The following is a 55,821-nucleotide window of genomic DNA, read 5'->3' as shown; positions in this document are numbered from 1 at the left end:
CCAGGGCCGCACCGTGGCGTGGTCGGGGGACGCCAACAACGTGCTCGCGAGCTGGGCGCACGCGGCGGCCCGGTTCGACTTCACCCTCAACGTCGCCTGCCCGCCGGAGCTGTCGCCCGCGCCGTCGCTGCTCGCCTGGGCGAAGGCGGAGGGCGCGCGCCTCAACGTCACCACCGACGCCTTCGCCGCGGTCGAGGGCGCCGACGCGGTGGTCACCGACTGCTGGGTGTCGATGGGCGACGACGACGAGAGCCACCGCCACAACCTGCTCTCGCCCTATCAGGTGAACGCCAAGCTGATGGCGGCGGCCGGGCGCGACGCGATCTTCATGCACTGCCTGCCCGCCCACCGCGGCGAGGAGGTCACCGCCGAGGTGATGGACGGGCCGCGCTCGGTGGTGTTCGACGAGGCCGAGAACCGCCTGCACGCCCAGAAGGGTATTTTGGCGTGGTGCCTGCGCGCGGGCGGGCTGTAGAGCGCCCTCCGCCGAGGTGGATACCGGTTCGGCGTAAGAGTGCGGCCCATAACAACGACTTGGAGCCGCTCCGGCCGCCCGCGGCACGGTACACGACATGTTTGGAGTTTACGTCGGCCGATCCCACCAATCCCCTCATCCTGAGGTGCCCCTTGCCTCGGCAAGGGGCCTCGAAGGAGCCCTCCAGCCAGCCGCGCGATCCCTGGAGGTCTCCTTCGAGGCCCGCTCGCGCGGGCACCTCAGGATGAGGTGGAGGGTCGGAAACGCCCCTCGGCTCGCCGCGTCGTGGACCGTGCGCCCGCGGGCCGTCCCGCCCTGGGGCTTCCGGCCCTCGCAGCCGGGTCCACGTCTCACCCGTCATCCCGGGGCGCCGCAGGCGAGCCCGGGATCCAGACCCGCGACGCGGCACGCTGCGGGCGCAGGCCAGTGCGAGATCCCCGGCCTCGGCGTCTCTGGATCCCGGGCTCTCGCCTGCGGCGAGCCCCGGGATGACGCGCGGGCGGCAATGCCCGGTAGCGCGACCCTGCCGAGACGCAGCGGGAGAGCGGGCGGCCCTCGCGCGTCAGGATCGGCGACACCATATCCCGTGCGCGGCCAGCGCCGACGCGCGTCGCTCCGCATGCCCCATCCCGATCGGTCTATCGCCGCCGCGCCGCGTCGCGGATGATGACCGCGGGGCCATGGGCGCGATCGTCCGCCCGCACATCCCAGGGAGGCTGTCCGTGGATCAAGCGCATGCGCAGGAGGCATCGGACCTGCTGGTCCGCCACTGGCGGGACGGCACGACGCTCGACGCCCTGCCCGGGCCGCTGCGCCCGGCCGACCGCGCCGCGGGCTACCGGATCCAGGCCGGGGTCGCCGCGCTGAGCCGGGAGCCGCTGTTCGGCTGGAAGATCGCCGCCACCAGCGAGGCCGGCCAGCGGCACATCGCGGTGGACGGGCCGCTGGCCGGGCGGCTCATCGCCGAGATGGTCCATCCCGACGGCGCGGCCCTGCCGCTCGGGGGCAACCGCATGCGCGTGGCCGAGGCCGAGTTCGCCTTCCGCATGGGCCGCGACCTGCCGCCCCGCCCCGAGCCCTACGACAGGGCCGCGGTGCTGGACGCGGTAGCGGGCCTGCACCTCGCGATCGAGGTCCCGGATTCGCGATTCACCGACTTCACGGTCGCGGGGGCGGCACAGCTCATCGCCGACAACGCCTGCGCCCACATGTTCGTCCTCGGCCCGGAGGCGCCGGCCTCCTGGCGCGACCTCGACCTCGCGGCCCACCGGGTGGTCGCCCGGTTCGGCGGCGACCGCGTGCGCGAGGGTCTCGTGCGCGAGGGGCTCGGCGCCAACGTGCTGGGCGATCCCCGCGACGCGCTGACATGGCTCGCCAACGAGCTGTCGCGCCACGGCCTGACCCTCGGGCGCGGGCAGGTGGTCACGACCGGCACCTGCCTGATCCCCCTGGAGATCGCCCCCGGCGACCGGGTGAGCGTCGATTTCGGCGGCCTCGGCCGGGTCGGCGCGCATTTCACCTGAGGGCGCGCCTCACACCGCCATCCCCGGGCCGCCGACGCGGCGCCCGCTCGAGCGACAGCGCCGCGCGCCCCGCGCCGGCCGAACAAGGAGCGGCCATGACCGCGAAGACCACCGCGAAGACCACCTCGAAGACCGCCTCGGACACCACCGTCACCTCCGGAAACGGCCACGCGGGCGACGACGACGCGGTCCTGCCCTTCGCGGTCGAGGCGCTGGACGTGCGCGGGCGCGTGGTCCGGCTCGGGCCGGCGATCGACACCATCCTGCGCCGGCACGGCTATCCCGACCCCGTGGCGCGGCTGCTCGGCGAGGCGGCGGCGCTCACCGTCCTGCTCGGCGCCTCGCTGAAGTTCGAGGGCCGCTTCCAGCTCCAGACCAAGACCGGCGGCCCCGTCGAGATGATCGTCGTCGATTTCGAGGCGCCGGACCGGCTGCGCGCCACCGCCCGGTTCGACGCCGAGCGCGTGGCGGCCCTGGGCTCCGGCCCGGTGAAGGACGCCGACCTGATCGGCTCGGGCCACCTCGCCATGACCATCGACCAGGGCTCGGCCGCGAGCCGCTACCAGGGCGTCGTCGCCCTGGAGGGCCAGAGCCTGGAGGAGGCCGCGCACCAGTATTTCCGCCAGTCCGAGCAGATCCCGACGCAGGTGCGCCTCGCGGTGGCCGAGGCGGTGGCGGAGGGGGCCGGCCGCTGGCGGGCGGGCGGCCTGATCGTACAGTTCCTGCCGCAATCGATCGACCGGGCCCGGCTCGCCGACCTGCCGCCCGGCGACATCCCGGAGGGCCACGCCCATCTCGGCGCCGACGCGCCCGAGGACGATGCCTGGGTGGAGGCGCGCTCGCTCACCGCGACGATCGAGGACCACGAGCTCGTCGACCCGAACGTGTCGAGCGAGCGCCTGCTCTACCGGCTGTTCCACGAGCGCGGGGTGCGGGTGTTCGACCGGCAGCCGGTGCGCGAGACCTGCCGGTGCTCGCGCGAGCGGGTGCTCGGCATGATCCGCTCGTTCACCCCCGAGGAGCGCCGGGACATGGTGGCCGACGACGGCCGCATCGCGATCACCTGCGAGTTCTGCTCGCGCCGCTACGACCTCGACCCGGCGGCGGTGGAGGCCGAGATCGCCGAGGGGCCGCCGCAGTAGAGCGGCGCCGGTCTCGCGGGCGGCACGGTCCTCGCAGGTGCTGCGCGCGGATCGATCCGGCCCGACGCCGGGTTCCGCAACGTTCGGGACCGCTTCGCCGCGGCGGCCGCTGTATTCGTCGGACCTAAACGGCCAAGCTTTCGCGCGCGAAACGCCGGAATACACCGGAGCGTTGCGTAAAATTACACGGTACCCGGACAGAACCGTTTTCGAACCTGCGGCGTTGCGTGGCATCTCAAGAATCGGAGAGAACGCCATGCGAAAGCTTCCCCTGGGTTTGTCCGCCGGCTTGGCCGCGCTCCTCCTCAGCACCTCCGTCTACGCGCAGCAGGCCGGCGGCGCCGAGCGGGGCGGGGGCGCGGGCGGCCGCGGCGGCGCGGAATCGAGCATGCAATCGGGCGGCGGCGGTGATCGGGCCGGGGCCCGGGCCGGCGGCGAGCAGCGGATGTCGGGCGGTCAGGCGGCCGGGCAGGCGGGCGAGCGGTCCGGCGCCGGGGGCCGCGAGCAGGGCTCGGGCGACCGGATGGCCTCGGAGCGCGGCGGCAAGAGCGATGGCAAGGGCGGCGACGCCGACCGCGGCGGCCGGGACCGGGGTGCGGACCGCGCCGACCGGAACGGCGGCGACCGCGGCGCGGATCGCACGACCAACCGGCGCGAGGACCGGGCCGAGACGCGGGACCGGACCGATGTGCGCAGCCGGACGGACGTGCGCAGCCGGACCGACGTGCGGGCCGATGTCCGCGGCGGCCGGGTCGAGGGCGGGTTCCGGCGCGAGGGCCGCTACGTGTTCATCGGCGGCCAGCGCGTGGTCTACGGCTCGCCGGAGTACCGGCGCCTGATCGTCACCCAGCGCGGGCCCCGCGAGCGCTACGTCGTCATCCGCGGCCAGCGGGTGATCTACGGCTCGCCGGAGTACAAGCGCCTCGTGAGCGTGCGCGAGAGCGGCCCCCGGCAGCGCTGGGTCACGGTCCGCGGGCAGCGGGTGATCTACGGCTCGCCCGAGTACCGGCGCCTCGTCGTCACCGAGACCGGGCCGAGCGAGCGCTGGGTCACGATCCGCGGCCAGCGGGTGCGCTACGGCTCCGCCGAGTACCGCCGTCTCAGCGGCGGTGCGGTGGGCGCGAGCTTCCGCACCGAGACCCGCGCCGGGGTGCGCACGGACGCGCGCAGCGAGCGCGCCGGCTTCCGCGAGGAGCGCCGCGGCGGACGGGACGAGGCCCGCGGCGCCGATCGCAACGACCGCAGCGCGGAGCGCCGCAACGACCGGGGCAACGATCGGGCGATGGACCGGAACGCCTCCCGCGGCGACGGCGTGCGCAACGGCGACATGCGCGGCGGCGGCGACCAGGGCGGCGTCCGCAACGCGTCCGAGCGCAGCGGCGGCGGTGAGCGCGGCATGAAGGCCGGCGGCGAGCGCGGCGGCAACGGCGGCGCGATGAACGGCGCCTCGTCCGGCAACGCGGCTGGCGGCCAGGGTGGCGCCCGGGGCGGCGCCGGGCGCGACGGCGGCGCGGGCGCCCGCTGACCGGGGCGGGGAGGGGCTCCCGCCCCTCCCCCTCACGTCTTGAGCACCGGCTCGGCGATGTCGCCGCCGCCGCGGGCGGCGAGGTAGTCCGGCTGGAACAGGCACATCCGCACCGCGTCCCGGTAGCGGCCGTTGACGAAGAACTCGTCCCTCAGCACCCCCTCCACCTGGAAGCCGCAGCGCTCGTAGATCCTGACCGCGCGGGTGTTGTCGCGATCCACGTGCAGGTAGAGCTTGTGGATGTTGAGCACGCTGAAGGCGTAGTCCATCGCCACCCGCGTGCCGCGCCACGCGAAGCCCCGCCCCTGGAAGGCCGGGTGGATCGCGATCTGGAACTCGCAGGAGCGGTGAAGGTGGTTGACCTCCACGAGCTCGATCAGCCCCGCCGGCTCGCCGTCCGGCGCGGCGACGATGAAGCGCCGCTCGGTCTGGTTGTGGATGTTGCGCTCGTAGAGCTGCTGCAGTTCGGCGAAGGACTCGTAGGCCTCCTCGAACCAGTAGCGCATGATGCTGTCGTTGTTGTTGAGCTGGTGCACGAAGCGCAGGTCCTCGCGCTCCAGCGGCCGCAGCCGGACCCGGTCGGGGGTTCCGGTGGTCATGCTGGGACTCATGCCGCGCAGGCCTCGATCAGGCGGCGCAGGAACGCCTCGCCCGCGCCGAGCGCGTCCAGCGTGATGAACTCGTCCGGCTGGTGGGCCTGGGCGATGTCGCCGGGCCCGCAGACCACGGTCGGGATGCCGGCCGCCTGGAAGCGCCCGGCCTCGGTGGCGTAGGGCACCGCCACCGTGCGGTTGCGCCCCGCGAGCCGCAGGGCGAGGCGCTCGGCCTCCGAACCGGGCTCGGGCGCGAGGCCGGGGATGTCGACCTCCTCCAGGGTCTCGATCCGGCCGTAGGCGCCGTAGCGGTTGAGGCGCTCCCGCGTCACCCGCTCGGCCTCGGCCGCGAACAGGCGCGGGATCTCCTCAGGGTCGAGATCGGGCAGGCCGCGGTACTCCCAGAGGAAGCGGCACTCCTTGGCGAGGATGTTGCGCGCGGTGCCGCCGTGGATCGTGCCGACGTGGACGGTGGTGGCGGGCGGGTCGAACCGGCCGGAGGCGTCGCCGCGGGCGATCATCGCGTCGCTGATCCGGTTCAGCCCGGCCACGAGGTCGCCCGCGGCGGCGACCGCGTTGGCGCCCAGCGCCGGCCGGGCCGAGTGCGCCTCGTGGCCGTGGACGATCGTGAGGCAGGTGACGATGCTCTTGTGGGCGTCGGCCACCTCCAGGCCGGTCGGCTCGCCGACGATCACCGCCCCGGGCCGCGGCAGGTCGGCGCCGAAGCGCGCGATGCCGTCCAACGAGCCGAGGCAGGTGGTCTCCTCGTCGTAGGAGAGCAGGATGTGCACCGGCCGCGTCAGGCCGGCGGCGAGCATGTCCGGCACGAGCGCCAGGGCGAGGGCGTCGAACCCCTTCATGTCGACCGCGCCGCGGCCGTAGGCGCGCCCGTCCGCCACCCGCAGGGTGAAGGGGTCGGAGGTCCAGGCCTGCCCCGCCACCGGCACCACGTCGGTGTGGCCGGAGAGCACGACCCCGCCGTCGACCATCGGCCCCACGGTCGCCAGCACGGCCGCCTTGTCGCCGGCCGGGTTCGGCAGGCGCAGGTGGGGCACGCCCCAGCCGTCGAGATAGGCGCAGACGGCGTCGATCAGCGCGAGGTTCGGCTTGTCGCTCTCGGTATCGTAGGACACGAGGCGGGCGAGCATGTCGAGCGGGCTCAGCCGCTCGCCGGTCATCGGCATGGTTCCTCCGGGGCGCGCGGGCTCCGGGTCTAGAGCGCGGGGCGGCGCAGGGGAAGCCGTCCCCGGCTCGGACGAAGCGCCGGATCGGGCGAAGGGCCGGGTCAGACGAAGTGCTTGGACAGCTTGAGGCCCTGGGCCTGGTAGTTCGAGCCGGCGCCCGCGCCGTAGAGGGTCTCGGGCAGGTCCGCCATCCGCTCGTAGACGAGGCGCCCGACGATCTGGCCGTCCTCCAGCAGGAAGGGCACGTCGCGCGAGCGCACCTCCAGCACCGCCCGCGCCCCCGCCCCGCCGACGCTCGCGTGGCCGAAGCCGGGATCGAAGAACCCGGCGTAGTGGACCCGGAACTCGCCGACCAGGGGATCGAACGGCACCATCTCGGCGGCGTGGTCGGGGGGCACCGTCACCGATTCCTTCGAGGCCAGGATGTAGAACTGGCCGGGGTCGAGGATCAGGCTGCCGGAGCCGTCGGCGGCCAGCGGCTCCCAGAACTCGGCGGCGCGGTGGCGGCCGGGGGCGTCCACGTCGACGAGGCCGGTGTGGCGCTTGGCCCGGTAGCCGATCAGCCCGTCGAAGCCGGACAGGTCGACAGAGACCGCGACGCCGCCCTGGAACGAGGGCGTGCCGGCGCCGACCAGCGGCGCCCGGGCGTGGAGCGCGGCGAGTTCGGCCTCCGTCAGCCGCGGCTGCCCGCGGCGGAAGCGGATCTGCGACAGGCGCGAGCCGGTGCGCACCAGGACGGGAAAGGTCCGCGGCGAGATCTCGGCGTAGAGCGGCCCCGTGTAGCCGGGCTCGACCTGGTCGAACGCCTCGCCCCGGTCGGTGATCACCCGGGTGAACACGTCGATGCGCCCGGTGGAACTCTTCGGGTTCGCCGAGGCCGCGAGGTCGGGGGGCAGCGCCAGGGCTTCCTGCAACGCGGCGATGTAGACGCAGCCCGTCTCCAGGACGGCGCCGGGGCGGAGGTCGATCGCGTGCAGCGACAGGCGGTCGACGCAGGCCTGGACCGTGCGGGTCGTCCCCGGCAGGAAGCTGGTGCGCACCCGGAAGGCGCGGTCGCCGAGCCGCAGGTCGAGGCTCGCGGGCTGGATCTGGTCCGGCGCGTAGGCGCTCGCGGGGCGGATGCCGCCCGCCCCGGTGAGGGCGGCGATCGCCTGCGCCGGCAGGATTCCGTCGCGCATGTCCGTCCCGTCGCGCATGTCCGCGCTCGCGCTCATCGCGCCCCACTCCCCTCGCGCGCCGACGCCCGCCCGGCCTGTTCTCCCCCGGCGGCCTTTAACGCGGGATTAACCCGTCGTCCCGGCCCAGGTGTCTCAACCAAAAGTTGTAGAGACTTGCAACGCGTCGAACACTGGTCGGCCCGGCACGCGACGTACTCCGCCGCAATTGACTGGGATTCGGCCGGGACTTACGACCGGTCATGAAGCGTGTTGAGTCCGCCTTCAACGAATCACACCGTCCGCAGGGGTCCGGATTAGGACGATGTACAAGGCCGAAACGCGCGGAATTAGCGTGACCGTTCAACCCCGGTTCGTCGAGGAGGAATCCTCGCCGACCGAGAGCCGCTACTTCTTCGCCTACACGGTCGAGATCGTGAACAACGGCTCCGAGCAGGTGCAGTTGCGCTCGCGCCACTGGCGCATCATCGACGGGCGCGGCGCCTGCCAGGAGGTGCGCGGCACCGGCGTCGTCGGCAAGCAGCCGGTGCTCGAGCCGGGCGAGTCGTTCTGCTACACCAGCGGCTGCCCGCTCACCACGCCGGACGGGCTGATGGCCGGCAGCTACACGATGGCGACCGTGGCCGGCGAGAGCTTCGAGGCCGAGATCCCCGCCTTCTCCCTCGACAGCCCGCACGTCCGCCGCAGCCTGCACTGAGGCGCGGCCGACGCCGACGGGGCGGGAGACCGCCGCGACGGCGCTGTACCCGTCGTCCGGGACCGTGCGGCCGGTCAGCAGCTCAGGCGCCGGTTCTCGCGGAGGCCGAAGGTGCGGTAATGCGCGAGGCCCGACGCCACTTGGCCGTTCACGACGGCGCGGCGCACGTCTGGATTGCAGCGCAGATACTCCTGCTCGTCGAACGCGTAGTCGCCGCGCCCGCCCCGCGGGCCGCGGTCGTAATCCCGGTCCCGCCCGTAATCGCCGCGGTCCCGGTAGCCGTAATCCCCCCGGTCCCGTCCGTAATCGCCGCGGTCGTAGCCGTAGTCGCCGCGGCCGCCGTAGGGCTGGGCCGTCGCCGCGCCCACCAGACCCAGCGCACCGAGGCCCAGCGCACCGAGGCCGAGGGCCGCCATCACCGGTAGCACCTTCATCCGTTGGTTCCTCCTCATCGCGGGCTAAAGAACGCCCCCGGAGGAAAACGGTTCGCGACCGCGCGCAACACGGTTGCGCGAGGGGCCGTCAGGTGCGGGAGACCGCCCGGTCGAAGGCGCGCACGAGCGCCATGTCGAGCTTGCCGTCCATGCCGTAGAGAATCTTCAGCGCCTCGGGCGTCGGCATCGGGGCGCGGTAGGGCCGGCGCTCGACCAGCGCCGCGTAGATGTCGCAGACGGTGACGAGACGCACCACGTCGCCGATCTGATTCCCCGACAGCCCGTCCGGGTAGCCCGACCCGTCGAGATGCTCGTGGTGCCAGCGCACCACCGCCAGCACCGTGTCGTCGAAGCCCCCCGCCTGCACGAGGATCGCGTGGCCGAGCGCCGCGTGGTCGCGCATCACCGCCCGCTCGGCGGCGTCGAGGGGGCCGTCCTTGTTGAGGATCGCGAGCGGGATCCGGGCCTTGCCGACATCGTGAACCAGCGCGGCGCGCACGAGGCGCTGGCGGTCGCGCTCGGTGAAGCCGAGATCGATCGCGAAGGTGGCGGCGAGGCCGGCGACCAGCAGGCAGTGCTGGTAGGTGGCGTCGTCGTAGGCGCGGACGGTGTCGAGCCACGCGCTGAGGCCCCGCTCCTCGACCGCCCGCAGGACGGGATCGAGCCCGCCCTCGACCAGGGCCGCGTCGACCGTGCCGGTGGCGCGGGCGGCGTCGAGCAGGCCGGCGATGACGGCCCCGGCCCGGTCGGCGGCCTGGACCACCACCGCGGCGCCGGGGAGGGGACGGCCGCGCCCGGCGGCCTCGGACCGGGGCGCGGGCCCCGCCGCGGAGCGCGTGACGCCGCCCGCGGGCACGCCGCGATCCGGGCCGCGATCCGGGTCTTGGGCGCGCAGGGCCTCCGCGACGGTCGCCGCGGGGGTGTCGGCGGGCAGGCAGACGCCGGCCCCGAGGCCGCGGGCGGCCGACAGGCTGCGCGCGCCCATGCTGCGCATCAGGAACACCCGGGGCAGGTCGGGCGCGGCGGCGATCAGGGTGCGCAGGCCGAGGAACGGCGCGGGCATCAGCAGGTCGAGGTCCGCGACGAGGCCGCAGACGGGGGGAGGAGGCGCGGGGGCGGCGGCGGCGAGCACCGCGCAGGGGGCGAGTCCCTCCAGGGCGGCGACGAGATCGGCGCGGCGCTCGGGCTGATCGGTGTAGAGCACGACCGTGCCCGCGCGCATCTGGCTCGTCCCGGCTTCGGACCGGCCGAAGGCCGCCCGTCAGCGTTGTAGCGGGGCGACCTTGCCAGACCGTAACGGCCCCGGTCCCGGCGCGCGTCAGAGCCGTTCCCGATCGCGTTGCAATCGTGCACGGCTCCAAGCCCTTGTTTTGACGCGCTCTCTCGCGCCGAGCCGGTGTCCACCTCGGCGGAGAGCGCTCTAGCCGGCGGCGGCGGCGTCGAGGAGCCACGCCACCTGCCCGAGCGCGGTGACGCGCCCGGCCGGCAGGTCCTCCCCGGCGGCGAGGCGGGCCAGCGGGGCGCGCTTGCCCGCGCCGGTCACGAGGAACAGGACGTGGCGGGCGGAGGCCAGAGCCGGGAAGGTGAGGCTGACGCGCGGCACGAAGGGTTCGAGCCCCGCCTCCGGCACCGGGGCGGCGAGGCGCGCCCGCTCCTCCGCCGCGGGCTTGCCCGGGAACAGCGACGCGGTGTGCCCGTCCTCGCCGAGGCCGAGCAGGACGAGGTCGAACAGCGGCCGCGCCGGGTCGAGGGCGTCGGCTCCGTAGAAGTCGAGCAGCGCGTGCTCGTAGGCGCGGGCCCCGGCCTCCGGCCCCTCGTCGGTGGGGATGAAGTGCAGGTGGCTCGGCGGGATCTCCGAGCCGTGCCCGAACGCGTCGCGGACCATGCGGACGTTGCTGCGCGGGTCGTCCCAGGGCACCGCCCGGTCGTCGCCGAAGAACCAGTGCACCCGCGGCCACGGCACGCGGGTCGCGTATTCGGGGCTCGCGAGCAGGGTGTAGAGCCGCTTCGGGGTCGAGCCGCCAGACAGGCAGATCGCGATCCGCTCCGTCCCGGCCTCGCCGCAGGCGGCGATCAGCCGCTCGGCGGCCTCGCGGGCCACCGCCTCGGCGTCGGGCAGGACGTGGGTGCCGGCGGGCAGGCTCACGGCGCGCCCCTCACGACTTCTTCGGCTCCTGGTGGCCGCCGAAGCCCCTGCGCATCGCCGAGAGCAGCTTGTCGGCGTAGGAGGCCTGCTCGCGGGAGCGGAAGCGGCGGTAGAGGGCGCTCGACAGCACGGTGGCCGGCACGGCCTGCTCGACCGCGGCGTTGATCGTCCAGCGGCCCTCGCCGGAATCCTCCACGAAGCCGGAGAAGTCGTCGAGATCCTCGTCCCCCGCCAGCGCCTGCGCGGTCAGGTCGAGCAGCCACGAGGAGACGACGCTGCCGCGCCGCCACACCTCGGCGACGTCGCCGAGGTTCAGGTCGAACCGGCGCTCGGGGGGCAGGTTCTCGGAATCGGCGTGGCGGAGGATGTCGAACCCCTCCGCGTAGGCCTGCATCAGGCCGTACTCGATGCCGTTGTGGACCATCTTGACGTAGTGGCCGGCGCCCGTGGGCCCGGCATGGATGTAGCCGTGCTCGGCGCGCGGGTCGCGGCCCTCGCGGCCGGGGGTGCGCGGAACGTCGCCGAGGCCGGGGGCCAGCGTCCGGAAGATCGGGTCGAGGCGGTCGACCGCCTCCTTGTCGCCGCCGATCATCATGCAGTAGCCGCGCTCCAGGCCCCACACGCCGCCCGACGTGCCGACGTCGACGTAGTGGATGCCCTTGCCCTTCAGCTCCTGGCCGCGGCGCACGTCGTCGCCGTAGAAGGAGTTGCCGCCGTCGATGATGCAGTCGTCGGTCTTCATCAGGCCGCCGAGCGTCTTGACCGCCTCCTCGGTGATCGCGCCGGCCGGCAGCATCACCCAGGCGGTGCGCGGCGCTTCGAGCTTGGACACGAGGTCTTCGAGGCTCGTCGCCCCGACCGCCCCCTCGGCGACCAGCGCCGCGACCGCCTCCGCGCTCTTGTCGAACACGACCGCCGTGTGCCCATCGCGCAGCAGCCGGCGGACGATGTTGCCGCCCATCCGGCCGAGGCCGATCATGCCGAGTTGCATCGTCCCACGCTCCCGAGATTTCCCCGCCCGGCCACGGGCGGGGAGAGAATTGCGACCCTACGCCACCGCCGCCTTGAGCGCCGCCGCGATCCGCTTCAGGCCGGCTTCCATGTCGCCGGCCTTGAGGTGGACCCGCAGCGCCCGCCGCCCGCGCTCGGCGAGCACCGAGAAGTCGCCCCGGGCCTGGGCGGCGACCACCGTGCCGAAACCCAGCGTCCGGCCGGGGATCGGCAGGTCCTGCGCGGCGTCGGCGGTGATCTGCACGAACACGCCGCTGTCCGGGCCGCCCTTGTAGGCCTGCCCCGTCGAGTGCAGGAACCGCGGCCCGAATTCCAGGCAGGTGGCGACCTTGCGGGCATCGCGTACGGCGAGCCGCGCCTCTTGCAGCACCGCGCGGTGGCCGGCGTTGCGCGGCACGTAGGCCAGCAGCGCGAGGTAGTCGCCGGGCTTGATCCGCGCGAGGTGCGCCCTCAGGGCCGCCTCCAGCCCCTCGGCCGCCTGCGGCAGGCCCTCCGCGTTGCGCGCGTCGGCGTAGAGGGCGATGCCGTCGTCCTCGTAGAGCGGCGTCTCGGGCGGCAGCGCGCCGCTCGTCTCGGCCTGCGCGAACAGCTTCTTGGTCTCGACCTTGCTGGCCTCGACGTCGGGCTGGTCGAACGGGTCGATGCCGATCACCGCGCCGGCCACCGCGGTGGCCATCTCCAGGCGGTAGAATTCCTGCGGGAGCTGCTCGGCCTTGTCGACGCCGATGCGGGCGATCGGGTGGCCGTCCTTCTCCAGCGCCGAGAGGGCGGCGTCCTGCGCCGCGTCGGCCCCGGCGTCGAGGCGCAGGTAGACGAAGAACCGGTCCGACCCGTAGACCGCCGGCACGCCGGCCGGCTCGCCCTCGATCGGGATCAGGCCCTTGCCCCGCTTGCCGGTGGATTCGGCGATGAGCTGCTCGGCCCAGGCGCCGAAGCTCGCGATGCCGGGGGAGGCGACGAGGGTCACCTTGTCCCGACCCTTCAGCGCCGCCGCGCCGATCGCCGTGCCGAGCAGCACGCCGGGATTCTGCGCGGGCGGCACGGCCGGGCCGCAGGAGCGGACCATGACCCGGGCGGTCTCAAGCAGCTCGCGCACGTCGAGCCCCATCGCCGCCGCGGGCACGAGCCCGAAGGCCGAGAGCACCGAGTAGCGCCCGCCGATCTGCTTCACCCCGTAGAAGATTTTCTTGAAGTTCTGGGACTGGGCGGCCCGCTCCATGTCGGAGCCGGGATCGGTGACCGCCACGAAGTAATCGCCGACCCGGTCCCCGAGCACGCCCTTCGCACGGTCATAAAAATAGTCGCGGAAGACGTTGGGCTCCAGAGTCGAGCCGGACTTCGACGAGACGATGAACAGCGTCTTGGCCAGGTCGATCTCCGCCTCGACGGCGCGCACCTCGTCGGGGTGAGTCGAGTCGAGGATCCGCAGGGCGGGGAAGCCCGCGCGCTGCCCGTAGGTCAGGCTCAGCACCTCCGGTCCCAGGCTGGAGCCGCCCATGCCGAGCACCACCGCGTGGGTGAAGCCCTGGCCCTGCACCCATTCGGAGAAGGCGGCGTAGTCGGCGGCCTTCTCCAGCTCCGCCTCGACGATGTGCAGCCAGCCGAGCCAGTTGCCCTCGTCGCCCCCGGTCCAGACGCTCGCGTCGCCGGCCCAGACCCGGCGGATCGCGCCGCTCGCGCGCCAGGACTCGACCGCCTTCTTCGCCTCGGCGGCGAGCGTCTCGTCGAGCGCGAGGCTCTGGCCGTCGAGGCGGTGCCCCAGCAGCGCCGCGCGCTTGCCCGCCACCGCCCCGAGCAGGGCGTCGGCGGCGTCGATGAACAGTTGCACGCCCTCCTGGACGAGCTGCCGGGCGACCGCCTCGATGTCGATGCCGGACCGGGCGAGCTTGGCCATCACCGCCTCCGCGCCGGCGACGTCCTCCTCGATGGTCGGGCGCACCTGGCCGTGGTCGCGGAAGGCGTCCATGGTCGCCGGCGGCATGGTGTTGACGGTGTTCGGGCCGATCAGCTCCTCGACGTAGAGCACGTCCGAGTAGGCCTTGTTCTTGGTGCCCGTGGAGGCCCAGAGCAGGCGCTGCGCCTTGGCCCCCTTCTCCGCCAGCGCCTGCCACTTGGCCTCGGCGAAGATCCGCTTGTAGCGCTGGTAGGCGAGCTTGGCGTTGGCGATCGCCACCTTGCCTTTGAGGCTGCCGAGCGCGAGCTTCTCGTCGGGGTCGTTGGCCTGCGCAATCTTCTCGTCGATCAGCTTGTCGACGAGCGAGTCGATGCGGCTGATGAAGAAGCTCGCCACGCTGGCGATCCGCGACACGTCGTGGCCGGCCTTCGCCCGGGCGTCGAGCCCGTCGATGAAGGCGCGGGCCACCGCCTCGTAGGCCTCCTGCGAGAACAGCAGGGTGACGTTGATCGAGATGCCCTCGCCGATGAGCTGGCGGATCGCCGGGATGCCCTCCGGGGTCGCGGGCACCTTGACCATCAGGTTGTCGCGCGAGACGGCCCGGTGCAGGCGCCGCGCCTCGGCGAGCGTCGCCTCGGTGTCGAGGGCGAGGTAGGGGGAGACCTCCAGGCTGACGTAGCCGTCCGCCCCGTCGCTGGCCTCGTAGACCGGCCGCAGCACGTCGGCGGCCGCCTGGATGTCGGCGATGGCCATCCCCTCGTAGAGGTCGATGACGCGGCTGTCGCCGGCCTCCTGCGCGCTCTTGAGGCTGGCGTCGTACTCGTCCGAGTGGCCGATCGCCTTCTCGAAGATCGACGGGTTCGAGGTGACGCCGCGCAGGCCGTCCCGCTCGACGAGCGTCTTCAGCTCGCCCTTCTGGATGAAGCCGCGGGCCACGAAGTCGAGCCAGACCGCTTGATCCTGTTCCGCGTGCAGGGCCTTGAGCGCGTTCATGTCCGTTCCTCGCCAGCGATGTGCATGTCCCGCACCCGTGCCTGTCTCTCCTCCCCCTTGCGGGGAGGAGCCGGAGGTGGGGGTGGTGCCGGATGAGGCGCGGCGGTCCCGTCTGAACCACCCCCACCCCTGACCCCTCCCCGCAAGGGGGAGGGGAATGCCGGCGTCAGCCCTTGTGCCGGGCGGCCTGCGCCCGCGCCGCTTCGAGCACCGTCTCAGGGGTAAACCCGAACTTCTTCAGGAGATCCTTGAGCGGCGCCGAAGAGCCGAAGGTGTGCATGCCGATGATCGCGCCCTCGGAGCCGGCGTAGCGGTCCCAGCCGATCACCGAGCCCTGCTCCACGGCGACGCGCGCCTTGACCGCGGGAGGCAGCACGCCGTGGCGGTAGGCCTCGTCCTGGCGCTCGAACAGGTCCCAGGACGGCATCGAGACGACGCGGGCCTTCACGCCCTCGCCGGTCAGCGTCTCGTGGGCGCCGAGGCAGAGCTGCACCTCCGAGCCCGACGCCATCAGGATCACGTCGGGCGTGCCCTCGCAATCGGCGAGCACGTAGGCGCCCTTGGCCGTGCCCGAGGCGGCGCCGTACTTCGACCGGTCCACGGTCGGCAGCGGCTGGCGCGACAGGGCCAGCACGGCCGGCTGGTTCCGCAGGGAGAAGATCACCCGGTAGGCCTCGGCCACCTCGTTGGCGTCGGCCGGGCGCAGGGTCACGAGGCCGGGGATGCAGCGCAGCGACAGCAACTGCTCCACCGGCTGGTGGGTCGGCCCGTCCTCGCCCACCCCGATCGAGTCGTGGGTGAAGATGTGGAAGATCGGCAGCTCCATCAGCGCCGCGAGGCGGATCGGCGGGCGCATGTAGTCGGCGAAGACGAGGAAGGTCGCGCCGTAGGCCCTGAGTCCGACGAGCCCCAGCCCGTTGACGATCGAGCCCATCGCGTGCTCGCGCACGCCGAAATGGACGTTGCGCCCGCCCGGGTTCAGGGGGGTGAGCGAGCCCGCGCCCTCGAAGGTCAGGTTCGACTTGTTGGAGGGAGAGAGGTCGGCGGAGCCGCCGAGCAGGAACGGCACGTGCTGCGCGATGGCGTTCAGCACCTTGCCCGAGGATTCGCGGGTCGCGAGCCCCTTCGCGTCGGTTTCGAAGACCGGGATGTCCCGGTCCCAGCCGTCCGGCAGGCGGCCCTCCAGGTAGGCGTCGAGATGCTCGGCGTGGGCGGCGTCCGAGTCCTTGGCCTTGGCGAACAGCCCCTGCCACGCGTCGTAGAGCGCGGCGCCGCGCTTGCCGATCCCGTCGCGAAAATTCTCGTGGACGCCGTCGGGGACGAGGAACTGCGCGTCCTCCGGCCAGCCGTAGGCGCGCTTGGCGCCCTTCACCTCGTCCTCGCCGAGCGCGTCGGAATGGGCCTTGGAGGTGCCCTGCTTCTTCGGGGCGCCGTAGCCGATCACCGACTTGACCACGATCAGGGTCGGCCGGTCGCCGGTGGCCTTGAAGGTGTCGAGCGCCGCCGAGATCGCGTGCACGTCGTTGGCGTCGGCGACCCGCAGAACCTGCCAGCCGTAGGCCAGGAAGCGGGTGGCGACCTCCTCGCCGAAGGCCAGCTCGGTGTGGCCCTCGATGGTGACGGTGTTGTCGTCGTAGATCCAGCAGAGGTTGGCCAGCCGCAGGTGGCCGGCGATCGAGGCCGCCTCGGAGGCGACGCCCTCCATCAGGTCGCCGTCCGAGCAGATCGCGTAGACGTCGTAGTCGAACAGCGGCAGCCCGGGCCGGTTGAGGTGCCGGCCGAGGAAGCGGCCGCCCAGCGCCATGCCGACCGAGTTCGCCACGCCCTGGCCGAGGGGCCCGGTCGTGGTCTCGACGCCGGTGGTGAAGCCGTGCTCGGGGTGGCCCGGGGTGCGGCTGTCGAGCTGCCGGAACGACTTGATGTCGTCCAGCGTCACCGCGGGGGCGTTGCCGCCGTCCGTCTCGGCCACGTTGGCGAGGTGGAGCAGCGCGTAGAGCAGCATCGAGGCGTGGCCGCAGGACAGCACGAAGCGGTCGCGGTTCGGCCAGTGCGGGTGCGCCGGGTCGTAGCGCAGGTAGCGGTTCCACAGGGTGTAGGCCACCGGCGCCAGCCCCATCGGCGCGCCGGCATGGCCGGAATTGGCCTTCTGCACCGCGTCGATCGCGAGCGTCCGGATGGTGTCGATGCTGAGCTTGTCGATCTCAGCCAGCTCCGCCTTGGCGGGAGTGTCGGCTCCGCTCATCGTCTCGCGTCTTCCTGTTCGGTCCTGGGCCGCCCGGCGTCTCGCCGTTCGGCCGCGCGCTGCACCGCGGGGGGCACACCGTCCGCCTTAGCCCCCTGCTTGTCCGCCGGCCCCTCGTCGCGGGCATAGCTGAGGAGCGTGTTGACCAGCGCGACGTGGGTCCAGGCTTGCGGAAAATTGCCGACGAGGCGCTTGGCGCGCACGTCGTACTCCTCGCTGGCGAGCCCGAGATCGTTGCAGATCCCGATCAGGCGCTCGATCATGGCCCGGGCCTCGTCGCGGCGCCCGAGGCCGATCAGGTTGTCTGCGAACCAGAACGTGCAGGGCAGGAACGTGCCCTCGTTCCCCGACAGGCCGTCGGTGGTCTGCCCCTCGGTCTCGTAGCGCAGGATGAAGCCGTCGCGCATCAGGCCCTTGCCGATCGCCTCCACCGTGCCGACCACCCGCGGGTCGTGCTGCGGCAGGAAGCCGGTATGGGCCATGAGCAGCAGGCTCGCGTCCAGCGCCTTCGCGCCGTAGGACTGCACGAAACTGTTGAGATCCTTATCGAACCCCTTCTCGCAGACCTCGGCGTGGATCCGGTCGCGCGTCTCCTGCCAGCGCGCGGCCTGCTCGGCGGTGCCGCGGCCCTTGTTCATCGCGTGCATGCGCAGCGCCCGGTCGAAGGCGACCCAGGCCATCACCTTCGAGTGCACGAAGTGCCTGGGACCGCCCCGCATCTCCCAGACGCCCTGGTCGGGCTCCTGCCACGCCTGCTCCAGGTGGTCGAGGATGGCTAGGCCGACGCGCAGGCCATCCTCGCTCACCGGCAGGCCGCGGGCGTGGGCCTGATAGAGCGCGTCGAACAGCTCGCCGTAGACGTCGAGCTGGAACTGCGAGGCGGCGGCGTTGCCGATCCGGACCGGCTTCGAGCCCTCGTAGCCCGGCAGCCAGTCCAGCTCGATCTCCGGCAGCAGCCGCTCGCCGCCGATGCCGTAGAGGATGTGCGCCTGCTCCGGGTTGCCGGCCACTGCCCGCAGCAGCCAGGCCAGCCAGTTGCGCGCCTCCTCGATGTAGCCGCCGTCCATCAGGGCGATGAGGGTGAGCGTCGAGTCGCGCAGCCAGCAGAACCGGTAATCCCAGTTGCGCTCGCCCCCCAGCCCCTCGGGCAGGGAGGCGGTGGGGGCGGCGACGATGCCGCCGGTGGGCTCGTAGATCAGTGCCTTGAGCGTCAGCAGCGAGCGCTGCAGCATCCGGTCCCAGGCCGTGCCGCCGGAGCAGCGGCTCGACCAGTCGCGCCACGCCTGATCGGTGGCCTCCAGCACCGCCCGGGGCTCGATCGGCGGCGGGTCCGGCTCGTGCGAGGCGCCGTAGCTCAGCACGAAGCGCCGGCTCTCGCCCGCGTGGAGGGTGAACTCGGCCACCGTGGTCTGGTCGTCGGAGCCGCGCAGGTGCGCGTCGGTGCGCAGCACCACCTTGTGCGGGCCCGAGACCGCCCGCAGGTCGCCGAGTTCCGAGCGCGACACCCAGGGCACCGCCGAGCCGTAATCGAAGCGCACGGCCATCTCCGCGCGCATCGCCACCCGCCCGTGCACCCCCTCGACGAGGCGCACGAGGTGCGAGCCGTCGCCCTTGGGCATGAAGTCGGTGACGCGCACCTCGCCCTGGCGGGTCTTGTGGCGGGTCTCCAGCACGAGGCTGCCGGGGCGGTAGGCCCAGGTCGTCTCGACCTGCTCCGCCTCCGGATAGATCTTCCAGAAGCCGTGCGCGTCGGTGCCGAGCAGGCCCGTGAACAGGGCGGCGGCGTCGAAGCGCGGCCAGCACAGCCAGTCGACGCTGCCCGCGCGGCTGATCAGCGCCGCGGTGCGGCCATCGCCGATGAGGGCATAATCCTCGATGCGTTCGGCCATCCGGCCTCGACTCCCGCTGATCGGCCGGGCGCCCTCACCGTCCGATGGGCCGGGATCTAGGATGCGATCCGGGCGGGTCCAGGGGCGCGGCGCAGTTCCGGCCAAGCCGATCGCACCTCGGCGCGCACGTCGGGACATCCGCGGCGGCGGACCCGTGTTGATGGACCCGCGGGCGTGGACCTGCGGCTCAGGGCAGGCACTCGGCGAGCAGCGTCACCGACCCCTTCACGGAGGCGGCCCCGCCCCGCAGGAAGTCCGCCGCCCCCCCGACGGCCCGTCCGGTCATCGCGTCCGCGGCCCGGCCGACCGCGCGCACGGCCGGCGCGACGGCCTCGGCCACCGATCCCGCGAAGGGCAGGGCGAGCGGCGGCAGCCCGTTGTCCTCCTCGGTCCCGGCCCGGGCCGGCGGCTCGGCGCGCGATCCGGGGACCAACGGCGTCTCCGGGCAGCGCCGGCCGGGGCAGGGGCGGCGGGCGGCGGCGAGGCGGGGGGTGGGCCGGTGGCCGGGCGCCGAGACGGGTGCCCGCGCGGCGGCGGAGGCCACGAGGGCGGGCTCGGGCGCGGGCTCGACGGGGTAGAGGGCCGCGAAGGCCAGGGGTGCCGGCAAACTTGGCACCGGCAGGCGCGGGCCCGCCTGCGCCGCGGCCGCGTGCGCCGGGGCGGCGAAACCCGGAGCCGTCGGCGCCAGGATCGCGGCCGGCGCCGCGGCGACCGACTCGACGACAGGCTTGGAGGCAGGCTTGGCGGCGCCGGCCGGCTCCGGGCTCGGGCAGAAGGCCGAGGCCGCCGCCAGGACGATCACCGTCGCCAGCGTCGGCAGGAACGGCATCGACATCCGGCCGGTGGCGGCGTCGGCGAGGGCGGTCGGCCCCGGGATCCGGCTCGTTCCGCGCATCCGATCCTCAGCCCCCGCACCGGCCCCGATCCGGACAGGATGGCGCGGGCATTGCGGCGGAAGCTGGACCGTTTCATCTCGCGCCGGTAACCGGAGGGGACCAACCCGAGCCCCTCGCCCTGTGGCCGCCCGGCCGCAGCCCGGGGCACGCGCCTTGCCTCTGCGAATCCGCCGCCAACGCCCGCCCGGGCCCCGATGACTGACACCAGCCTCACCGTCGCCGTGATCGACCCGAGCCGCGCCCGCGCGGCGGTCCTGGAGGAAGGCCTGCGCGCCGCCGGCATCGGCCGGGTCGTGCTGGTGCCCGACGGGGCCGACCTCCTGGAGCGGGTGAGCGCGCTGCGGCCCGACGTGGTGGTGATCCACCTGGAGAGCCCGAGCCGGGACATTCTGGAGCAGATGTCGGGGGTGTCGCGGCAGGCCGAGCGGCCGGTGGCGATGTTCGTCGACCGCTCGGACACGACGATGATGCAGGCGGCGGTCGACGCGGGCATCTCGGCCTACGTGGTGGACGGCCTGCGCCCGGAGCGGATCCGCTCGATCCTCGACGTGGCGATCCTGCGCCACAACGCCTTCGCCCGGCTTCAGCGCGAGCTGTCGGAGGCGCGCGGGGAACTGGCCGACCGCAAGCTGATCGAGCGCGCCAAGGGCATCCTGATGAGCGTGAAGGGACTGACCGAGGACGAGGCCTACAAGCAGTTGCGGCGCAAGGCGATGAACGAGAAGCGCAAGATCGCCGACATCGCCCGGGCGATCGTCACCACCGCGGACCTGCTCGGATGAGCGCGGCCGCCCACCCCTCTCTCCGGCCGGCGGCCCTCCCGGCATGAGGCTCCATCTCGGCTACGTTCCCCTCTGCGACGCGGCGCCGGTGATCGTCGCGCACGAGCTCGGCTTCGCGCGCGGCGAGGGGCTCGCCCTCGACCTCACGGCCGAGCCCTCCTGGGCGACCCTGCGCGACCGCCTCGCGCTCGGCCACCTCGACGCCGCGCACATGCTGGCACCGCTGGCGCTGGCGAGCCGGCTCGGCCTGTCGGGGCCGCCCTCGGACCTCGTCGTGCCGCTGGCGCTCAGCCTCAACGGCAACGCGCTCACGCTGTCGCGCGGCCTGTGGGCGGAGATGGCGCCCGCGGACGAGGGGCCGGCGGACGAGGGGCTGGCGGCGGTGGCCGCCGCCTTCGCCCGGGTCGCGCGGGCGCGCCGCGCCGAGGGGCGGCCGCTGACCCTCGGGATCGTCCACCCGTTCTCCTGCCACGCCTACCAGGTGCGCCTGTTCGCCGAGGCCGGGGACCTCGACCCGGCGGCCTTCCGCACCGTCGTGGTGCCGCCCCAGCACAGCGTCGAGGCGCTGGCCCGCGGCCTCGTCGACGGCTACTGCGCCGGCGCGCCCTGGAACGACGTGGCGGTGGCCGCGGGCCTCGGCCGCATCGCCGCGCTCGGCTGCGAACTCGCCCCCGACGCGCCGGAGAAGGTGCTCGCGGTCTCCGGCCGCCTCGGCGACGCGACGCTGCCGCTCGTCCGGGCGGTGGCCCGGGCCGGGCGCTGGTGCGCCGACCCCGACAACCGGGAGGAGCTGGCCCGTTGCCTCGCGCGCCCGGCCTACCTCGCTCTCGACGCCGCCCTGATCGCCCGCGCCTTCGGCGGCGACGTGATCCTCGACGCGGCGGGCACCCGGCGGCTGGCCCCGGGGCACCTGCGCCTCGGCGCGGCGGCCCAGGCGCCCGAGCCCGCCCACGCCCGCTGGCTGGCGGCGCAGATGCGCGCCTCCGGCCAGCTTCCCGCGGACGCGATAGGGACCGACGCGGCGGCCGCCGCGGTCTACCGGCCCGACCTGTTCCGGGCGGCGGGCTGAGGGGCCGGCGACAAACCCCGCGGTTCGTCATCGCGGGTTTCCTCGGACGGCGAGAGCGGCGGGAACGCGGAGCGACCTTCGCCGTTATCGTCTCGCCATGCCCGGATGCCGCAAATTCGACGCCGCGTCGCTCCCGCCGACCCCGCCCCGCCGGGTCGAGCTTCGACGCTACGTGCGGCACAATCTGCGGACGCCGCGCCCCGCCAACGACAACCGCCGGATCGGCGGCCCGCGCATCTGGCACTGGGCCCTCGTCGTCGGGGCGATGCCGACGATCGGCCTGCTCGCCGCCCTCTCCGCCCTGCTCTGACGGCTCGCCGGCCGGCCGCGGACGCGCGTCCCGCGGGCGGCCGCCCGTCCGACCGGGATCGGTAGCGCTCGCGCGCTGTTCGCTTCGCGCTCATCCGCTCAATCTTTGTGCAGTGCGATAAGAGCCGGCGTTCGCGCGCCGTTCGAGCGCCCGGGGGACCCCTCGGCGACCCGCACCCTCAGCCGATTGGCACGCAACCTGCTTGGAGACCCGCGTCCGTCAACGGCGACGGGCAGCGCCGTCAGCGAGGCCGCTGATCCGGTCCTCCTGGGGCACCCGCCTGCCCCGGGCGTGGCACCGGCAGCGGCTTTTTCGTGGGCGGTCCGCCGACGAACCCACTCCGAGGTTTCACAAGACGCGATCGAGCGATGGCGACACCCCTTCCGGATCCCGCCCTGGGCACCGCCCCACGCCCCCGTGACGGCCGGCCGCGCGAGCGGCTCGTGGTCGTCGGCAACGGCATGGCCTCGCTCCGCTTCCTGGAGCGGCTGACCGAGGGTGCCCCCGGCCTCTACGACGTGACCTGCGTCGGCGCCGAGCCGAAGGCGGCCTACAACCGCGTGCTGCTCTCCTCCCTGCTCGGCGGCGAGGTCGACGAGGCGGCCTGCGCCTTCCGCGGCCTCGACTGGTACGCCGACCACGGCATCCGCCTGATCACCGGTGCCCCGGTCACCGGGATCGACCGCGCCGACCGCCTCGCCGTCGTCGGCGAGACCCACGTCCTGCCCTACGACCGGCTGGTGCTGGCGGTGGGCTCGCAGCCGATCCGCCTGCCGAAGCCCGGCATGGACCTGCCCGGCGTCATCACCTTCCGCGATCTGGCCGACGTCGCCGCGATCCGGCGGGCGGCGGTGGCGCACGCGCGGGCCGTGGTCATCGGCGGCGGCCTGCTGGGCCTGGAGGCCGCGGTCGGGCTCGCGCGCCTTGGGGTCGACACGACGCTCCTGCACGTCATGGACCGGCTGATGGAGCGCCAGCTCGACCACGCCGCCGCCGCGATGGTGAAGCGGGCCCTGGAGGGCCGGGGCGTCCGGGTGATCCTCAGCGCCGACACCGCGGCAGTGGAGGGCGCGGGCCGGGCCGAGCGCCTGCGCCTGACCGACGGCACCGTGCTGCCCGCCGACCTCGTGGTGATGTCGGTGGGCGTGCGCCCCGCCACCGCGCTGGCCGCGGCGGCGGGGCTCGATGTCGGCCGCGGCATCCGGGTCGACGACCGGATGACCACCTCCGACCCGGATATCTTCGCGCTCGGCGAGTGCGCCGAGCACCGCGGCCAGGTCTACGGCCTCGTCGAGCCGGCCTACGAGCACGCCGACACCCTCGCCCGCCACCTCGCCGGGCAGCCCGCCGCCTACCAGGGCACCAGCCTCGCCACGAGCCTCAAGGTCTCGGGTCTGCCGGTCTTCTCCGCCGGGCTCGTCGACACCCCGGAGGATGCCGAGGCGGTGGTGCTGTCCGATCCCGGCGCCGGCCTCTACCGCAAGCTGCTGGTGCGCGACGGGCGGCTCGTCGGCGCGGTGTTCGTCGGCGACATCGGCGAGCAGGCGGCCTGCAAGGCGCTGATCCGCTCCGGCGAGCCGGTGGCGGACGTGGACGACCTGATGTTCGGGCGCCCGGCGCAGACCCCCGCCCCCCAACCCCTCGCGGCCTGAGCCCCGCGCCCGATCGGGCCGGCACCCCGAGACCCACCCTTCCACGCTCCCCGGCGCCGAGAGCCGCCGGTGCGGAACGCTCCCAGGAGACCAGCATGGAGGCCAGCATGGAGGCCAGCATGGCGGACGACTTCAACGCCGAGCAGCGGCGCTACCTCGAAGGCTTCGCCGCCGGCATCGGCGCGGCCCGGATGACCGGCGGCCTCGCGCTCGGGCCGGGCGCCCCGGCGGCCCCGGCCGAGCCCACCGGGCCGGACGCCCCCCACATCAAGGCGCAGGACGCCACGGTGAAGGCCGGCGGCAAGCTCTGCGAGCAGGAGAAGTGGAAGCGGGCCGAGAGCCCGTTCGAGGGCCACAACCGGCTGATCGCCGAGGCCGCGACCGGAAAGGCGCCGAAGCCCGAGGACAATTTCCGCTGGCGCTACCACGGCATGTTCTGGGTCGCCCCGAACCAGGTGTCGTACATGTGCCGCCTGCGCATCCCCAACGGCATCCTGCACCACTGGCAGTTCGCGGGCGTCGCCGACCTCGCCGACGCCCACGGCGGCGGCTACGTCCACGTCACCACCCGCGCCAACCTCCAGGTGCGCGAGATCGCCCCCGAGCACGCCCAGCCCTTCCTCGACGGGCTCACCGACATCGGCCTGACCGCCCGGGGCGCCGGGGCCGACAACATCCGCAACGTCACCGGCTCGTCGACCGCCGGCATCGACGCGCAGGAGCTGCTCGACACGCGGCCGCTGGCCAAGTCCTGGCACACGTGGATCCTCAACGACCGCACGCTCTACGGCCTGCCGCGCAAGTTCAACGTCGCCTTCGACGGCGGCGGCGTGATGCCGACCCTGGAGGAGACCAACGACATCGGCTTCCAGGCGGTGGAGGTGCTCGACGGCGCCGCCGTCGCGCCGGGGGTGTGGATGCGCCTCGTGCTCGGCGGCATCTCCGGCCACCGCGACCTCGCCCGCGACACCGGCATCGTCGTCCGGCCCGGGGACTGCAACGCCGTGGCCGACGCGATCATCCGCGTGTTCATCGAGAACGGCGACCGGACCAACCGCAACAAGGCGCGGATGAAGTACGTCCTCGACGCCTGGGGCTTCGACAAGTACCTCGCCGCCGTCGAGGACAAGCTTGGGCGCAGGCTCGACCGCGTGGCCCCCGAGCACGTGGCGCCGCGCAGGGCGACCGACCGCTTCGCCCATGTCGGCGTGCACGCCCAGGCTCAGCCCGGCCTCAACTGGGTCGGCGTCGTCCTCCCCGTCGGCAAGATGACGAGCGATCAGGTCCGCGCGCTCGCCGCCATCGCCCGGGAGTGCGGCGACGGCCAGATCCGCCTCACCGTCTGGCAGAACTTCATCATGTCCGGCGTGCCCGACGCGCGGGTCGCGGAGGTGGAGAGCCGCGTCGAGGCGCTCGGCCTCACCACGAAGGCCGCGGGCATCCGCTCCGGCCTCGTGGCCTGCACCGGCAGCCGCGGCTGCAAGTTCGCCGCCGCCGACACCAAGGGTCACGCGCTGGTCATCGCCGAGCACGTCGAGCGCACCGTCCGCGACCTCGACGTGCCGGTGAACGTCCACCTCACCGGCTGCCACCATTCCTGTGCCCAGCACTACATCGGCGATATCGGGCTGATCGGCGCCAAGGTCGTCGTCTCGGAGGAGGGCGACACCGTCGAGGGCTACGACATCGTGGTCGGCGGCGGCTTCGCCGAGAACCCGAAGATCGGCACCGAGATCTGGAAGGCGGTCAAGGCCGAGGACTGCCCCGGCCGGGTCGAGGCGCTGCTGCGCGCCTACCTCGCCCGCCGGGAGAGCCCCGCCGAGAGCTTCCAGCACTTCACCGCCCGCGCCGGGGCCGAGGCCCTGCGCGACGCCGCCGAAGCGCAGCCCGCCCTGAAGGCCGCCGCCTGAGAGTCGCGATGACCCAGCACGTCTCCCCTCCGCTCATCCTGATCCCCGAGACCGCGCCCTTCAACGAGGACCAGCGCGCGTGGCTGTCGGGCTACTTCGCCGCGCTGCTCGGCCCCGCGGTCGAGGGCGCCACGGCGCTGGCGCCGGGCGAGGCGCCGAGCGTCGGCCCGCGGCTCGCCGACAACGACGACGCGCCCTGGCACGACCCGTCGATCGCCATCGGCGACCGGATGGATATGGCGCGTGATCGCACCGAGCCGCAGAAGCTGATGGCCGCCATGGCCCAGCAGGATTGCGGCCAGTGCGGCTACAACTGCGCCGACTACGCCAACGCGATCTTCCTGAAGAACGAGGAGCGCCTGAACCTCTGCCAGCCGGGGGGCAAGGAGACCCTCCGGATGCTGAAGAAGCTGGAGGAGGAGTTCGGGGCCGGCGCGCCCGCGGCCCCGAAGGCGGAGGGCGAGGCGCCGAAGAAGGATGTCGCGCTCGGGCCCCTCGGCTACTGCCGCGAGAACCCGGTCGAGGCCGTGTTCCTCGGCCGCCGCCGCCTCAACGATCCGGGCGGCGAGAAGGAGACGTGGCACGTCGAGTTCGACCTGACCGGCACGCCGATCGCCTACGAGGCGGGGGACTCCCTCGGGCTGTTCCCGGCCAACGCCCCGGCGCTGGTCGACGCGGTGATCGCCGAACTCGGTGCCCGGCCGGAGCGGGCGATCGGCGGCAAGAGCCTGCGCGAGCGGCTGCTCGCCGACTACGCGCTCGGCGCGGCGCCGGACGGCCTGTACCAGCTCCTGTCGCTACTCACCTCGGGCGAGGCGCGGCGCAAGGCCCAGGCACTGGCCGCCGGCGAGGACCCGGACGGCGACGCCCAGTACCTCGACGTGCTCGGCGCGCTGCACAAGTTCCCGGGCGCGCGCCCCGACGCCGAGGTCTTCCTGGAGGCCCTCGACGAGCTGCAGCCGCGGCTCTACTCGATCTCGTCCTCGCCGAAGATGGACGTCGGCAAGGTGTCGCTGACGGTCGATGCCGTGCGCTACAACCACCGCTCGCGGCTGCGGCTCGGGGTCGCCTCGACCCATCTCGGCGAGCGCCTGCCCGAGCGCACCACCGCCAAGATCTACCTCCAGAAGGCGCACGGCTTCGGCCTGCCCGCGGACCCGGGCAAGGACGTGATCATGTGCGGCCCCGGCACCGGCGTCGCGCCGTTCCGGGCCTTCCTGCGGGAGCGCGCCGCGACCGGGGCGCCCGGCCGCAACTGGCTGTTCTACGGCCACCAGCGGCAGGCATCCGACTTCTTCTACCGCGACGAGCTGAACGCCCTGAAGGACGACAAGGTGCTCACCCGCCTGTCGCTGGCGTGGTCGCGCGACGGCAGCGAGAAGACCTACGTCCAGGACCGCATGCGCGAGACCGGCGCCGAGCTGTGGAAGTGGCTGGAGGGCGGCGCCCACTTCTACGTCTGCGGCGACGCCAAGCGCATGGCCAAGGACGTGGAGCGGGCGATCATCGACGTGGCCGCCACCCACGGCAAGAAGAGCCCGGACGAGGCGGTGGCCTATCTCGGGGCGCTGAAGAAGGCCGGGCGGTATCAGGCCGACGTGTACTAACGGCGGTCCGCCACGTCCCTCCCCCCTCTGCGGGGGAGGGTGGCCCGGCCGTCAGGCCGGGTCGGGAGAGGGGAGCCCGGCTTCAGGACATGTCGGTGCGATGGATGCAGGGTGCCACTCTCGGCGCCGTTGCTCCCCTCACCCGACGCCCTTCGGGCGCCACCCTCTCCCGCAGAGGGGAGAGGGATGAACCGGCATGGGCCGCGCGCCTCCGCCGGCCCCTCCGCGCGGATGCGGTACCCGGCCCGACTCTTGCTGACCTCCGGCCAACCACGACACCTGGGACGCGAGCCATGATTGTGCACGGACCGGAGCCGACGGTGCGGACCACCTGCCCCTATTGCGGCGTCGGCTGCGGGGTCCTGGCCACGCCGGACGGGCAGGGGGGCGCGGCGATCGCGGGCGACAGCGAGCACCCGGCCAATTTCGGCCGCCTCTGCTCCAAGGGCTCGGCGCTCGGCGAGACCCTGTCGCTGGAGAACCGCCTGCTGCACCCGCAGGTCGACGGGGTGCGGGTGCCGTGGGAGACCGCGCTGACGGAGGTCGCGGACGGCCTGCACGCGGTGGCCGAGGCGCACGGCCCGGAATCGATCGCCTTCTACCTGTCGGGACAGCTCCTCACCGAGGATTACTACGTCGCCAACAAGCTCGCGAAGGGCTTCATCGGCACGCCGCACGTCGACACCAACTCGCGCCTGTGCATGTCGAGCGCGGTCGCCGCCCACCGCCGCGCCTTCGGCTCGGACACGGTGCCCGGCTGCTACGAGGATCTCGACGAGGCCGACCTGATCGTGCTCGTCGGCTCGAACGCCGCGTGGTGCCACCCGATCCTGTTCCGGCGCATGGCCGACGCCAGGGCCCGGCGCGGCACCAAGATCGTGACGATCGACCCCCGCCGCACCCAGACCGCGGAGGAATCCGACCTGTTCCTGGGGCTGAGGCCCGGCAGCGACGTGGCGCTGTTCTCCGGCCTGCTCGTGCACCTCGCCGACGGCGGCTTCGCGGACGCGCGGTTCGTGGCGGAGCACACCGCCGGCCTCGACGGGGCGCTGGAGCGCGCGCGCCGGATCGCGCCGGACATCGCGGCGGTCGCCGCCGCCACGGGACTGGCGCCCGCCGAGATCGGCGCCTTCTACGACCTGTTCGCGGGCACCCGCCGGGTCGTCACCGCCTTCTCGCAGGGGGTGAACCAGTCGGCGCAGGGCACCGACAAGGGCAACAGCATCATCAACTGCCACCTCGTCACCGGCCGGATCGGCGCCGTCGGGACCGGGCCGTTCTCGCTCACCGGCCAGCCGAACGCCATGGGCGGGCGCGAGGTCGGGGGCCTGGCCAACATGCTCGCCGCCCACATGCACTTCACCCCCGAGGAGGTGGACCGGGTGCGCCGCTTCTGGGGGGCGCCGCGGATCATCACCGGCGAGGGGATGAAGGCGGTCGCCCTGTTCGAGGCGATCCAGCGCGGCAGGATCAAGGCGCTCTGGGTGATGGGCACCAACCCGCTGGTCTCGATGCCCCGCGCCGACGCGATCCGCGAGGCGCTCACGGGCCTCGACCTCTACGTGGTCTCGGAGGCGGTCGCCGATTCCGACACCGCCCGGGGCCTCGGCCGCAAGACGGTGCTGCTGCCGGCCCAGGCCTGGGGCGAGAAGGACGGCACGGTCACCAATTCCGAGCGGCGCATCTCGCGCCAGCGCCGGTTCCTGGCGAGCCCCGGCGAGGCGAGGCCGGACTGGCAGGCGCTCGCCGAGGTCGGGCGCCGGCTCGGCCACGCCAAGGCGTTCGCCTTCCCATCGGCCGCGGCGGTGTTCCGCGAGCATGCCGGGCTCTCGGCCTTCGAGAACGGGGGCACCCGCGACTTCGACATCGGCGGGCTGATGGACATCCCGGACGCGGCCTACGCGGTGAGCCTGCCGGTGCAGTGGCCGCTGCCGAAGAAGTCCGGCCCGCCCGGCCGGCGGCAGGGCCGGGCGCGGCTGTTCGCCGACGGGCGGTTCTACACCTTCGACCGGCGCGCCCGCTTCGTGGCGGTGCAGCCACCCGCACTCGCGCAGGGCGTCTCGGACGAGCACCCGTTCGTGCTCAACACCGGCCGGGTGCGCGACCACTGGCACACGATGACGCGCACCGGGAAGAGCCAGCGCCTCTCCGCCCACCGCGCCGTGCCGTTCGTGGAGGTCCACCCGGACGATGCGGCGACCCACGGCCTGACCGAGGGCGGCATCGCCCGGGTTTCGACCCCGCACGGGGCGGCCGAGCTGGAGGTGACCGTCACCGACGCGGTGCCCCCCGGCACCCTGTTCATGCCGATGCACTGGGGCGGCGCCTACGCCTCGCGGGCCCGGGTCGGCGCGCTGGTGCGCGGCATGCCCGATCCGGTCTCGGGCCAGCCCGAGCTGAAGGCGACCCCGGCCGCCGCCGCGCCGGTCGCCTACCGGACCCGCGGCCTCCTGCTGTCGCGCGGTCAGGTGGCGCTGCCCGAGGGCTGGTGGTGGGCGCGGGCGGCGATCGCCGGCGGCTGGGGGGTGCAGTTCGCCACGCAGGAAGGGTCCCGGGAGGTCGCCCTGACCGTGCGCGGCCTGATGCGGACCGACGCCCTGCGCGGCCTCGAACTCGCCGAGTACGCCGACCACGCCCGCGACCGCTACCGCTGCGCGGTCTACGACGGCCAGACGCTCGTCGCCTACTTGGCCTGCGCGCCCTGCGACGCCCGGCCCGACTGGGAGGCTGCCAAGGCGCTGTTCGCCGCGCCCGAGCCCGAGGCGGCCGAGCGCCGGGCCCTGCTCTCGGGCCGGGCGGCGACCGCCGCGGCGGGCCCGACCGTCTGCGCCTGCCACGGCGTCGGCCTCGACGCGATCACCGCTTCGATCCGCGACGGCGCCGGCACGGTGGAGGCGGTGGGCGCCGCCTGCAAAGCCGGCACGAATTGCGGCTCGTGCATCCCCGAGATCCGCAGGATGCTGGTCTCGGAGACCGCAAAAGCGGCGTGATTCTGGTATGATGCCCCTCTGACAGGCGGGCAGGCCCAGCCACCTCTCCCGCGGTGGCCGGACCCGAAGGCCCAGGACGCAGGACCCGTGACCGATACGCCGATCCCCCTCCGCGCCGCCCGCGCGCCCCGCGACACCAACGCCGCCGGACTCGAACCGCTGGCGGTGCTGCCGGTGTTCGTGCCCCTGCGCGGCAAGCGCGTCGTGCTGGCCGGCTCCTCGGGCGGCGCGCCGTGGAAGGTGAAGGTGCTGGCCGCGGCCGGCGCCCGGGTCGACGTCTACGCCCCCGAGCCCGGCGAGGAGCTGCGCGCTGTGCCCGCCGAGGTGGTGGACGGGCACGTCACCCTCCACGAGCGGGCCTGGACCCCGGACGACCTGTGGGGCGCGGCCTTCTGCGTCGGGGCGATGGAGGACGAGACCGACGCGGTGGCGTTCGTCGCCGCCGCCCGGGGGGCGGGCGCCATCGTCAACGCGGTGGACCGGCCGCATCTCTGCGACGTGAAGTTCGGCGCCATCGTCAACCGCTCGCCGCTGGTGGTCGGCATCTCCACCGAGGGCGCCGCCCCGGTCTTCGGCCAGACGGTGCGCGCCCGGATCGAGGCGATGCTGCCGCGCGGCTTCGCGCGCTGGGTCGCCGCCGCGCGCGACTGGCGCGGGCGCGTCACCGGGCGCTTCCACGGATTCGCCGAGCGCCGCGTCTTCTGGGAACGCTTCACCGACCGCGCCTTCGCCGAGCCCGACCGGGCGCCGGGGGAAGCCGACCTCGCGGAACTCCTCGGCGAGACCGAGGCGGCCCCGAAGGGCGGCGCCGTGACCCTGGTCGGCGCCGGGCCGGGCGACGCGGAGCTGCTGACGCTGAAAGCGCTGCGAAGCTTACGCAACGCCGACGTGATCCTCTACGACGACCTCGTCGCGCCCGAGATCCTGGACTACGCCCGGCGCGAGGCCCGCACCATGCTGGTCGGCAAGACCGGCCACGGCCCGTCCTGCCGCCAGGACGACATCAACGCGCTGATGGTGCAGCTCGCCCGCTCCGGCAAGCAGGTGGTGCGGCTGAAATCCGGGGACCCCCTGGTGTTCGGCCGCGCCGGCGAGGAGATCGAGGCCTGCCGGGTCGCCGGCGTCCCGGTGACGGTGGTGCCCGGCGTCTCGGCGGCGCAGGGGGCGGCGGCGAGCCTCGGGCTGTCGCTCACCCACCGCGACGCGGCGCGCCGCCTGCAATACGTCACCGGCCACGACCGCCGCGGCGCGCTGCCCGACGACCTGAACTGGGGGGCGCTGGCCGACCCGTCGGTCACCACCGTGGTCTACATGCCCAAGCGCACGCTGCGCGCGCTGCTCGCCCGCGCGGTGGCGGAGGGGCTGGCCCCGTCGACCCCGGCGCTCCTCGTGTTCAACGCCACGCGGCCGAGCCAGCAGGCCGTGCGCGGCACCGCCGCGAACCTCGCCGACCGGGTGGAGGCGGCAGGCCTCGACGGGCCGGCGCTGCTGATGGTGGGCACGGTGTTCGCGGAGGCGGCCGAGGTGGCGCGGGAGGCGCCGGCGCGGGTCGCGATCTGAGGTCCCGTCTGCCTCAGGCGGGGTAGGCGGTCACGAATTCCGCAGCCCCGATGTGGCGCACGATCCAGATGGTGACGACGTCGGGATCGCGCCCGTCCGGCGTGAGGAGCGGGCCTGTCATACCGTTTCCGGGTGAATCGTTCGGTGATCCGGTCCCGCGCCGTCATCGCGAGCCGTAGGCGAAGCGACCCAGGGCAGCGCGCGCTTTGAGACGGTGGCGCCCCTAGATTGCTTCGCTCCGCTCGCAAAGACGGAGAGCGTCGATCCCGAACCCTTCAGCCGGAAGCCGTATAATGCGTGATCTTCAGTCGGGCGATCGCACGGCGTCGCAATGGATCGACCGGCGGTCGCCTCACATCTCGAACCGCACGATCTCGCGCAGATTCTCCGCCTCGACGGACGCGACGACGTGGAAAGGCGCATCGAATTCGACGACGCACCCCCGCCCGTCGCCCCAGAGCCCGACGACCGTGCCCTCGGCATCCACCGGGAGGACGCGCGCGTCCTCCAGGACCATCTCGTCGCGCAACGCGACGGTGCTGAGTTCCGAGATCGCGGCCTTCGCATCGGCCGTGCGGACGTAGAAGAGCGCGTCGGCTGTCATGTCTTGATGGTACGCCGCGTTGCGGCCTATGCAAAGCGATTGGGCTGGCCTCAACGCTGGCAGGCGATCCACGGTACAAGACAATTCGGCGTCCGGTGCCGCGAATCCCACCAGCCCGCTGATCCTGAGGCACAGGCTGGGAAGGCCCGATCCCGGTCTGCCGTGTCGTGTACCGGGCATCCAGATCGACGACTCGGCAGGATCGGTTTGCCCGCGATCCGTATCGGGATTTGAAGTCCAGACACCCATCCGCTCGAATCACGCCCAGGCGGGAGACCTCCGATGCAGAATGTGCTGGCGAACCTCGCTGTGAGCGTGACCGATCTCGAGAAGAGCCCGGCCGCCATACTGGACAATGCGCACGGCGAGCCGGTCGCGATCCTCAAGGACGATCGGATCCTGGCCTACATGGTCCCGCCCGCCGCCTACGAGGCGATGCTGGAGCTGATCGACGACGCCGAACTGGCGGCGCTCATCCGGGATCGCGCCGGCGAGGTCCCGGTGAAGGTCGCCCTGGATGACCTATGAGCTGCTGTTCCTGCCCTCCGCGCTGAAGGAATGGCGCAAGCTCGGCGATCCGGTGCGACAGCAGTTGAAGGCGAAGCTCGCGGAGCGGCTGGAACACCCCCGCGTCGAGGCCGATCGCCTGCGCGGCTCGGAACTGAAGGATTGCTACAAGATCAAGCTGCGCAATGCGGGTTACCGCTTGGTCTACCGCGTGAGTGACACGACGGTGACCGTCACGGTGGTCGCGGTCGGCAAGCGCGAGGGCAGCCGGATCTACGAAGCGGCGCGAAGGCGCTGATGCCGGCCGGGCCTCACCGCTCCGCGACCTCCGCCAGCCACGCGCAGAAGGCGCGCACGGCCGGGTCGTCGGCGCGGCCCTCGGGGACGTAGGTGTAGTAGGCCCGGGCCGGCAGGGCGGGGCCGGCGAACGGCAGGGTGAGACGGCCGGCCGCCACGTCGTCGGCGATCAGGCGCTCCGGGCCCATCGCCACGCCCAGGCCGTCGAGGGCCGCCTGGAGCGTCAGGTAGAAGTGCTCCAGCGTGACCGAAGCCTGCGGCTCCAGGTCCGGTACGCCGGCCGCGTGCAGCCATTGCGGCCACACCCCCGGCAGGGTCGCCGCGTGGAGCAGGGTGTGGTGCCGCAGGTCGGCGGGCGCCTCCAGCGGCATCCGTCGCAGCAGCGCCGGGCCGCACACCGGGATCCGCCGCTCGGACAGGAACGGCCGCCCGAGATGGCCCGGCCGCACGTCCGGCCCGCCGCGGATCGCGACGTCGAACGGCTCCGCGAGGGCCGCCAGCGGGGTGTTCGAGGTGGTCAGCCGGACCTCGACCGCGGGGTGCGCCACCTGGAAGGCGGACAGGCGCGGGATCAGCCAGCGCAGGGTGAAGGTGGCGAGCGCGTTCACCTGGAGCAGGCGGGGCCGGCCGCGCTCGACCTGCCGCGCGGTCGCCAGCGCGATCCGGTCGAGGGCGGCGCCGATCTCGGCGAGGTAGGCGCTCCCGGCCTCGGTGAGGACGACGCGGCGGTTGTGCCGCTCGAACAGGGTCAGCCCGAGCCACGCTTCGAGCGCCTGCACGTGCCGGCTCACCGCGCCGTGGGTCACGCGAAGCTCGTCCGCGGCCCGGGTGAAGCTCGCGTGGCGGCCCGCCGCCTCGAAGGCGCGCAGCGCGTTGAGCGGCGGCAGGCGGCGGTGCACGGGTCAGCTTTCCTCACGCGAGCGTCAGCATAAGACGTTTGTCAGCTCCGGACGAGGGGACCATCCTGCGCCCGTCACCGCACAGGAACCGGGATGTCCCGCGCCACCGACCTCGCCCCCTCGCTCGACGCCGCGCCCGGCGGGGACGCGCCCCGCACCCTCGCGGTGACCGGCCTCAACCACGCGCTGCACGACGGCTACACCGACCTGATCTACGTGCTGCTGCCGGTCTGGCAGGCGGAGTTCGGGCTCGGCTACGTCGCCCTGGGGCTGCTGCGCACCCTCTACAGCGGGACGCTGGCCGCCCTTCAGATCCCGTCGACCCGTCTCGGCCAGCACCTCGGGGCGCGGGCCGTGCTGGCGCTCGGCACGCTCCTCAGCGCGGGCGGCTACGCGCTGGCCGGCGCCTCCGGCGGCCTCGCCGGCCTCTGCGTCGGGCTCGCGCTCGGCGGGGCCGGCAGCAGCACGCAGCACCCGCTGGCCTCGGCGGTGATCGCCCGGGCCTACGGGCGGGGAGCCCGCGGACCGCTCGGCACGTACAACTTCACCGGCGATATCGGGAAGGCGGCGGTGCCGCCGCTCGTCGGGTTCCTGCTGACGGTGTGGGACTGGCGCGCCGCCCTGTGGCTGATCGCCGGCCTCGGGGTGCTGGTCGCGGCCGCGGTCGGCCTGCTGCTGCCCAACGCGGCCGCGCCCGGCGCGGAGGCGCGGCGCGCGGCCGCGCCGGCCCGGCACGGCGGCGCGGAGGCCGGCCGCTCCGGCTTCGGCCTGCTCGTCGCCATCGGCATCCTCGACAACGCCGCGCGTCCGGCCTTCCTGATCTACCTGCCGTTCCTGCTCCAGGAGAAGGGCGCGAGCCTGACCACGGTGGGCCTCGCGCTGTCGCTGACCTTCGCGGGCGGGGCGCTCGGCAAGGCGGTCTGCGGCCGGCTCGGCGAGCGCCTCGGGGTGACGCGGACCGTGATCCTCACGGAGGTGGGCACGGCGGCGATGGTCCTGGCGGTGATCGCCCTGCCGCTCGCCCCCGCGCTCGCCGTGCTGCCGGTGCTGGGCCTGATGCTGAACGGCACCTCCTCGGTGCTCTACGGCACGGTGCCGGAGCTGGCGCCGGGGGGCCGGGTCGAGCGAGCCTTCGCGCTGTTCTACACGTGGACGCTGGGGGGCAGCGCCCTGGCCGTGCCGCTGCTCTACGGGCGCCTCGGCGACGCGGTCGGCCCGCACGGGGCGGCGATGGCGGCGGCGGCCACGGCGCTCGCCGTGGTCCCGCTGATGCTCGCCCTCGCGCCCCGGCTGCACGGCAGGGCCGCGCCGCCGATCTGAGACGCGCCGCGCCGCCGTCGAGAAAATCCCAAAAAGAATCAGGTCTCGCCGGCGACGAACTCGCGCATCAGGAAGTTGGCGATCGCCATCGGCGGCGGGGCGAGGATGCCCTCGGGGTGGCGCGCCTCCAGCATGGCGGTCACCGCGGCGCGGTCGAACCAGCGGGCGTCCTCCAGCTCGGTCGGATCGGTGACGATGGCCTCGTCGAGGGCCTCGGCGACGCAGCCGAGCATCAGCGAGGAGGGGAACGGCCAGGGCTGCGAGGTGCGGTAGTCGACGGCGCCGACGCGGATGCGGGTCTCCTCGTAGACCTCGCGCCGCACCGCGTCCTCGATCGTCTCCCCGGGTTCGAGGAAGCCCGCGAGGCAGGAGAACATGTGCGGGCGGAAATGCGGGCCGCGGCCGAGCAGGCAGGCGTTGCCCCGGCGCACCAGCATGATCACCACGGGATCGACTCGGGGGAAATGGTGGGCGGCGCAGTTCGGGCATTCCCGGCGGAAGCCGCCGGCCCGGGAGACGGTGGCGGTGCCGCACTTGGCGCAGAAGCCGTGGCGGGCGTGCCAGTCGAGCATCGACTTGGCGACCGCGAGCAGGCCGAGTTCGTCCGCCTCCACCGCCGCCTCGGTGGCGATGGCGCGCAGGTCGAGGGTCCGGGTCTCGGGCCCCGCGAACCCCTCCGCCGCCTCGGCCGGCGCAGTCGCCGCGAAGACGGGACGCCCGTCCCGGTGCCCCAGGAAGATTCTTTCCGATACGCCGTCGAGAGCGCCGCGGGCGTCGGCCGACTCGATCAGGGCGGTCCCGCCGCGCAGGACCAGCCGCTCGCCGCAGATCAGGACGAGGCGGGCTTCGGCGGCGTCGAAGGGCGGCACCGCCTCCTCCGGCTGCTCGGCCGAGTGCCGGTCGAGGCGGTTGCGGACGAAGCCGAGGGTCAGGCGGGGGTCGGTCATCGTCAGGCCGCGGCGAAGAGGGCGCCGGCCCGCTCGGCGAGCTGGGCGCGGGCGTGGAGCGGGTAGGGGGTGCGGGCGCCGTGGCCCCAGACCGGTCCGGGCCAGGCGGGGTCCGAGCGGAAGCGCCCGACCACGTGGACGTGGAGCTGCGCCACGACGTTGCCGAGCGCGCCGACATTCACCTTGTCGGGCTTGGCCAGCGCCTGCATCACGCCGACGCCCGTGCGGATCTCCTCCCACAGCAGCGCGGCCTCCTCCGGCGGGAGGTCGGTGATCTCGCACAGGCCCGGGCGGCGCGGCACCAGGATCAGCCACGGGAAGCGGGCGTCGTCCATCAGCAGCACCCGCGACAGGGCGAGGTCGCCGAGATGGACGGTGTCGGCGGCGAGCCGCGGGTCGAGGTCGAAGTCGGAGATCGTCATCGCGGCCGGGGATGTAGAGCGGTGCGGGCCGAAGGCGCGGGTCCGCCGGTGCGGCAAAGCCTGTCGCCGCGGGCCCGGCGGCGCCGGGCGCGGGCCGTCACAGGGTCGGGACCACGCCCTGCCGGCCCACGGCGACGACATCGGCCTGGAGGGCCCCGTCCGGGGCCGCGTGGGTGAACACGGTCACCGCGGCCCCCGGTTGCAGCAGCGCCTTCTCCCCGGGGCCGATCTGCGTCACGGGCGTGCCGGGGGCGATCTCGAAGGCGCTGTGTCCGCCCTCGTAGCTCAGCGTGACGCGCCGCGTCCCGGTCCCGCGGATGTCGGCGATCCAACCGGCGGTGAGGCTCGCCCCCGGCGCCGTGTCCCAGGGTTGGCGGCCGGCCTCGAAGCCGCGCTCGGAGGGCGAGAACAGCGTCACCTGATCGGCCTGCTCCGGAGCCGGCCCGCCGTCGGCGACGACGGCGAGGTAGCTCTCGGGCTTGATGTCGCGGGCCCGCGCCCCGATGGCGGCGAAGACCCGGGTCTTCGCGTTCATCGTCAGGGTCAGGGTGCTGCCGCCGGGGCGCCGGATCACCAGCACTTCGCCGTCGCGGGAGACGACCGTGCCGCGGAAGCGGGCGGTCGCCGGCTCGGCGCAGGCGGGCGTCGCGGCCAGGGCCGCCAGGAGCGCGAGGACGAGTCTGGTCACGGGTTCCCCTCAGGTCAGCCGTGGCCGAACGTGGCGGCGCGGCCCGGGTTCCGCGCCGGCCCGCGGCCGGGCCGGCCTCAATGGGCCATCAGCACCGGCATGTCGGCCTGGGCGAGGACGTGGCTGGTGACGCCGCCGAAGATCATCTGGCGCAGGCGGCTCTGGGTGTAGGCGCCCTTGATCAGGAGGTCGCAGCCGAAGTCGCGGGCCTCGGCCAGGAAGGTCTCCCCCGGGGTGCGGCGGCCGGCAGGCAGCGCCCGGTGCTCGGCCGGCACGCCCTCGCAGGCGAGCGCCCGGGCGAGATCCTCGGCGCTGGGGCCCGGCACCGAGCCGCCCTCGACGCTGAGCACCAGGACGCGGGTCGCCCGCCGCAGGAACGGCATGGCGAAGGCCACCGCCCGGGCGGTCTCGGTTGAGCCGTTCCAGGCGACCACCACCGCGTCGCTGAGGCTCTCCGGGGCCTTCGGCGGCGCCAGCAGGATCGGCCGGCCCCCCTCGAACAGGGCGGTCTCGAAGGTGGTCATCCGCGGCGCCCCGTCGGCGGTGCCCGGGCGCCCGACGACGGTCGCCGAGAACAATCGCGCGTACTGGCCGAGGAAGGCGTCGCCGGTGGGCACGTCCTGGCGCCAGCGGTAGCGGGGGCCGGCCTCCATCACCTTCTCGGGGATGCACAGGCCGTCGCGGGCGTGGCGGGGGATGCCGGCGGCGTCCATGAACGCGATGAAGCGCCCGCCCGCCTCCTCGGCCTCGGCGAGGTCGGCCTCCTCGTCGCGCAGCCACGTCATGCCGCCGACCATGTCGACGGGCACGTACTCGGCGAGCGCCGGCCGCAGCGACACGCCCTCGATCAGGCTGCCGAAGCGTGTGGCCGCGAGACGGGTCGTCTCGAACACGGAGGGCAGGGCGTCGTGCATCGCCACGGGTACGAGCAGGGTCTTCATCGCGGCCTCCTCCTCGGCGGTCCGGCGGCGGCGAACCGACGCGTCGTCCGCCCGGACCTCCGACATTTGTGAAACTTACGTCGCAGGGGCCCGCCGCGGACCCTGCTCCGGGCGCGACGCTACCGCTCCGCGGGCCCGCGGGGAACGGGGCCGGCGGCCGCGCGCACATCGTTTTGCGCCCCCCGGTTCTGCGCGCCCCGGTCGAGGCGGGCGCGGGCGGCCCGGGTCATCGGCCGCTCGACCCAGCGGTGGACGAGGAGGGCGGCGGCCGCGCTGCCCGCGAGCATCAGCAGCATGCTCCCCCAGGGGTAGGGGTGCAGGACCGGGGCGAGGCCGGCCGCGAGCAGGCCCTCGCGCACGGCCCGCAGGGCGAAGGGGTGGACGAGGTAGAGGGCGTAGGAGGCGTCGCCCAGCGCCGAGAGCCACCGCAGCGGCGCCGGCAGGGCGGCGATCCCCGCCCGGTCGCGGGCGGGCCCGAGGGCGGCGGCCGCGACGAGGAGCGCGGCCGGCAGCCCGACGCAGAGGGGGCGCGCGAACCCGGAGGCTTCGGCCTCGGGAAGGATCTGCGCGGCGAGCGCGAGCCCCAGGCCCCCGAGGCCGGCGAGGCCGAGACGGGAGGCGGGCCCGAGCCGCACCCCGTCGGCGCGGGCGAGGGCGAGGGTCGCGCCGAGGGCGAATTCGAGCACGATCGGATCCGCCCAGAACGCGAACGGGAGCGGCAGGCGCGCGAGGCTGCCCGCGGCGACGAGCAGGGCCAGCGCCCCCCACAGCCACGCCACCGCCCCGCGCCGCCCGAGACCCAGCCCGAGGGCGAACAGCGCGTAGAAGAACGCCTCGCAGTTCAGGGTCCAGCCGAGCCCGTAGAGGGGCAGGACCGTCCCGTCCGGCCGCGCCGCCGGAAGGAACAGGAACGCGGCGGCGACGTAGCCGGGATCGCGGGCGAGCGCCCCGGCCTCGCCGAGCAGGGACGGCCGGGCGAGCGCCAGGGCGAGATAGGCGAGGGTGACGAGCCAGTAGAGCGGCACCACCCGGGCGACCCGGTGGGCGAGGAACCGCGCCCGGCCGCCCGGCGCCCCGAACAGGTCGCGGCTCGCGTGGACGATGACGAAGCCCGAGATCACGAAGAACAGGTCCACGCCGCCCCACCACGGCAGGAGCGTGGCCGGATCCGGGGCCGCGCCGACCCCGCGGGCGGCGAGCAGCCCGGCCTCGTGGCGGGCGTGGTACCACGCCACCATCAGCGCGGCCGCGGCGCGGAGCCACTGGACGGCGACGAGCGTCACGCCGGCCGCTCCGTAGTCGGGCGCCCGCGGCGCCCAGGAACAATCGTCGCAGGGCATCGTTGACGGGTCGAATCGCGGTCGAGCCGCCGCAAGTCCTGCCGCCGCAAGTCGCGGGATTTCGGCGCGGGCTCCGTCCTGCCGGCTCGCATCGCCATCACACTACGAGGTCGAGATGTTGAAGAACTACGTCGCCGCGTCCGCACTGGTGCTCGCCCTGTCGTCGCCCGCCTTCGCGCAGTCCGGCGACTTCCGCTTGCAGTCGATGCAGGCCAATTCCTTCGAGATCCAGTCGGCGCAGATCGCGCTGTCCAAGTCCCGCAACCCGCGGGTCCGCAGCTACGCCCAGGAGGCGCTGCGCGACCACCGCGCCGCCAACGTGGCGCTGGCCGGCGGCGAGCGGGCCTACATGGCGGACCGCAACGCCGGCGTGGTCGGCGGTCTGGTCGAGGCCCCGCTGGCGGTGGCCGGCGGCGCGGTCGGCGCGGGTCTCGGCGCGGCCACGGGCGTGGTCGGCGGCACGCTGTCGGGCGGCCCGGTCGGCGGGATCGAGGGTGCCGGCGCCGGTGCCGCGCGCGGTGCCGCGGCGGGCAGCCGCGTGGTGGCCGGCGGCATGGCCGACGTCACCGGCGGCGCGACCATCGTGGCCCCGAGCCCCGAGCAGCAGGCGATGCTCGCGCAGCTCTCGTCGACCCCGGCGGGCCCGCGCTTCGACCGGCTCTACGCCCAGCAGCAGATCCAGTCGCACCAGATGGCCATCGCCATGACCCAGGCCTACGCCCAGGGCGGCCCGAACCCGGCCCTGCGCGGCTACGCCCAGCAGGCGCTCCCGGCCCTGCAGATGCACTACAGCGAGGCCCAGCGCCTGCCCGGCGCCATGTGACTCACCCTGTGAGGCGATCCCCGCGCGGGGATCGGGGGCGGCGGGCGCGAGCCCGCCGCCTTTTTCATGGGTGCGCCCCTCATCGACGCACCGCCCACGCGCGCGACCCGCACGCCCCGCGACCCACACGCCCTCAGTCGCAGAGCATGCCCGCGGCGGGGCCGACCCGCCGTCCGCCGGTATCGACGGCGGGGGCGAAATCGCCGGTCTCGGGATTGCGCACCAGCAGCACGCCGTTCGCCACGCCGAAATGCGCGCCGTGGAGCTGGAGGCGGCCGTCGTCGACCCGCTCCTTCACGAAGGGGAAGGTCAGCAGGTTCTCGATGCTCTGGCTGACCATGGCGTGCTCCATCCGCGTCAGGTAGTCGGGCGCCGAGGAGTTGCCGGCCTTGGCCTCGGCAGGGGCGACGAGCGAGGTCCACTTGCCGATGAAGTTGCCCTCGGAGAGCGGCTTGACCTTGTCGACGTAGGCCTTGATGCCCCCGCAGGTGGCGTGCCCGAGCACGACCACGTGCTTGATCTCCAGCACCTGCACCGCGAACTCGATGGCCGCGGAGGTGCCGTGATACTCGCCGCCGGTCTCGTAGACGGGCACGATGTTGGCGACGTTGCGGATCACGAACAGTTCGCCCGGGCCGGAATCGAAGATCGCCTCGGGGGCGACGCGGCTGTCGCAGCAACTGATCACCAGCACGTCCGGGGACTGGCTGGTGGCGAGCTGCCGGAAGCGGCGGCGCTCCGTAGTGAAGCGGTCCGACAGGAACGTGCGGTAGCCCTCGGTCAGGGTCTGGGGGAACATGGTGCCTCTTCCTTCTCGGTGGTGATGTCGATCCGGTCGCGTCCGGGCCCTTCGACCCGGCGGCGCGTCACGGGTTCCAGGTCAGAACGACGGGCTCGGCCGGAATAGTCCCGGCGATCAGCCGCGCGGCGAGGTCGGTCAGGCCCGCGGGCTCGACCCTCTCGGCGGCGGCCCGCAATTCGGGGATCGACCACCAGCGGGTGCCGAACACCGGGTTGTCCTCGGTCTCGGCCAGCCGGCTCGTGTCGACCCGGTCGTCGGGCAGCCGCACGAGGAAGTAGCGCTCGCGGGCGTCGCGGGACTGGCGGAACAGGTGGAAGGGCCCGTCGCAGGCGGCGACCTGCGGCCCGATCTCGGCGTCCTCCCGGCCGATCTCCTCGCCGAGTTCCCGGCGGCAGGCGGTGACGTGGTCCTCGCCCGGCTCCAGCCCGCCGCCCGGCAGGAACCAGAAGCGCAGCGGCGCGCCGTCCGGCCCCCGCGCGTGGACCGAGCTGTAGGCGATCAGGAGGATGCGGTCGGCGGGATCGAGGACGATCGCGCGGGCGATGTGGCGCACGGGCAGGCTTGCGGAGGACGGACTCATGGCGGCCCATCTAGGGCGCCCGCGCGCCCGCGTCCCGGGGCCGGCGCCCAGATCACCACCGGCAGGCCGAAGGCGTCGTGCTCGGGCGCGCCCGGCAGCGGCACCGCCACCCCCGCGAGGATGTCGCGGGCGACGACGAGGCCGGCCAGCGCGTCGAGGTGGTCGTCCTCCGGCACGCCCGGGGTCCGGGCCTCGATCAGCGCGGCGGGCAGGCCGGCCTCGGCGAGCAGGGCGCGGCGCAGGCGCAGGCCCTCGCCCCGGCGCGGCCCCTTCTTGGGCAGGCCGAGCGGCCGCAGGCCGTTGAGGGCGTGGAAGGCGACTTCCGGGTGGACCTCGTGGACCCGGGCTCGCGCTTCGGGCCGCGCCCGCAGCAATTCGTCCACCTCGCGGACATAGGGGAAGATGTTCCAGCCCTGGATCGAGGGGGCGAAGGGCGGGTCGCTGGCGGCGCGGGAGGCCGCCTTGGCCGCCGCGTAATCGGGGGCGTAGACCGCCGCCCGCGGCGGCATCGGGAAGACCGAGGCGCGGGCGGGGCCGAGGCGGGCGCGGGCGGCCCGGTCGGCGGCGCGGCCGCCCCCGGTCACGCGGTCCGGCAGGCCGATCGGCACGTCGATCCCGACCACGAGCGGCGCCTCGGGGGCGTCGAGCAGGGCGGCGACGCTGCCGAACAGGCCGCAGCGGTGGCGGCTCGCGTCGTCGAGGTCGAGGAGCGCCCCGGCCCAGGCGCCGCGGCAGCCGTCGAGCCCCGCGATCCAGCGCGCCATCCCCGCCCTCCTTGCCCCCGGTCCGGCCGGCGGCTATCCGCGGCGCGATACAGCCCCGGGAGACCCGTGATGAGCGAGATCCGTCCGCGCCGCAGCGTCCTCGCCATGCCGGGCTCCAACGCGCGGGCGATCGAGAAGGCGCGCGGCCTGCCCGCCGACGTGGTGATCCTCGACCTGGAGGACGGGGTCGCCCCCGAGGCGAAGGCGGCGGCCCGGGAGCAGGTCGCGGCGGCGGTGGCGGGCCGCGGCTTCGGCCCCCGCGAGGTGGTGGTGCGGATCAACCCGCCCGACACCGAGGACGGCGAGGCCGACCTCGCGGCGCTGGCGGGCGCGGCCCCGGACGCGATCCTGGTCCCGAAGGTGCGCAGTTCCGACGCGCTGATCGCGGCGGGCTCGCGGCTGCGCCGGCTCGGCGCCCCGCCGGCCACGCGGATCTGGGCGATGATCGAGACCCCGATGGCGGTGGTGAACGTCGCCGAGATCGCCGCCGGCGCCCGCGACGTCGACGCGCGGCTCTCGGCTTTGGTGGTGGGGCCCAACGACCTCCTGACCGCCGCCCGCATCCGGCCGCCCGGACGCGCGGCGCTGACGCCCTGGCTGATGCAGATCCTCGCCGCCGCCCGCGCCCACGAGATCGACGCGATCGACGGCGTCTTTTCCGATTTCGCCGATGCGGCCGGATTCGAGGCCGAGTGCGCGCACGGTCGCGATCTTGGCTTCGACGGCAAGATGCTGATCCACCCGAGCCAGATCGGCCCGGCCAACGCCGCCTTCGGGCCGAGCGCCGACGAGGTCGCCGAGGCGCGGCGCGTGGCGGGCGCCTTCGACGCGCCGGAGACCCGCGGCCGCGGTGTGATCGCGCTCGACGGACGGATGGTCGAGCGCCTCCACGTCGAGGCGGCGCGGCGGACGCTGGCCCTCGCCGAGGCGATCGGTCGGCTTGGATGACCGGCGATCTCGCGGGCGTCGGCATCCGGATCCTCGATCCCCGGCTGCCGGGCTGGGGATTCCCGCGCTGGGGCTCGGCGGCGGCCGCCGGCCTCGACCTGCACGCCTGCCTCGACGCGGCGCTGGTGCTCGCGCCGCAGGGGCCCCCGGCGCTCATTCCGGCGGGCTTCTGCGTGCTGATCCGCGATCCCGGCTGGTGCGGGCTGGTCTTCCCGCGCTCGGGGCGGGGGCACCGCGAGGGACTGGTGCTCGGCAACGGCACCGGCGTGATCGACGCCGACTATGAGGGGCCGCTGCTGGTCTCCGCCTGGAACCGGACTGCGTCCGAGCCGGTGCGGATCGAGCCGGGGGAGCGCATCGCGCAGCTCGTCTTCACCCGGATCGCCCGGCCGGAATTGACGCTCCTCGACGGCGCGGAGGAGCCGGCCTCGGGGCGCGGGGCCGGGGGGTTCGGGTCGAGCGGGCGGTAGGGCGGCGGAGATTTGCCGCAACGCTCCCTCTCCCCTCTGCGGGAGAGGGTGGCGCCCGAAGGGCGTCGGGTGAGGAGAATCCGGCTTCAGAAAGAGGCCGAGCCACGGTGAGGGCGACGCCCCTTCCAACACCGTCGCTCCCCTCTCCCGACCCGCTTCGCGGGCCACCCTCCCCCGCAGGGGGGAGGGACGCAGCGTCAGTCCAGCGTCCGCCCGAGCCGCCCGGCCAGATCCTGGATGAACTGGAAGGCAGTGCGCCCCGAGCGGGAGCCGCGGGTGGTGGCCCATTCCAGCGCCTCGGCGCGGAGCTGCTCCGGGGCGACGTCGAGGCCGTAGCGCTCGGCGTAGGCGCGGATCATGCCCAGGAACTCGTCCTGGCTGCACTTGTGGAAGCCGAGCCACAGGCCGAACCGGTCGGACAGGGAGACCTTCTCCTCCACCGCCTCGCCGGGGTTGATCGCGGTCGAGCGCTCGTTCTCCACCATCTCGCGGGCGAGCAGGTGCCGCCGGTTGGAGGTGGCGTAGAACAGCACGTTGGCCGGCCGGCCCTCGATGCCGCCGTCGAGCGCCGTCTTGAGCGACTTGTACGAGGTGTCGTCGGCGTCGAACGACAGGTCGTCGCAGAACACCAGCCAGCGGTGCGGGTCGGGCCGCAGCAGCGCCATCAGGTCGGGCAGCGCCTCGATGTCCTCGCGGTGGATCTCGACGAGCTTCATCGGCCGCGCGCCGTCCGGCCTGCGGGCGTTGATGTCGGCGTGGGCCGCCTTGACCAGCGAGGACTTGCCCATGCCGCGCGCGCCCCAGAGCAGGGCGTTGTTGGCCGGCAGGCCGCGGGCGAAGCGCTCGGTGTTCTCGACGAGGATGTCGCGGGCCCGGTCGATGCCGGTGAGCAGGGCCATCTCGACATGGGCCACCTGCGGCACCGGCACCAGCCGCCGCTCCGGCCCCCACAGGAAGGCGTCGGCCGCCGCCGGGTCGAAGGCCGGCGGGGCGGGCGGCGCCGCGCGCTCCAGGGCGGTGGCGATGCGCTCCAGGAGGGGCATCAGGGTGTCGAGGGTGGCGGGACTCGTCATCGTGTTCGGACTCGTAACGGTTTGCCCGGCGTCTTAAGCGGGTCGACCGAGAAAATCACCCGACGGCTCCGTGACAGGATTGGGAGACGAGCCTGCATCGTCCCATCCACGCCCTCATCCTGAGGCGGCGCAGCGCAGCGGAGCCCTCGAAGGAGGCCTCCAGCCAGCCGCGCGTTCCCTGGAGACCTCCTTCGAGGCCCGCTGGCGCGGGCGCCTCAGGATGAGGGGGTTGGGTAGGACCGGCGACGCGCGGGTCGGTCGCCCCCGCGCTTGTCCCCCGGGGCGCGATGCGGCAAAGCGGGCCCCGCGCGGGGCGCACGCCGCCCATCGACCACCACCCGAGCCCATCCGATGCACGACATCCGCGCCATCCGGGAGAACCCGGACGCCTTCGACCGCGACCTCGAACGCCGGGGCCTCGCGCCCCTGTCGGCCGCCCTGATCGCCCTCGACGAGGCGCGCAAGGGCGCGGTGTCGGCGGCGCAGGGCAACCAGGAGCGGCGCAACGCGCTCGCCAAGGAGATCGGGGTCGCCAAGAAGGTCAAGGACGAGGCGCGCGCCGCCGAGCTGATGGCGGAGGTCGCCCGCCTCAAGGCGGCCGAGCCGGAGCTGAAGAAGGCTCAAGACGACGCGGACCGGGCGCTGTCGGAAAAACTCGCGGCGATCCCGAACCGGCCGAAGGCCGACGTGCCGGAGGGCGCCGACGAGCACGGCAACGTCCTCTACCGCAGCCACGCCTCCGCCCGCGAGCGGCTGGGGGAGGGGCGCGAGCATTTCGAGCTCGGCGAGGCGATGGGGCTGATGGACTTCGAGGCGGCGGCCCGGATGTCCGGCTCGCGCTTCGTGGTGCTCAAGGGCCAGCTCGCCCGGCTGGAGCGGGCGCTCGGGCAGTTCATGCTCGACCTGCATACGCAGGAGCACGGCTATCTGGAGGTGGTGCCGCCTGTGCTGGTGCGAGACGCGGCGATGTTCGGTACAGCACAGTTGCCGAAATTTCGCGAGGATCAATTTGGTATAAATATCGGCAACAAAGATTTAGTTGATGAACTCGCCGCAGAACGAGGAATGGACCTAATCCGGGAGTCCATCGAAAAATACAGCATTCAAAATTCAGAGCTGTACAATGCGGCCCTAAATGAGCCGAGATCCAGCAAGTTTGTTGAATTTTTAGTTAAATTCGGAATATTTACAGACGCTCTTTTAAACAGCGGCGCAAAGGAAATTTTGTCCGAGGAAAGCATAGAGAAAAGAAGAGCAGAAATTCAGCAACGAAGCGGTTTCTGGCTCATCCCGACCGCCGAGGTGCCGCTGACCAACCTCGTCCGCGAGTCGATCCTGCGCGAGGAAGAACTCCCCCTGCGCTTCACCGCGCTCACCCCCTGCTTCCGGGCCGAGGCCGGGGCGGCGGGGCGGGACACCCGCGGGATGCTGCGCCAGCACCAGTTCAACAAGGTGGAGCTGGTCTCGATCACCACCCCGGAGGAATCCGCCAACGAGCACGAGCGCATGCTCACCTGCGCCGAGGCGGTGCTGAAGAAACTCGACCTGCCCTATCGCGTCATGACCCTGTGCACGGGCGACATGGGCTTCGCCTCGCAAAAAACCTACGACATCGAGGTCTGGGTGCCGGGCCAGCGGACCTACCGCGAGATCTCGTCCTGCTCGGTCTGCGGCGACTTCCAGGCGCGGCGGATGAACGCGCGCTACCGGGGCAAGGACGGCAAGCCGGCCTACGTCCACACTCTCAACGGCTCGGGCGTGGCGGTGGGCCGCGCGCTCATCGCCGTGATGGAGAACTACCAGAACCCGGACGGCAGCGTCACGATCCCGTCGGCGCTGCATCCCTACATGGGCGGGCTCAACCGGATCGAGGGACCCCGCTGATGCGCATTCTCGTCACCAACGACGACGGCATCCACGCCCCGGGGCTCACCACCCTGGAGGAGATCGCGCGCGAGATCTCGGACGACGTGTGGGTGGTGGCGCCCGAGAGCGACCAGTCGGGGGTGTCGCACTCGCTGTCGCTCAACGATCCCCTGCGCCTGCGGCAGGCGGGGGAGAAGCGCTTCGCGGTGAAGGGCACGCCGTCCGACTGCGTGATCCTCGGCGTGCGCCACATTCTCGCCGAGCAGGGGCCGGACCTCGTGCTGTCGGGGGTCAACCGCGGCCAGAACGTCGCCGAGGACGTGACCTATTCGGGCACGATCGCCGCGGCGATGGAGGGCACGATCCTCGGGGTGCGCGCCATCGCCCTGAGCCAGGCCTACGGCGCGGGCGGGCGGGACGCGCTCAAGTGGCACTGCGCGCGGACGCACGGCCCGCGGGTGGTGCGCAAGATCCTGGAGACGGGGATCGAGCCCGGCATCCTGATCAACGTCAACTTCCCCGATTGCGAGCCGGAGGAGGTGGCCGGCATCGCGGTGGCCGCCCAGGGCTTCCGCAACCAGGCGCTGCTGAAGATCGACCCGCGGGTCGACGGGCGCGGCAACCCGTATTTCTGGCTGGCCTTCGCCAAGGCGCGGTTCGAGCCGGGCAACGGCTCCGACCTCAAGGCCATCGCCGAGAAGCGCATCGCGGTGACGCCGCTGCGCCTCGACCTCACCGACGAGCCGACGCTGACGCGCTTCGCCCAGGCCTTCGCGGAGTGAGCGGAGCGGGGGCCGATGACGCCGAAGCCCCCGGGGACGCTGTCGGCAACGCCGCCTTCGTCCTCGCCCTGCGCGAGCGGGGCCTGCGCGACACGGCGGTGCTGCGCGCGATGGAATTGGTGCCGCGGGAGGCGTTCGCGCCGCCCGAGCACCGCGCTCTCGCGCGGCGCGACATCGCCCTGCCGCTGCCCTGCGGAGCCTCGATGACCGCGCCGGGCACGGTCGCGGCGATGCTGGCGGGCCTGCGGGTCGCGCCCGGCCAGCGGGTCCTGGAGATCGGCACGGGGTCCGGCTACGTGACCGCCCTGCTCGCCCGGCTCGGGGCGGGGGCGGTCCTGAGCCTGGAGCGCTACGCCACTCTCGCCGGGGAGGCGGCCGCGCGGCTCGCCGGCCTGCCCGAGGTGCACGTGGTCCGGGCCGACGGGCTCAGCCCCGCCCTGCCGGACGGCGGCTTCGACCGGATCCTCGTCAACGGCAGCGTGGACGCCGTGCCGCCGCACTGGCTGGCGGCGCTGGAGCCCGGCGGACGGCTGGTCGCCGGCTTGAGCGGGCCCGACGGCTGCCGGATCGCGGCGCTCGGCCCGGACGGGACGCCGGAGACCGGCGCCACGGTCCGGCTCGCGGCGCTGGTGCCGGGTCTGGCGCGGGTGCTGTAGCGGGCGGGAACTACGCCGCCGCGGCGCCCGGATCGGTGCTGTCGACGACCCGCGGCGGCGGGATCTCGTCCCGGGCGCCCATCCGCTTCACGAGGTGGTCGCCCACCCGCAGGGCGTTGGCGATGATCGTCAGCGTCGGGTTCACCGCGCCGATCGAGGGGAAGAAGCTCGCGTCGGTCACGTAGAGGTTGTCGAGCCCGTGCGCCTTGCAGTTCCGGTCGAGGACCGCGGTCGCCGGGTCGTCGCCGAAGCGCAGCGTCCCCGCTTGGTGCGCGGTGCCGCCGATCGGCACGTTCTTGCCGAGGTAGAGCGAGCGGTCGAACAGGTGCGGGTGGATGTCGGTCTTGTCGCAGATCTCCCGCAGCTTGTGCCGCAGCCGCTTGTGCGCCGCGACGTTGGTCTCGGTGAGGTCGAGATGGACCTTGCCGTCCTTGTAGAAGATCCGGTTCTCGGGCTTCGGCACGTCCTCGGAGGTCAGCCAGAAGTCGACGGAGTGCTTGGCGATCCAGTCGAACGGCTTCTCGGGGAACCATTGCAGGAAGCCCGGCAGGCCCTCGCCGTGGACCTGTGCGCCGTCGGACTTGCCGACCATCTGGATATGGCCGAGGGGATAGTCCCAGCCGTCCTTCGCGTCGGGATCGCCGAAGTAGAAGTCGTTCAGCCCGAGCGTCTTCTGGAACTTGGTCGGGTTCGGGGTCTTCGAGATCGCCAGCACGGTCGAGTTGTTGTGGCGCATGTAGTTGCGCCCGACCTGCCCCGAGGCGTTGGCGAGCCCGTCCGGGTGCCGGTCGCTCCCCGAGCGCAGCATCAGCAGCGCCGAGGAGAGGGCGCCGCAGGCCACCACCACGATGTCCGCCGAGGCCTCAAACGGCTGCCCGTCCCGGGTGCCGACGACCCCTGTCACGCGCCCCCCGGAGGCGTCGGTGACGAGGCGCTCGACGTAGGTGCGGGTGGCGAGCGTCAAGTTGGGGCAGTCGCGCAGGGCCGGGTCGACGACCATGGTCTGCGCGTCGGACTTGCCGTTGGTGGGGCAGGGGAAACCGTCGAACGACTCGCACTTGACGCAGGGCGAGGTCGAGATCGCCCGGCCGTCGCGCTCCACGAGCCGCACCCCGACCGGCAGGTGGAACGGGTGGTGCCCCTCGCGCTTGAGCCCGTCGAACAACTCCTGGATGCGCGGCTCGTGCGTCACCGGCGGGTAGGCGTAGGGCTTGTTCGACCACGGCTCGGTCGGGTCCTCGCCGCGCAGGCCGTGGACGTGGAACAGCTCCTCGGCCGCCTGGTAGTACGGCTCGAACTCGTCGTAGCCGACCGGCCAGGCCGGCGCGATCCCGTCCTCGTGGCGGATCTCGCCGAAGTCCCGCTCGCGCAGGCGGAACAGGACCGACCCGTAGAACTTCGAATTGCCGCCGACGTAGTAGTGAAGACCCGGATGGAAGCTCTTACCGTCGGAGGAATACCACGTCTCCGGAGCCTGATAGTACCCGTCGACGATCACCGCCTGGCTGTCCCAGTTGCGCGGCTCGCGCAGCAGGTAGTCGCCGCGCTCGATCAGCAGGATGCGCTTGCCCGTCCGGGCGAGGCGCCACGCCATCGTCCCGCCCCCGGGGCCGGACCCGACGATGATCACGTCGTACTGCTCGCCGGCCATGGGTGTGCTCCGTGTGCGAAAACCTCGCAGGCAACTCGCGAGCCGCCGTGCGGATCGCGCTGCGGCGACGCTTTTTTCGCCGGGGCAACCGGCGGTTAAGTGCCTTTCCTGACGCCGCCTTCAGGTTCGGCTGCGATCCTGCCGCCTCCGGCCCGCTGCCGGGGAAGGCCAAGATGCTCCCGAACGACCCCGCGCTCGTCTCGGGCCCCGCCCCGATCCTCCTCGCGGCCCTGGTCCTCGCGCTCGCCGCGATCGTCGCCCTGGCCGTCCGCCTGCGGCGCGCGGGCCGCGCGGATCCGGGGGATGCCGAGACCGAGCGGCTGCACGACCGGATCTGGCGCATCAGCGAGAGCGAGGAGCGCTACCGGGCCCTCGTCGCCGCGACCACCGAGGCCGTGGTGCAGCGCGACGCCCGCGGGCGCATCACCTACGCCGACGAGGGCTACGCGCGGCTCCTCGGCCGCGAGCCCATCGACCTGCTGGGCTCCGGGATCGAGCTGGAGACCCTGGAGCGCGGCCCGGTCGAGATCGACCCGGACGGGACGCGCCGGATGGAGGTCCAGGTCCAGGCGGTGGACGGGCGGGTGCGCTGGTTCGCCTTCGTCGAGGTGCCGGTGACCCAGGGCGACGGCGGGGTGCAGTGGCTGCGGGCCGGGCGCGACGTGACCGCCCGGGTCGAGGCCCTGCGCGCCCGCGACGCGGCGCTCGCGCGCGCCGAGGCGGCGAGCGGCGCCAAGTCGCGCTTCCTCGCCACGGTCAGCCACGAGATGCGCACGCCGCTCAACGGCATCCTCGGCATGGCCGACCTCGTGCTCGGCACCGGGCTCGATCCGGAGCAGCGCACCTACGTCGAGGCGGTGCGCACCAGCGGCAAGGCGCTGCTCGGCCTGATCGACGGCATCCTCGACTTCTCCCGCATCGAGGCCGGGCGGCTCGACCTCGCGGCGGAGCCCTTCGACCTCGCAGGCTTGGCCGAGAGCGTCGTCGAGCTGCTGGCGCCGCGGGCGCAGGACCGGGGCCTGGAGATCGCCCTCGACGTCGCCGACGACGTGGGCCGGCCGGTCGTGGGCGACGCCGACCGGGTGCGCCAGATCCTGATCAACCTCGCGGGCAACGCGATCAAGTTCACCGAGCGCGGCGGGGTCGGCGTCAGCCTCGCGCGCTCCGGGACCGGGGAGGTGGTGCTCGCCGTGTCCGACACCGGGCCCGGCATCCCGGAGGCGCGCCTGCCGATCCTGTTCGAGGAGTTCGAGCAGGGCGACGACAGCGCCGCCCGGCGCCACGAGGGCACCGGCCTGGGGCTGGCGATCACCCGCCGCCTCGTCCTGCGCATGGGCGGCCGGATCGAGGCGGAGTCGCGGCTCGGACGCGGCTCGACCTTCCGGGTCGTGCTGCCGCTCGCCGACGCGCCGGAGGCCGGGACGGTGGGGGAGGGGACCGTCCGGGTCCAGGGGAGCCTGCGCGGGCAGCGCTGCCTGATCGTCGCCGATTCGCCGTTCCAGGCCCCCTACCTCGCCCGCAGCCTGTCGCGGGCCGGCGCCGCGGCGGTGATCGTCGCCGGCCCGGAGGAGGGGCTCGCCGCCCTCTCGGGGGCCGCCTTCGACGCGGTGGTTGCCGACCGCGCGCTCGGCGACCGGGCCGTGCGGCAGCTCGCCGACGCGGCGCGGAGCTGCGGCGTGCGCCGCAGCCTCGTGCTGCTCTCGCCCTTCGACCGGCGCGAGTTCGGCGCGCCGGGGGCGGCGGGCTTCGACGGCTACCTGATCAAGCCCGTGCGCGCCCGCTCCCTGCTGGAGCGCCTCGGGGACGCGGCGGGGGCGCCCGCGGCGGCGCCGGCCCAGGTCGCCACCGCCGCCCGCGAGGGCGCCGGCCTGCGGGTGCTGCTCGCCGAGGACAACCCGATCAACGCCCTGCTCGCCACCCGGGCCCTGGAACGCCTCGGCGCCGCGGTGGTCCACGCCGCCGACGGGGTCGAGGCCCTGGAGCGCTTCGCGGATGCCGGCCCGTTCGACCTCGCGCTCGTCGACGTGCGCATGCCCCGCCTCGACGGCCACGCGACCGCCCGCCGGATCCGGGAGGCGGAGGCCGGGACGGGCGGGCGACTGCACCTCGTGGCGCTCACCGCCAATGCCGGCCGGGAGGACGAGGCGGCGGCCCGGGCGGCGGGCTTCGACGGCTTCCTCGCCAAACCCCTGAACCTCAAGGCGCTGCCGGGCCTGCTGGCGGCGCGGGAGCGGCGGGCGGCCTGAGGTGCCGGTCCCGCGTTGACAGACGGCCGGCCCGCGCGCCAACACCGGGGCATGTCGACGCCCGCGCCCACCGATCCGAGCCCGTCGAGCCAGACGCTCGCCGCCTGGGGCACCGTCGCCCTGGTGGTCGCGACGGTGCTGATCGGCGCGCTGGCGCCCGCCCGGCACGCCGCCCCGGCCCGGTCGGCCGCCGAGGATGCCGCCTGCCTGGAGTGGAGCGACGGCTGCACGGTCTGCCAGCGCCGCGCGGAGGGGCCGGCCTGCTCGCTGCCGGGCATCGCCTGCCAGCCCGGCGCGCCGCGCTGCCTGCACCGCGCCGGCGGTTGACCGGCCCCGCCCCGCGGGAGCCCGCCGCGGCCGCGCCCGTCCTCCGCTTCGCGCCGAGCCCGAACGGCCGGCTCCACCTCGGCCACGCCTACTCGGCCCTGCTCAACGCCGACCTCGCCCGCCGCATGGGCGGGACCTGCCGCCTGCGGATCGAGGACATCGATCCGGTCCGGTCCAGGCCGGAGCTGACAGCGGCGATCGTGTCCGACCTGGCGTGGCTCGGGCTGCGCTACCCGGAGCCGGTCCGGCACCAGTCCCGGCACATGGACGCCTACCGCGCCGCCCGCGACCGGCTGGTCGCGGCGGGCCTCGCCTATCCCTGCTTCTGCTCGCGCGGCGCCATCCGCGCGGCGGCTTCGGGGGAGGGGGCCCCGCGCGATCCGGACGGGGCGCCGCTCTACCCCGGGACATGCCGAGCCCTCGACCCGGCCGAGGCCGCGGCGCGCCGGGCTCGGCCTGAACCGCATACGTGGCGCCTCGACATGGCCCGCGCGCTCGCGGCCGCGCCCGGGCCGCACGGCTACCGGACCTTCGACGCGGAGGGGCGGGACACCTGGGCGACGGCCGATCCCGCCCGCTGGGGCGACGCGGTCATCGCCCGGCGCGACGTGCCGACGAGCTACCACCTCGCCGTCGTCCACGACGACGCGGCGGAGGGGATCAGCCACGTGGTGCGCGGGCGCGACCTGGAGGCGGCGACCGACCTGCACGCGCTGCTGCAGCGGCTCCTCGGCCTGCCGAGCCCCGCCTACCACCACCACGCGCTGATCCTGGACGCGGCCGGCGAGAAGCTCGCCAAGTCGCGCGGCTCCACGAGCCTCGCGGATCTCCGCGCGGCCGGCGCGGCGCCGGCGGACGTCCGCGCCCGGCTCGGCTTCCCCTGAGGCCGCCGGGAAGAGATCAGCGGATGGCGGCGTCGCGCTGGGCCATCGCGGTGGCGCTCTTGGCCTTCAGCATCGTCGCGTCGATCTGCTCGCGCTGGCGCCGGAAGTCGGCGAGCAGCCGCCCGTCGAGCTCGCGCCCGCGCGGCACCCGGATCTTCATCGGGTCGACGAAGTGGCCGTTGATGATCACCTCGTAGTGCAGGTGTGCGCCGGTCGACAGGCCGGTGGAGCCGACATAGCCGACCACCTGCCCCTGCCGCACCCGGCTCCCCTCGGTGATGCCGCGGGCGAACCGGGACATGTGGTTGTAGGTGGTGACGTAGCCGTTGACGTGCTGGAGCTCGACGCGGTTGCCGTAGCCGGAGGTCATCTCGGCGCGGATCACCACGCCGTTGCCGGCGGCCACGATCGGCGTGCCGATCGGGTTCGACCAGTCGACGCCGGTGTGCAGCTTGGCGTAGCCGAGCACCGGGTGGCGCCGGTAACCGAAGCCGGAGCGCATGATGCCGTCGGCGATCGGCTTGCGCAGCAGGAACTTCTTGAGCGAGCGGCCCTGGTCGTCGAGATAGTCGATCGAGCCGTCGTCGGGCGACTGGAAACGGTAGACCTTGCGGGTCTCGCCGCCGAGCGTCAGCGCGGCGTAGAGCAGGTCCGGCCGCTCGGCGCTGCCGCCCGCATCCTCGTCGTAGGTGTAGAACACGTCGAGGCTGTCGCCGCTGCCGACCCGCCGCTGGAAGTCGAGGTCGTAGCTGAACACCCGGACGATGTCCTCGACGGTCGCGCGCGGCAGGTCGTGCCGGCCCGCGGTCTCGTAGAGGCTCTGGTAGAGGCGGGGACCCGAGCCCGAATCCTCCTCCTCGTCGTCCTCCGCCTGCGCCTGCGATTTGCCGGCGGGGGCATCCTCGGCCGGGGGGGCCACCGACACGAAGGCGCCGCGATCGTTGATCGCGGCGATGCCCTCGATCCCGCTCTCGCCGTAGAGGACCACGCGGGTGACCTGGCGGGGATCGCCCGGACGGGCGCCGGGGGCGACCTGGACGCGCATCTGCTGCCCCTCGGCCAGCGCCGAGACCCGGCCCTTGCCGCCGAGCGCGGCGACGACGCCGCGGATCACATCATCCCCCGCGAAGCCCGTAGCCTTGAGGAGCGCCTCCAGCGTCTCGCCGCGCTTGAGCGCGAGGTCGCGCTCCTCCACCAAGGGCGCCTCGTTGGGCTTCAGCTCGACCTTGGCGAGCTTGGTGACGTTCTCGGGGACGACCAGCACCTCGATCGCCTTGAACGGGTTGCCCTCCTTCGCCGCGGGCTCGGCGTCGCCGGAGCCGCCCTGCCGCAGGGTGCGCGACAGCAGGATCTGCGGGGCGATCGGGATCGCGGCGCGCCGTCCGGCCTCGGCGGCGATCCGGCGCTCCTCCTCGACCTGGGCGGTCACGTCGTCGTCGCCGAGGGCCGGGGCGTTCGGCTCGACGGGGGCGTCGACGAGATCGCGCTTGACCACCGTGACCTCGGCGCCCGGCGCGTCGGCGGCGACCTCGGACGCCCGCTCCTGCGGCTCGTCCGAGACGAACTTCATCGGGTCGAACCGGGGGAGGTCGGCGGCGTAGACGCCGGTCGTGAGCGACAGCGGCGTGGTGATCCGCACGAACGGCTTGGCCTTGATGATCTCTCGGTCGCCGAGCCGCACGGTCACCGGCGCGCGGAAGCTCTGCTTGGCCGAGGCGACCATCAGGTTGCGCACGAGGCGGTCGCCCTTGCGGGCGAGGTTGGCGCCGTTCTCGCTCGGCTGCGGTCGCGGCAGGACGGTCGCCCGCTCGGGGATCGCGGCGAAGGAGGCTTCGCCCTGGAGCGAGACGTAGAGCGCCGCCGCGATCAGGCCGGCGCCGGTCAGCCCGGTCAGGGAACTGGCGCAGAGCCAGCGCAGGTTCACGGCGCGGCGGTCGATCCGGGCGGCCTCGGCCCCGAGCAGGTCGAGCGGCCGCTGCCCGGACGCGTGGCCGGCGGAGGACGCGACCACGTCGCCGATCTTCAGTCGCTCGCGCTTCACTCGCAGGTCCCGATCACGTGGCGCAACCGGCGCGGCTGGAGCCTTCGCGGCGCCGTCCGGGCCGCGGCGCACGCGAGGCCGGCGCACCAGAATCCTGTGATGGACCCGCATGTCGAGATTGAGGCGTGAGGATTCCCGTCCGCTGTCGCCGGAGGCCCCACGCAACGCGCCCGGGGCAACGCGCCCGGGACGGTCCGATGTCCGGAGGCGGGCGGGGTCGCCGATCCCGAAAACGTCCGTCGGG

49 protein-coding genes (1 of these 49 running past the window's edge) are annotated in these 55,821 nt (G+C 73.8%); 25 read left to right on the top strand and 24 right to left on the bottom strand.

Annotation, left to right across the window (positions count from 1 at the left end):
* From argF to Q8W71_RS17050, 4 genes are all read left to right on the top strand, one after another.
* On the top strand, nt 1-475 hold the final stretch of the coding sequence (gene argF, locus Q8W71_RS17065; RefSeq protein WP_305526590.1) for an ornithine carbamoyltransferase. It extends 506 nt beyond the left edge of the window; only the last 475 of its 981 coding nucleotides appear in the window; the start codon falls outside the window, past its left edge; it ends in the stop codon at nt 473-475.
* 722 nt (nt 476-1,197) lie between these two features.
* The gene (locus Q8W71_RS17060; protein ID WP_305526589.1) at nt 1,198-1,998 is read left to right on the top strand and encodes a 2-keto-4-pentenoate hydratase; all 801 of its coding nucleotides are present in this window, start codon (nt 1,198-1,200) and stop codon (nt 1,996-1,998) included.
* Nucleotides 1,999-2,093: 95 nt separating this feature from the next.
* Nucleotides 2,094-3,140: an Hsp33 family molecular chaperone gene (locus Q8W71_RS17055; protein WP_305526587.1), complete on the top strand. Its 1,047-nt coding sequence runs from the start codon at nt 2,094-2,096 to the stop codon at nt 3,138-3,140.
* A gap of 256 nt (nt 3,141-3,396) precedes the next feature.
* A complete protein-coding gene (locus Q8W71_RS17050; RefSeq protein WP_305526586.1) occupies nt 3,397-4,665 on the top strand; it encodes a hypothetical protein in 1,269 nt (422 codons plus the stop codon).
* Between the two features lie 32 nt (nt 4,666-4,697).
* Here the strand turns inward: Q8W71_RS17050 and speG are convergent, their stop codons facing one another.
* The 3 genes from speG to Q8W71_RS17035 all read right to left on the bottom strand — a co-directional run bounded on the left by speG (nt 4,698) and on the right by Q8W71_RS17035 (nt 7,656).
* Complete coding sequence (gene speG, locus Q8W71_RS17045) at nt 4,698-5,264, bottom strand: spermidine N1-acetyltransferase (RefSeq protein ID WP_305526585.1); 567 nt, start codon at nt 5,262-5,264, stop codon at nt 4,698-4,700.
* A gap of 8 nt (nt 5,265-5,272) precedes the next feature.
* A complete protein-coding gene (gene argE, locus Q8W71_RS17040; RefSeq protein ID WP_305526584.1) occupies nt 5,273-6,442 on the bottom strand; it encodes an acetylornithine deacetylase in 1,170 nt (389 codons plus the stop codon).
* A 101-nt stretch (nt 6,443-6,543) separates the two neighbouring features.
* Nucleotides 6,544-7,656 (bottom strand): 2'-deoxycytidine 5'-triphosphate deaminase, encoded by a 1,113-nt coding sequence (locus Q8W71_RS17035; protein ID WP_305526583.1) that lies wholly within the window; start codon nt 7,654-7,656, stop codon nt 6,544-6,546.
* Between the two features lie 265 nt (nt 7,657-7,921).
* Between Q8W71_RS17035 and apaG the strand changes: the two genes are divergently transcribed.
* The gene (gene apaG / locus Q8W71_RS17030) at nt 7,922-8,314 is read left to right on the top strand and encodes a Co2+/Mg2+ efflux protein ApaG (protein WP_305526582.1); all 393 of its coding nucleotides are present in this window, start codon (nt 7,922-7,924) and stop codon (nt 8,312-8,314) included.
* 74 nt (nt 8,315-8,388) lie between these two features.
* Here the strand turns inward: apaG and Q8W71_RS17025 are convergent, their stop codons facing one another.
* From Q8W71_RS17025 to Q8W71_RS16990, 8 genes are all read right to left on the bottom strand, one after another.
* Nucleotides 8,389-8,748 (bottom strand): hypothetical protein, encoded by a 360-nt coding sequence (locus Q8W71_RS17025; RefSeq protein WP_305526581.1) that lies wholly within the window; start codon nt 8,746-8,748, stop codon nt 8,389-8,391.
* An 88-nt stretch (nt 8,749-8,836) separates the two neighbouring features.
* Entirely contained in the window at nt 8,837-9,970 is a 1,134-nt protein-coding gene (locus Q8W71_RS17020; RefSeq protein ID WP_305526580.1) for an HD-GYP domain-containing protein, read from the bottom strand.
* 198 nt (nt 9,971-10,168) lie between these two features.
* Nucleotides 10,169-10,894: a 6-phosphogluconolactonase gene (gene pgl / locus Q8W71_RS17015; RefSeq protein ID WP_305526579.1), complete on the bottom strand. Its 726-nt coding sequence runs from the start codon at nt 10,892-10,894 to the stop codon at nt 10,169-10,171.
* A gap of 10 nt (nt 10,895-10,904) precedes the next feature.
* Nucleotides 10,905-11,885: a phosphogluconate dehydrogenase (NAD(+)-dependent, decarboxylating) gene (gnd, locus tag Q8W71_RS17010; RefSeq protein WP_305526578.1), complete on the bottom strand. Its 981-nt coding sequence runs from the start codon at nt 11,883-11,885 to the stop codon at nt 10,905-10,907.
* Between the two features lie 57 nt (nt 11,886-11,942).
* Nucleotides 11,943-14,792: a bifunctional transaldolase/phosoglucose isomerase gene (locus tag Q8W71_RS17005; RefSeq protein WP_305526577.1), complete on the bottom strand. Its 2,850-nt coding sequence runs from the start codon at nt 14,790-14,792 to the stop codon at nt 11,943-11,945.
* 166 nt (nt 14,793-14,958) lie between these two features.
* Nucleotides 14,959-17,034, bottom strand: coding sequence for a transketolase (gene tkt / locus Q8W71_RS17000; RefSeq protein WP_305526576.1), 2,076 nt, complete (start codon nt 17,032-17,034; stop codon nt 14,959-14,961).
* Complete coding sequence (locus Q8W71_RS16995) at nt 17,031-18,923, bottom strand: glycoside hydrolase family 15 protein (protein WP_305526575.1); 1,893 nt, start codon at nt 18,921-18,923, stop codon at nt 17,031-17,033. The genes tkt and Q8W71_RS16995 overlap by 4 nt, the downstream gene beginning before the upstream one ends.
* A 187-nt stretch (nt 18,924-19,110) precedes the next feature.
* Nucleotides 19,111-19,818, bottom strand: a complete 708-nt coding sequence (locus Q8W71_RS16990) for a hypothetical protein (RefSeq protein WP_305526574.1) — start codon at nt 19,816-19,818, stop codon at nt 19,111-19,113.
* Nucleotides 19,819-20,013: 195 nt separating this feature from the next.
* Between Q8W71_RS16990 and Q8W71_RS16985 the strand changes: the two genes are divergently transcribed.
* The 8 genes from Q8W71_RS16985 to cysG all read left to right on the top strand — a co-directional run bounded on the left by Q8W71_RS16985 (nt 20,014) and on the right by cysG (nt 31,699).
* Nucleotides 20,014-20,601, top strand: a complete 588-nt coding sequence (locus Q8W71_RS16985; RefSeq protein WP_305526573.1) for an ANTAR domain-containing response regulator — start codon at nt 20,014-20,016, stop codon at nt 20,599-20,601.
* 43 nt (nt 20,602-20,644) lie between these two features.
* Nucleotides 20,645-21,670 carry a CmpA/NrtA family ABC transporter substrate-binding protein gene (locus tag Q8W71_RS16980; RefSeq protein WP_305526572.1) on the top strand — a complete coding sequence of 342 codons (1,026 nt, stop codon included), beginning with the start codon at nt 20,645-20,647 and terminating at the stop codon, nt 21,668-21,670.
* 172 nt (nt 21,671-21,842) lie between these two features.
* On the top strand, nt 21,843-21,980 hold the full coding sequence (locus tag Q8W71_RS16975; protein ID WP_305526571.1) for a hypothetical protein: 138 nt from the start codon (nt 21,843-21,845) through the stop codon (nt 21,978-21,980).
* 368 nt (nt 21,981-22,348) lie between these two features.
* The gene (locus Q8W71_RS16970; RefSeq protein WP_305526570.1) at nt 22,349-23,632 is read left to right on the top strand and encodes an NAD(P)/FAD-dependent oxidoreductase; all 1,284 of its coding nucleotides are present in this window, start codon (nt 22,349-22,351) and stop codon (nt 23,630-23,632) included.
* A 119-nt stretch (nt 23,633-23,751) separates the two neighbouring features.
* A complete protein-coding gene (locus Q8W71_RS16965; protein ID WP_305526628.1) occupies nt 23,752-25,542 on the top strand; it encodes a NirA family protein in 1,791 nt (596 codons plus the stop codon).
* Between the two features lie 8 nt (nt 25,543-25,550).
* Nucleotides 25,551-27,149 (top strand): sulfite reductase subunit alpha, encoded by a 1,599-nt coding sequence (locus Q8W71_RS16960; protein ID WP_305526569.1) that lies wholly within the window; start codon nt 25,551-25,553, stop codon nt 27,147-27,149.
* Between the two features lie 293 nt (nt 27,150-27,442).
* Nucleotides 27,443-30,139: a nitrate reductase gene (locus Q8W71_RS16955; RefSeq protein ID WP_305526568.1), complete on the top strand. Its 2,697-nt coding sequence runs from the start codon at nt 27,443-27,445 to the stop codon at nt 30,137-30,139.
* A gap of 87 nt (nt 30,140-30,226) precedes the next feature.
* Nucleotides 30,227-31,699, top strand: coding sequence for a siroheme synthase CysG (gene cysG / locus Q8W71_RS16950; RefSeq protein ID WP_305526567.1), 1,473 nt, complete (start codon nt 30,227-30,229; stop codon nt 31,697-31,699).
* Nucleotides 31,700-32,051: 352 nt separating this feature from the next.
* On the opposite strand, the gene Q8W71_RS16945 is transcribed toward cysG, so the two are convergent.
* On the bottom strand, nt 32,052-32,303 hold the full coding sequence (locus Q8W71_RS16945) for a hypothetical protein (protein WP_305526566.1): 252 nt from the start codon (nt 32,301-32,303) through the stop codon (nt 32,052-32,054).
* 282 nt (nt 32,304-32,585) lie between these two features.
* On the opposite strand from Q8W71_RS16945, the gene Q8W71_RS16940 reads away from it, so the two are divergent.
* The gene (locus Q8W71_RS16940; protein WP_305526565.1) at nt 32,586-32,831 is read left to right on the top strand and encodes a type II toxin-antitoxin system Phd/YefM family antitoxin; all 246 of its coding nucleotides are present in this window, start codon (nt 32,586-32,588) and stop codon (nt 32,829-32,831) included.
* Nucleotides 32,821-33,108 carry a type II toxin-antitoxin system RelE family toxin gene (locus tag Q8W71_RS16935; protein WP_305526564.1) on the top strand — a complete coding sequence of 96 codons (288 nt, stop codon included), beginning with the start codon at nt 32,821-32,823 and terminating at the stop codon, nt 33,106-33,108. Before Q8W71_RS16940 ends, Q8W71_RS16935 begins: the two co-directional genes overlap by 11 nt.
* Before the next feature lie 13 nt (nt 33,109-33,121).
* Here the strand turns inward: Q8W71_RS16935 and gcvA are convergent, their stop codons facing one another.
* Nucleotides 33,122-34,006, bottom strand: coding sequence for a transcriptional regulator GcvA (gene gcvA / locus Q8W71_RS16930; protein ID WP_305526563.1), 885 nt, complete (start codon nt 34,004-34,006; stop codon nt 33,122-33,124).
* 93 nt (nt 34,007-34,099) lie between these two features.
* On the opposite strand from gcvA, the gene Q8W71_RS16925 reads away from it, so the two are divergent.
* Nucleotides 34,100-35,326, top strand: a complete 1,227-nt coding sequence (locus tag Q8W71_RS16925; protein WP_305526562.1) for an MFS transporter — start codon at nt 34,100-34,102, stop codon at nt 35,324-35,326.
* Between the two features lie 38 nt (nt 35,327-35,364).
* Here Q8W71_RS16925 and nudC read toward each other — a convergent pair whose 3' ends face one another.
* The 5 genes from nudC to Q8W71_RS16900 form a co-directional block, all read right to left on the bottom strand.
* Nucleotides 35,365-36,273, bottom strand: coding sequence for an NAD(+) diphosphatase (nudC, locus tag Q8W71_RS16920; RefSeq protein ID WP_305526561.1), 909 nt, complete (start codon nt 36,271-36,273; stop codon nt 35,365-35,367).
* A 2-nt stretch (nt 36,274-36,275) separates the two neighbouring features.
* The gene (locus Q8W71_RS16915; RefSeq protein ID WP_305526560.1) at nt 36,276-36,695 is read right to left on the bottom strand and encodes an HIT domain-containing protein; all 420 of its coding nucleotides are present in this window, start codon (nt 36,693-36,695) and stop codon (nt 36,276-36,278) included.
* Nucleotides 36,696-36,792: 97 nt separating this feature from the next.
* Nucleotides 36,793-37,383 (bottom strand): hypothetical protein, encoded by a 591-nt coding sequence (locus Q8W71_RS16910; RefSeq protein WP_305526559.1) that lies wholly within the window; start codon nt 37,381-37,383, stop codon nt 36,793-36,795.
* A gap of 77 nt (nt 37,384-37,460) precedes the next feature.
* Complete coding sequence (locus Q8W71_RS16905; protein ID WP_305526558.1) at nt 37,461-38,324, bottom strand: universal stress protein; 864 nt, start codon at nt 38,322-38,324, stop codon at nt 37,461-37,463.
* Between the two features lie 119 nt (nt 38,325-38,443).
* Nucleotides 38,444-39,607 (bottom strand): acyltransferase family protein, encoded by a 1,164-nt coding sequence (locus Q8W71_RS16900; RefSeq protein WP_305526557.1) that lies wholly within the window; start codon nt 39,605-39,607, stop codon nt 38,444-38,446.
* Nucleotides 39,608-39,779: 172 nt separating this feature from the next.
* Here Q8W71_RS16900 and Q8W71_RS16895 point away from each other — a divergent pair, with 172 nt between their 5' ends.
* A complete protein-coding gene (locus Q8W71_RS16895; RefSeq protein WP_305526556.1) occupies nt 39,780-40,487 on the top strand; it encodes a DUF4142 domain-containing protein in 708 nt (235 codons plus the stop codon).
* A gap of 133 nt (nt 40,488-40,620) precedes the next feature.
* Here the strand turns inward: Q8W71_RS16895 and Q8W71_RS16890 are convergent, their stop codons facing one another.
* The 3 genes from Q8W71_RS16890 to Q8W71_RS16880 all read right to left on the bottom strand — a co-directional run bounded on the left by Q8W71_RS16890 (nt 40,621) and on the right by Q8W71_RS16880 (nt 42,633).
* Nucleotides 40,621-41,286 (bottom strand): carbonic anhydrase, encoded by a 666-nt coding sequence (locus Q8W71_RS16890; protein ID WP_305526555.1) that lies wholly within the window; start codon nt 41,284-41,286, stop codon nt 40,621-40,623.
* A 67-nt stretch (nt 41,287-41,353) separates the two neighbouring features.
* Nucleotides 41,354-41,869 carry an NUDIX hydrolase gene (locus Q8W71_RS16885; RefSeq protein WP_305526554.1) on the bottom strand — a complete coding sequence of 172 codons (516 nt, stop codon included), beginning with the start codon at nt 41,867-41,869 and terminating at the stop codon, nt 41,354-41,356.
* Nucleotides 41,866-42,633 (bottom strand): DUF429 domain-containing protein, encoded by a 768-nt coding sequence (locus Q8W71_RS16880; RefSeq protein WP_305526553.1) that lies wholly within the window; start codon nt 42,631-42,633, stop codon nt 41,866-41,868. The genes Q8W71_RS16885 and Q8W71_RS16880 overlap by 4 nt, the downstream gene beginning before the upstream one ends.
* 69 nt (nt 42,634-42,702) lie before the next feature.
* On the opposite strand from Q8W71_RS16880, the gene Q8W71_RS16875 reads away from it, so the two are divergent.
* Both Q8W71_RS16875 and dut read left to right on the top strand, forming a co-directional pair.
* A complete protein-coding gene (locus Q8W71_RS16875; protein ID WP_305526552.1) occupies nt 42,703-43,581 on the top strand; it encodes an HpcH/HpaI aldolase/citrate lyase family protein in 879 nt (292 codons plus the stop codon).
* The gene (gene dut, locus Q8W71_RS16870) at nt 43,578-44,051 is read left to right on the top strand and encodes a dUTP diphosphatase (protein ID WP_305526551.1); all 474 of its coding nucleotides are present in this window, start codon (nt 43,578-43,580) and stop codon (nt 44,049-44,051) included. Before Q8W71_RS16875 ends, dut begins: the two co-directional genes overlap by 4 nt.
* Nucleotides 44,052-44,248: 197 nt before the next feature.
* Here dut and Q8W71_RS16865 read toward each other — a convergent pair whose 3' ends face one another.
* Nucleotides 44,249-45,124 carry an ATP-binding protein gene (locus tag Q8W71_RS16865; protein WP_305526550.1) on the bottom strand — a complete coding sequence of 292 codons (876 nt, stop codon included), beginning with the start codon at nt 45,122-45,124 and terminating at the stop codon, nt 44,249-44,251.
* Between the two features lie 351 nt (nt 45,125-45,475).
* On the opposite strand from Q8W71_RS16865, the gene serS reads away from it, so the two are divergent.
* Genes serS through Q8W71_RS16850 form a run of 3 tightly spaced genes read left to right on the top strand, consistent with a single transcriptional unit; the run spans nt 45,476 to nt 48,428 of the window.
* Nucleotides 45,476-47,008, top strand: a complete 1,533-nt coding sequence (serS, locus tag Q8W71_RS16860; protein WP_305526549.1) for a serine--tRNA ligase — start codon at nt 45,476-45,478, stop codon at nt 47,006-47,008.
* The gene (surE, locus tag Q8W71_RS16855) at nt 47,008-47,772 is read left to right on the top strand and encodes a 5'/3'-nucleotidase SurE (protein ID WP_305526548.1); all 765 of its coding nucleotides are present in this window, start codon (nt 47,008-47,010) and stop codon (nt 47,770-47,772) included. The genes serS and surE overlap by 1 nt, the downstream gene beginning before the upstream one ends.
* Nucleotides 47,769-48,428 carry a protein-L-isoaspartate O-methyltransferase family protein gene (locus tag Q8W71_RS16850; protein WP_305526547.1) on the top strand — a complete coding sequence of 220 codons (660 nt, stop codon included), beginning with the start codon at nt 47,769-47,771 and terminating at the stop codon, nt 48,426-48,428. Before surE ends, Q8W71_RS16850 begins: the two co-directional genes overlap by 4 nt.
* 10 nt (nt 48,429-48,438) lie before the next feature.
* On the opposite strand, the gene Q8W71_RS16845 is transcribed toward Q8W71_RS16850, so the two are convergent.
* Nucleotides 48,439-50,079, bottom strand: a complete 1,641-nt coding sequence (locus Q8W71_RS16845; protein ID WP_305526546.1) for a GMC family oxidoreductase — start codon at nt 50,077-50,079, stop codon at nt 48,439-48,441.
* A 173-nt stretch (nt 50,080-50,252) separates the two neighbouring features.
* On the opposite strand from Q8W71_RS16845, the gene Q8W71_RS16840 reads away from it, so the two are divergent.
* The 3 genes from Q8W71_RS16840 to gluQRS are packed head-to-tail and all read left to right on the top strand — an operon-like array spanning nt 50,253 to nt 53,536.
* Nucleotides 50,253-52,325 carry an ATP-binding protein gene (locus Q8W71_RS16840; protein WP_305526545.1) on the top strand — a complete coding sequence of 691 codons (2,073 nt, stop codon included), beginning with the start codon at nt 50,253-50,255 and terminating at the stop codon, nt 52,323-52,325.
* A 51-nt stretch (nt 52,326-52,376) separates the two neighbouring features.
* Complete coding sequence (locus Q8W71_RS16835) at nt 52,377-52,652, top strand: hypothetical protein (RefSeq protein ID WP_305526544.1); 276 nt, start codon at nt 52,377-52,379, stop codon at nt 52,650-52,652.
* Nucleotides 52,649-53,536, top strand: coding sequence for a tRNA glutamyl-Q(34) synthetase GluQRS (gene gluQRS / locus Q8W71_RS16830; RefSeq protein WP_305526543.1), 888 nt, complete (start codon nt 52,649-52,651; stop codon nt 53,534-53,536). Before Q8W71_RS16835 ends, gluQRS begins: the two co-directional genes overlap by 4 nt.
* A 16-nt stretch (nt 53,537-53,552) precedes the next feature.
* On the opposite strand, the gene Q8W71_RS16825 is transcribed toward gluQRS, so the two are convergent.
* Nucleotides 53,553-55,577, bottom strand: coding sequence for a M23 family metallopeptidase (locus Q8W71_RS16825; protein WP_305526542.1), 2,025 nt, complete (start codon nt 55,575-55,577; stop codon nt 53,553-53,555).
* Between the last annotated feature and the right edge of the window lie 244 nt (nt 55,578-55,821).

The sequence above is a fragment of the Methylobacterium amylolyticum genome, assembly GCF_030700245.1.
Classification (GTDB): Bacteria; Pseudomonadota; Alphaproteobacteria; order Rhizobiales; family Beijerinckiaceae; genus Methylobacterium.
Note: the sequence above shows the minus strand (reverse complement) of the source record. Positions and strands in the feature narration are given on the sequence as shown.

What these genes read in the sequence shown, in the direction of transcription:
- apaG (WP_305526582.1), top strand. Translation starts at nt 7,922, where the DNA reads ATGTACAAGGCCGAAACGCGCGGAATTAGCGTGACCGTTCAACCCCGG.
- dut (WP_305526551.1), top strand. Translation starts at nt 43,578, where the DNA reads ATGACCGGCGATCTCGCGGGCGTCGGCATCCGGATCCTCGATCCCCGG.
- Q8W71_RS16955 (WP_305526568.1), top strand. Translation starts at nt 27,443, where the DNA reads ATGATTGTGCACGGACCGGAGCCGACGGTGCGGACCACCTGCCCCTAT.
- Q8W71_RS16915 (WP_305526560.1), bottom strand. Translation starts at nt 36,695, where the DNA reads ATGACGATCTCCGACTTCGACCTCGACCCGCGGCTCGCCGCCGACACC.
- Q8W71_RS16965 (WP_305526628.1), top strand. Translation starts at nt 23,752, where the DNA reads ATGGCGGACGACTTCAACGCCGAGCAGCGGCGCTACCTCGAAGGCTTC.
- Q8W71_RS17050 (WP_305526586.1), top strand. Translation starts at nt 3,397, where the DNA reads ATGCGAAAGCTTCCCCTGGGTTTGTCCGCCGGCTTGGCCGCGCTCCTC.
- gnd (WP_305526578.1), bottom strand. Translation starts at nt 11,885, where the DNA reads ATGCAACTCGGCATGATCGGCCTCGGCCGGATGGGCGGCAACATCGTC.
- Q8W71_RS16940 (WP_305526565.1), top strand. Translation starts at nt 32,586, where the DNA reads ATGCAGAATGTGCTGGCGAACCTCGCTGTGAGCGTGACCGATCTCGAG.
- Q8W71_RS16875 (WP_305526552.1), top strand. Translation starts at nt 42,703, where the DNA reads ATGAGCGAGATCCGTCCGCGCCGCAGCGTCCTCGCCATGCCGGGCTCC.
- Q8W71_RS16845 (WP_305526546.1), bottom strand. Translation starts at nt 50,079, where the DNA reads ATGGCCGGCGAGCAGTACGACGTGATCATCGTCGGGTCCGGCCCCGGG.
- Q8W71_RS16925 (WP_305526562.1), top strand. Translation starts at nt 34,100, where the DNA reads ATGTCCCGCGCCACCGACCTCGCCCCCTCGCTCGACGCCGCGCCCGGC.
- Q8W71_RS17005 (WP_305526577.1), bottom strand. Translation starts at nt 14,792, where the DNA reads ATGAACGCGCTCAAGGCCCTGCACGCGGAACAGGATCAAGCGGTCTGG.
- Q8W71_RS16835 (WP_305526544.1), top strand. Translation starts at nt 52,377, where the DNA reads ATGTCGACGCCCGCGCCCACCGATCCGAGCCCGTCGAGCCAGACGCTC.
- argE (WP_305526584.1), bottom strand. Translation starts at nt 6,442, where the DNA reads ATGCCGATGACCGGCGAGCGGCTGAGCCCGCTCGACATGCTCGCCCGC.
- tkt (WP_305526576.1), bottom strand. Translation starts at nt 17,034, where the DNA reads ATGAGCGGAGCCGACACTCCCGCCAAGGCGGAGCTGGCTGAGATCGAC.
- Q8W71_RS16990 (WP_305526574.1), bottom strand. Translation starts at nt 19,818, where the DNA reads ATGCGCGGAACGAGCCGGATCCCGGGGCCGACCGCCCTCGCCGACGCC.
- Q8W71_RS17025 (WP_305526581.1), bottom strand. Translation starts at nt 8,748, where the DNA reads ATGAAGGTGCTACCGGTGATGGCGGCCCTCGGCCTCGGTGCGCTGGGC.
- Q8W71_RS16840 (WP_305526545.1), top strand. Translation starts at nt 50,253, where the DNA reads ATGCTCCCGAACGACCCCGCGCTCGTCTCGGGCCCCGCCCCGATCCTC.
- Q8W71_RS16905 (WP_305526558.1), bottom strand. Translation starts at nt 38,324, where the DNA reads ATGAAGACCCTGCTCGTACCCGTGGCGATGCACGACGCCCTGCCCTCC.
- Q8W71_RS16970 (WP_305526570.1), top strand. Translation starts at nt 22,349, where the DNA reads ATGGCGACACCCCTTCCGGATCCCGCCCTGGGCACCGCCCCACGCCCC.
- nudC (WP_305526561.1), bottom strand. Translation starts at nt 36,273, where the DNA reads ATGACCGACCCCCGCCTGACCCTCGGCTTCGTCCGCAACCGCCTCGAC.
- Q8W71_RS16945 (WP_305526566.1), bottom strand. Translation starts at nt 32,303, where the DNA reads ATGACAGCCGACGCGCTCTTCTACGTCCGCACGGCCGATGCGAAGGCC.
- speG (WP_305526585.1), bottom strand. Translation starts at nt 5,264, where the DNA reads ATGACCACCGGAACCCCCGACCGGGTCCGGCTGCGGCCGCTGGAGCGC.
- Q8W71_RS16880 (WP_305526553.1), bottom strand. Translation starts at nt 42,633, where the DNA reads ATGGCGCGCTGGATCGCGGGGCTCGACGGCTGCCGCGGCGCCTGGGCC.
- Q8W71_RS17035 (WP_305526583.1), bottom strand. Translation starts at nt 7,656, where the DNA reads ATGAGCGCGAGCGCGGACATGCGCGACGGGACGGACATGCGCGACGGA.
- surE (WP_305526548.1), top strand. Translation starts at nt 47,008, where the DNA reads ATGCGCATTCTCGTCACCAACGACGACGGCATCCACGCCCCGGGGCTC.
- Q8W71_RS16890 (WP_305526555.1), bottom strand. Translation starts at nt 41,286, where the DNA reads ATGTTCCCCCAGACCCTGACCGAGGGCTACCGCACGTTCCTGTCGGAC.
- serS (WP_305526549.1), top strand. Translation starts at nt 45,476, where the DNA reads ATGCACGACATCCGCGCCATCCGGGAGAACCCGGACGCCTTCGACCGC.
- Q8W71_RS16885 (WP_305526554.1), bottom strand. Translation starts at nt 41,869, where the DNA reads ATGAGTCCGTCCTCCGCAAGCCTGCCCGTGCGCCACATCGCCCGCGCG.
- Q8W71_RS16935 (WP_305526564.1), top strand. Translation starts at nt 32,821, where the DNA reads ATGACCTATGAGCTGCTGTTCCTGCCCTCCGCGCTGAAGGAATGGCGC.
- Q8W71_RS16985 (WP_305526573.1), top strand. Translation starts at nt 20,014, where the DNA reads ATGACTGACACCAGCCTCACCGTCGCCGTGATCGACCCGAGCCGCGCC.
- Q8W71_RS16865 (WP_305526550.1), bottom strand. Translation starts at nt 45,124, where the DNA reads ATGACGAGTCCCGCCACCCTCGACACCCTGATGCCCCTCCTGGAGCGC.
- Q8W71_RS17020 (WP_305526580.1), bottom strand. Translation starts at nt 9,970, where the DNA reads ATGCGCGCGGGCACGGTCGTGCTCTACACCGATCAGCCCGAGCGCCGC.
- Q8W71_RS16980 (WP_305526572.1), top strand. Translation starts at nt 20,645, where the DNA reads ATGAGGCTCCATCTCGGCTACGTTCCCCTCTGCGACGCGGCGCCGGTG.
- Q8W71_RS16995 (WP_305526575.1), bottom strand. Translation starts at nt 18,923, where the DNA reads ATGGCCGAACGCATCGAGGATTATGCCCTCATCGGCGATGGCCGCACC.
- Q8W71_RS17055 (WP_305526587.1), top strand. Translation starts at nt 2,094, where the DNA reads ATGACCGCGAAGACCACCGCGAAGACCACCTCGAAGACCGCCTCGGAC.
- Q8W71_RS16895 (WP_305526556.1), top strand. Translation starts at nt 39,780, where the DNA reads ATGTTGAAGAACTACGTCGCCGCGTCCGCACTGGTGCTCGCCCTGTCG.
- Q8W71_RS16960 (WP_305526569.1), top strand. Translation starts at nt 25,551, where the DNA reads ATGACCCAGCACGTCTCCCCTCCGCTCATCCTGATCCCCGAGACCGCG.